The organism is Streptomyces sp. NPDC001770, from assembly GCF_053596135.1.
The window spans coordinates 1-56,297 of record NZ_JBSFFN010000031.1 but is presented as its reverse complement, the minus strand read 5'-3'; the positions used below and the strand labels follow the sequence as shown (position 1 = coordinate 56,297).

Below are 56,297 nucleotides of genomic sequence, written 5' to 3'. Positions count from 1 at the left end.
GCGGTCACCACCGTGCTGCCCGCGCCGTGGAACGTCCGCAGCCGGGTCATCGAGTACGGCGGGCAGCCGTGGGCCGGAATCGCCCGCGCCTCGGGAGGCCCGCTCGTCGTCTTCGTCCACTTCGCCGACCAGCGGCTCTACGCCTACGCCCCGGACGGCCCCGACGCCCCCTGGCCGCTCACCCCGGTCTCCGCCACCGGCGGCGGGCTGCGCTGGGTGGACCCGCAGATCCACCAGGACCGGGACGAGGTCTGGTGCGTCCTGGAGGAGTTCACCGGCGAGGGCCCCTCGGACGTGCGCAGGGTCGTGGCCGCCGTCCCCCTGGACGGCTCCGCCGCCGACGACCGCGCCGCCGTACGCGAACTCTCCGACGACCGCCACCGCTTCGTCACCGGTCCCCGGCTCTCGCACGACGGCCGCCGGGCCGCCTGGATCGCCTGGGACCACCCGCGGATGCCGTGGGACGGCACGGTCGTGATGCTCGCCGAGGTCACCGGTGAGGGCACCTTCACCGCAATCCGGCCCCTCGTCGGCGACACCGACGAGTCGGTCTGCCAGGTGGAGTGGGACCGGGACGGCTCGCTGCTCTTCGTCTCCGACACCGGCGACTGGTGGCAGCTCCAGCGCATCCGCCCCGACGCCGTATCCGGCGCAGCCGTACCGACCACCACCCTCTGCCCCGGCCGGGGCGAGGAGTTCGGCGGACCGCTCTGGAAGATCGGCCTGCGCTGGTTCCGGCGGCTCGACAACGGACTGATCGCCGTCATCCACGGCAAGGGCACTACCCGGCTCGGCGTGCTCGACCCGGAGACCGGCGACCTCGTCGACGTGGCCGGGCCCTGGACCGCCTGGACCGAGACCCTGGCCGTCCGGGGCGACCGTGTCGTCGGCGTGGCCGCGAGCCCGTACAGCGGCTACGAGGTCGTCGAGCTGGACACCTCGACCGGCCACACCCGGACCATCGGCGCACCGCACACCGACTCCGTCGACCCGGCGTACTACCCCCGGCCCGAGGAACGCACCTTCGCCGGGCCGGACGGCCGGGACATCCACGCCCTGGTCTACCCGCCCCGCAACCCCGGGCACACCGGCCCCGAGGGCGAACTGCCGCCGTACGTCGTCTGGGCGCACGGCGGTCCCACCAGCCGCGTCCCGCTCGCCCTCGACCTGGAGATCGCCTACTTCACCTCGCGCGGCATCGGCGTCGTCGAGGTCAACTACGGCGGATCGACCGGCTACGGACGCACCTACCGAGAACGGCTCCGCGAACAGTGGGGCGTCGTCGACGTCGAGGACTGCGCCGCCGTCGCCGAGGCACTCGCCGCCGAAGGCTCCGCCGACCGCGCCCGGCTGGCGATCCGGGGCGGCAGCGCCGGCGGCTGGACCGCCGCCGCCTCCCTGACCAGCACCGACCTCTACGCCTGCGGGGCCATCAGCTACCCCATCCTCGACCTCACCGGCTGGGCGGTCGGCGAGACCCACGACTTCGAGTCGCAGTACCTGGAGTCCCTGGTCGGCCCGCTCGCCGAGGTGCCCGACCGCTACCGCGACCGGTCGCCCCTCACCCACGCGGACCGGCTCCGCACCCCGTTCCTGCTGCTCCAGGGGCTGGACGACGTGATCTGCCCGCCCGCGCAGTGCGAGCGGTTCCTCGCCGCGATCGAGGGACGCGGCATCCCGCACGCCTACCTCACCTTCGCGGGGGAGAGCCACGGATTCCGGCTGGAGGCCACCCTGATCCGCGCACTGGAGGCCGAACTCTCCCTGTACGCACAGACCTTCGGCATCGACGGAGTCGACGTACCGGCCCTGGAGCTGAAGCGATGAGCGCGGCCCCCGCCGGTACCGGAGCCGGCCCCGCACCGCTCGCCCGCGCATCCCGGCTCCGGCCCGGCGCCCGGGTCGCCGTCGTCTCGCCCAGCGGGCCCGTACCCGCCGAACGGCTCGACGCCGGGCTCGACCTGCTGCGCGGCTGGGACCTCGATCCCTTCGTCACCCCGCACGCACGCGACGTCCACCCCGAACTGCGCTACCTCGCCGGGACCGACGAACACCGCGCCCAGGACCTCCAGGACGCCTGGTGCGACCCGTCCGTCGACGCGATCCTCTGCGCCCGGGGCGGCTACGGCGCGCACCGCATGGTCGACCTGCTCGACTGGACCGCCATCCGCGCGGCCGGCCCCAAGCCGTTCGTCGGCTACAGCGACATCACCGTGCTCCACGAGGCGTTCGCCCTGCGCGCCGGGTTCTCCACGCTGCTCGGCCCGATGGTCGGCGCCGAGACCTTCCTCAAGGACGCGGCCACCCAGGACGGACTGCGCGCCACCCTCTTCGAACCCGGGTCGGTACGCACCCTGGGCCTGGAGACCGCGGCCTCCCTGGTCCCCGGACAGGCCCGCGGCGTCACCTACGGCGGCTGCGTCAGCCTGCTCGCGGCCGACCTCGGCACCCCCGGCGCCCGCCCCTCGGCCCGGGGCGGCCTCCTGCTCATCGAGGACGTCACCGAGGACCCGTACCGCATCGACGGCATCCTCACCCGGCTGCTGCGCTCCGGCGCCCTGGACGGCGTCGCCGGGGTGGTCTGCGGCTCCTGGGAGAACTGCGGACCGTACGAACGGGTCCGCGCGGTGCTCGCCGACCGGCTCGGCACTCTCGGGGTGCCCGTCGTCGAGGAGCTGGGATTCGGCCACGGCCCGACCACCCTCACCGTCCCGCTCGGGCTCCCCGCCGTGCTCGACGCCCCTGCGGACGGCGGCCGGGCGACCCTCACGGTGGAGGTTCCCGCGCTCGTCTGACAGCACGTCACGTCCGGACGGCGGCAGCGGCGGGGAGCGGGCCCGGCAGGCCCCTCCCCGCCGCGCACGGAGTCGCGTCAGGGATGGAAGCGCCACCGGCCCTCGGTGACGACGTCCACCTCGTCGTCCCTGACGCGGACGGCCGTGTCGTCGTCGATGAAGAAGACCGGGAAGTCCGCCCGCGCGGAGACGCGGTCGGCCCAGGCGTCGTCCCGCTCGGGGAAGTCCGGCGAATGCAGGTGGGGCTTGAGATACCAGTCGAAGAGGCCGAACGGTGGCTCCACGGCCGTCGCGCCGAGTGCGTGGAGATCCTCGGCGTCCCCGAAGACGTCGGCGGAGTGCGCGGTGAGGTTCTGGCTGAAGACCATCGATCCGGCGCTCATCCCCACGTAGACCCGGCTCTCCAGTGCCTCCAGGACGCCGTCGGCCAGGCCGTTGCCGGTGATGCCGCGAGCGAGGTGGTACTGATTGCCGCCACCCACATGGATGACATCGGCGTGGAGCAGCCGGTCGAGCACCGTCTCCCGGGGCAGGCCGTTCAGTTCCAGGATGTCGAACTCGCGCCAGCCGAGGCCGTGCAGCCGGTTCATGTCCGCGAGGAGCCACCCGTGGTCCCCGGGCTCGGCGACCGACGCCGTGGGAACGTACACGACGTTCGCCGACCCGAACGGCTTTCCCAGCATGTCCCGCAGCGCGTCCCGCAGAGTCTCGTTGCGCAGGCCGCTCGCCGTCAGCAGAAGATTCATCGCGCGAGTGAACCACGACGGACGGGCGTGTGCGCAACGGCATGTCGCTCGCCGGCCCGCGACACCCTCGGGGGAATTGGCGGCCGGAGCGTTGACACCGGTGTGCTCCGTGTCACAGCATGAACACGTTCTGTCATCGACGGGTCGGTGACCTGGTTCGTTCCCGCGCGTTTCGACGTTTCGGTGGTCTGTTCAGGCGTCGGCCGGTGGTTCCGGTGCGCTGGGTGTGGAGGTCCGCGGTGTCAGGTGTCGTCGCCAGGTTCGGGAAACCGTTCGCGGCCCTCGCCGGAGCGGCGCTGACCGCCCCGCTCGTCCTGGCCGCCCCCGCCCGCGCGGTGGACGAGCCGTACACCGTCACCCCGCTGAAGTTCACCGTGCGCGCGGGCGGTCACGACTGCACCGTCGACGCCGACCTCTACCGCCCGCGCGGAGCCGACGCCGCGCACCCCGTTCCGGCGGTCCTGGCGACCAACGGCTTCGCGGGCAGCAAGTCGGACGGCTCCACCGACGCCCTCGGCCGCGCTTTCGCCGCCCGGGGCTACGTGGGGCTGGTCTACTCCGGCCTCGGCTTCGGCCGGTCCGGCTGCCTGATCACCCTCGACGCCCCGGAGGCCGACGGGAAGGCCGCCTCCGGACTGGTCGACTTCCTCGCGGGCACCCGGGCGGCCGACGACGGCACCCGCGCCGACTTCGTCACGCTCGACGGGGCGGGCGACCCGCGCGTCGGCATGATCGGGGGCTCGTACGGAGGCGCCGTCCAACTGGCCACCGCCTCCGCCGACCACCGCGTCGACGCGCTGGTCCCCCTCATCACCTGGAACGACCTCGGCTACTCGCTCGCGCCGAACAACGTGACGCCCGACAGCGCCACGGGAAGCACCGTCACGGGAAGCGGAGCCACGGGGAGCAGTGCTACGGGAAGCACCGTCGTGGGAGGCGCCGCCGCCTCCCGTGCCCCGGGCGTCTTCAAATGGCAGTGGACCAACGGCTTCTACCTGATGGGCGAGGGGCAGCCGCTCCTCGCCCCCAGCCTCGACCCGTCACGCTTCGGCACCCTGGACTGCCTGCACTTCACCCCCGAGGCCTGCGACACCATCAGCTTCCTCAACTCCGGCCGCTACCCGGCAGCCGAAGCCGGCGCCGTGCTCGCCTACACGCGCGGCGTCTCCCCGGTCTCCTACCTCGACCGGGTCGAGGCGCCCACCCTCCTGGTGCAGGGCCAGGCGGACACCCTGTTCAACCTGAACGAGGCCACCGACACCTACGACACGCTGCGGGCGCACGGCACCCCCGCCAAGATGATCTGGCAGGCCTGGGGGCACAGCGGAGGAGGCGCCACCCCCGGTGAACTCGACCTGTCGCAGGGCAATCTGGAGACCAGTTACGTCGGCCGGCGCATCCTCGCCTGGTTCGGCCGCTACCTCCGCCACCAGGCCGCCGACACCGGGCCCGCCTTCGCGTACTACCGCGACTGGACGAGCGGATACGGCACCGCCGACGCACCGCCCGTACCCTCCCGCACCCTGTACCTCTCCGGCGACGGCACCCTGACCGACCGCCGCCAGGACGTGGTCGCCGGCAGCCGTTCGTACACCAACTGGCCGCTGCCCAGCAGCCATTCGGAGACCTCGCTCTCCGGGCTCACCGGACTCCCCGACATCGACCCGTACGACACCGCCGGTACCCACCTCGACTGGACCTCCGCCCCGCTCGCGGCCGGCCTCGACGTCGTGGGCGCGCCGCGCGCCCGGCTGCGGGTGTCCTCCCCGAAGGCGGAGAAGGCCCAGAACAGCGGGGACGCCGCCGACCGGCTGGTGCTCTTCGTCAAGATGTACGACCTCGCCCCCGACGGGTCCGTCGAGCTCGTCCACCGGCTGGTCGCCCCCGTGCGCGTCCCCGACGTGACCAGGCCCTTCACCGTACGGCTGCCGGGCATCGTCCACCGGTTCGCCGCCGGACACCGGCTCCGCCTCGTGATCGCGGGGAGCGACACCGCGTACTACGGCAACCGGGGGGCCAAGCCCGTCACCGTCTCCGCCTCACCGCAGGACACCGGGGTGCTGGAACTGCCGGTGGTCCCGGCCGGCTGAGTCGCGCGTCACCCGAACGGACGCACACCACCGGTCGCCGGACGCCCCACGGGCGCATGCTGGTCGCCGGAGGGCGGTCGCGTTCGGCCCGACCCGCGCGGGGCTGCTCCGGCGACCAGGGAAAGGCCGGACCCATGAGCCCCAAGAACGTGTCCAGCGACGGCAGAGGAGCCAGTAACGGCTGGCTCACCCCCGGCCGTATCGTCGTGGCCGTCATCGCGGTGCTGGCGATCGTCTTCATCTGCGTGAACACCGGGGACGTCACCATCCGCGTCATCGTCCCGACGGTCACCATGCCGCTCTGGCTCGCTCTGCTGGGTGTCTTCCTCGCGGGCCTGGTCTGCGGGGGATACGTGTTCCGGCGGCGGAACAAGTGACGACCGGGAACGGGTGAGCGGGTGCGCCGGGGCGGGTGAGGAGTTTCCGCCTCCGTCCGGTCCGTCCTACCGTGGGCCGATGCACGTATCGGATGATCATTCTGTCGGCGCCCCGCACGCCGAAGCGGCTCCTGATTCCGGGGCCACCGCGCACGCCCCGTCCGCCGGACACTCTGGCGCGGGTCTCCCGCAGGGTCCGCTGACCTCGCTGCGCCGCTTCGCCCCCGAGGACGCCGCCGAGTTCACCGCCCGCGCACGGGAGAGCCGCGCCCTGCACCGCCCCTGGCTCTTCCCGCCCACCGAGGAGGAGGCGTACGCCGCCTACGCGGGACGGCTGCTGGCGAGCCCCGACAGGGAGGGCTTCCTCGTCGGCGAACGTGCGGCGGACGGTGCGATCGCGGGATTCGTCAACATCAACAACATCGTCGGCGGAGCCTTCCGCTGCGGGGCCCTCGGTTACGGTGCCTTCGCGCACGCCGCCGGGCGGGGGCTGATGTCCGAGGCGCTCGGTCTCGTCCTCCGGTACGCCTTCGGGCCGCTCGGACTGCACCGGCTGGAAGCCAACGTGCAGCCCGGCAACGCGGCTTCGATCGCGCTGGTGCGGCGGGCCGGCTTCCGGCTCGAAGGGTTCTCGCCGGACTTCCTCCACATCGACGGAGCGTGGCGCGACCACGAGCGCTGGGCGATCACCTCGGAGATGCTGCCGGAGGAGCAGGGCTGACAGGTGTGCCGCGCGGGGCGTCTCCCGGATGCCGGCAGCCCGTTCCTCAGCCGGCGTCCGGGACGGCGAAAGGGCTCCGGCCGAGGCGGTTCAGCAGGTCCGCGACATCGCTGTACACCCCGGCGGCGCCGGACTCCACGAGGTCCTCGCGCGGGATGCCGCCGCTCAGCACCCCGACCGCGGTGACCCCCGCCCGTGCGGCGGCCCTCATGTCCCAGACGGTGTCGCCGACGAAGACGGAGGTCTCCGGTGCGCCGCCCACCAGCTCCATCGCGTGCTCCACCGGATCGGGGGCGGGCTTGCCCTCGGCGGTGTCGCCGGCCGACGCGGTGGCCCGGACGACGTCGTCGGCGTCCAGCACGCGCCGCAGCGCGCCGAGTTCGGCGCCGGTCGCCGAGGTCGCCAGCACGACCTGCCAGCCGCGCCCGTCCAGCTCCCGCAACAGGTCGGCCGCCCGGTCGAAGGCGGGCAGCCGGTCGAAGAAGGTCGCGTACAGCGTCGAGTGCGCGGCGCTGATGCGGTCGTCCTCCTCCTCGCGGCGTCCCTCGCCCAGGAGCCCGGCGATCAGATCGTTCCCGCCCAGGCCCACCGACCGGTGGATGTCGTGCATGGCGACGCTGTGTCCGGCCTGGCGGAAGGCCTCCCACCACGCGGTCACGTGCAGATGGTTCGTGTCGACGAGGGTTCCGTCCACGTCGAAGATCGCGGCATGCGTCATCGGTAGCTCCCTGCGGCCCGCGTTCAGCCCTTACGGACGACGAGGGCCGCCTTCGCCTCGCGCACGAAGGGGCCGAGGTCGTCCGGGGTGCGGGAGGTGATCAGGGTCCAGTCACCGGCGGTGTCGGCGATCACCGGCTCGTCCACCCAGGTCCCGCCCGCGTTCCGGATGTCCGTGCGCACCGAGGGATACGAGGTCAGCGTGCGGCCGTCGACCGCACCGGCCTCCACCAGCAGCCACGGGCCGTGACAGATCGCCGCGACGGGCCGGCCGCTCCGGGTGAACGACCGGAGGATCTCCAGTGCCTCGTCCTGAAGTCGCAGAGTGTCGGCGTTCAGCGTCCCGCCGGGGACGAGCAGCAGGTCGTACGCCGTCGGATCGACGTCCGCCAGCGTCAGATCCGGCCGTACCGCCCTGCCCGGGTCCTTGTCGCCGACCAGGGTGCGGATCTCGTCCGGGGAGACGGCCGCCACCTGCACTTCCGCGCCGCTGTCCCGCAGCTGCGCGACCGGTACGATCAGCTCGTCCTGTTCGACGCCGTAGTTGGTCACGATCGCCAGAACCCGTCGGCCCGCGAGGGAGGTGTCAGCCATGTCGGTACCTTTCCGTGTGGTGTGCACGGAGCTGCCCGGGGCAAGCGGCTCCGCCCGTACCCGTACGTCTCTCCAGCCTCGCACGGACCACACGTACCCGCGTCGCGGCGGCGGGGCCTCCTCTCCGCTCCGGCCGGACCCGGCGGGAACGGGAAGACCTGGGCAAGGCACGGCTGCCGGTCACCCCCACTCTCCTGGTCCGCACCTCCACCATGTGCCGAGGCCGGTGGAGCTGTGGAGCTGAAGAGGTACGGCCCCGACGTACGGGAGGGGCCGGCGACGCCCGCCACGACTGCGCGGGCCCGACCGCCTTCTCGGCGGCCGGGCTCCCCGTGTGCGCCCGGCGCCGGCACCCTCAGTCGACGAGCGCCCGCTGCCCGTCGAGCCGGGCCAGGACCTCCAGGGGATTGTCCAGACTCTCGGAGAAGGCGAGTTCCGCCGCGCCGATCAGCACCGTGCTGTCGCCGAGCTCGCAGACCCGCAGCCGGAGATTCTCGCGGGAGGCCCTGAGAGCGGTGGTGTTGATGCGGCTGCGCACCTGCGCGGCCGACCCGAGGAAGACGTCACGCAGTACCCCGCCGAAGATCACTGTTCCCGGATTGAAGAGGTTGACCAGGTTGGCGACCCCGATACCGAGCCAGTCGCCGACGCCGCGCAGCGCCGCGGCGGCGACGACGTCCCCCCGGTCCGCGGCGGCGACGACGGCGCGTACGGAGTCGTAGCCCGGGGTACGGCCGTCACGCCGGGAGGCCTCCAGGAGCGCCCGGGCGCCCGCTTCGGCTTCGAGGCAGCCGGTGGCCCCGCAGCCGCAGCGCCTTCCGCCGTGCGGGTTCACGATCATGTGGCCGACCTCGCCGCCGTACCCCTCGTCGCCGCGCAGCAGTCGTCCGTCGACGATGACACCGGCCCCGATACCGATGTCGCCGTGCAGGTAGACGACGTTCCGGCAGCCGGCGCCCGCGCCGCGCAAGTGCTCGGCGAGGGCCGCGACATTGGCCTCGTTGCCGATGGTGACCGGGACGGAGAGGCCGAGGCGGTCGGCGAGCTGGGCGCCGAAGTCCTCCTCCGTCCAGCCGAGGTTGGGCGCGAAACGGACCAGTCCGTCGGGGTGGCGGACGATACCGCGCACCGCCACCCCCACGCCGACGCAGTGGCTGCCGGCCGGTGTCGTGGTCAGCATCTGCCGGGCCGATGCCGTGAGCGCGTCCGCGACCTCGCCGGGGCGCTGGGGGCCCGCCCCGGGCCAGGGAATTTCGCGCCGGTCGAGGAAGAGGCCGCCCAGGCCGATGCGGGCGGCCGTCAGACGGTCGACGCCGATGTCGAACGCCAGGACGTACGCGCGTGCGGGCTCGGGCCGTACGACCAGTGAGGGCCGTCCCGCCCGGCCGGTGTCCCGGGGGAGTTCCTCGCGTACGAGGCCCGCGGCGGTGAGCTCACTGACCAGGCCCAGCACGGTGCTGCGGTTGACTCCCATGCGTTCGGCGAGAACGGTCCGGGAGGCGGGGCCGCCGATGTGTACGTGGCGCAGCACCGTGCTGAGGTTGTGCCGGCGTATTTCCTCCTGGGAAGGACCGGCTTTCATAGGGTGAACCTCATCGTTGTGCGGCGGTGAGCCTCATCGTTGAGCGGCGCGGCGGCGGGACAGAGCGTCCACCCCCGCGGCGACCAGCAGTACCGAACCGGTGACAGCGTACTTGACGCCCGAGCTGTACCCCATGAGGCCCATTCCGTTCTGGATCACGGCGACCACCATGCCGCCCAGGACGGCGTCGATGACGCGTCCGCGACCGCCGAAGAGGCTGGTGCCGCCGATGACCGCGCTGCCGACGGCGAGCAGCAGCACGTTGCTGCCGCCGGTGTTCGGGTCCACCGAGTTGCCTCGCGAGGCGGCGATGATGCCGCCGACGGCCGCCATGGCCGAGCAGATGACGAAGGCGGCGACGCGGATGAAGGCCACGTTGATGCCTGCCCTGCGGGCCCCCTCGGCGCTGCCGCCCACCGCGTAGATGTGCAGGCCGAAGGAGGTGCGCTGGAGCACGAAGGTGCCGATGACCAGCAGGGCGCCGATGACCGGTACCACGATGGGCACGCCCTTGAGCGAGTCGACGATGACGTTGCGGCTCCGTTCCTGGTTGAGCAGGTACACCGCCAGGCCGCCGAGCACGGTGGCCGCCCCGAGACGCAGGGCGAGCAGGGCGGGCGGTGAGGTGGCCAGTCCGCGCGATCTGCGGTTGCTGTTGGCGCGGAACTGGACGGCGGCGTAGGCGGCGACGCAGACCGCGAGCAGCACCCAACCGAGCGCGGGGCTCAGGTTGTTGTTGGCTATGGCGAGGATCGTCCGGTCCTCGATCGAGATGTTGGTGCCCTCCTTCAGGAGGATCAGCACGATGCCCTGGAAGCCCAGGAACGCGGCCAGGGTGACGACGAAGGACGGAATCCCGATTCTGGCCACCAGGGTGCCGAGGAGCAGGCCGATCGCCACCCCGGTCAGCATCGCGGCGCCCACCGCTCCGTACCAGGGCCAGCCGTGGTCGGTGAGGAGGATCGCCAGTACGGCGGCGCAGACGCCGCTGGCGTACCCGGCGGAGAGGTCGATCTCGCCGAGGAGAAGGAGGAAGACCAGGCCCATGGCGATGGCGATGCTGCCCGCGCTCTGGGTCAGCAGGTTGGCGAAGTTGAGCTCGGTCAGGAAGACGGGGCGGAGGATCGCGAAGAACGCGCAGAGGACGACGAGGCCGAGGACGGCGGGGAGCACGCCCAGTTCGCCGCCGCGCACCCGCTCGACGTAGGCACGGGCGAGCGCGCCGGTACCGGCCGTCCCGGTGCGGTCGTCGGCGCCGGATGCTCCGGCCTCTCCGTGTCCTTCCGGCTTCTCGGGCGCGAGGGCGGTCATGTGGTGGCTCCGTTGCTGTCGGCGAGGCCCAGGTCCCCGCTGCGGCCCGCGGTGATCAGTTCCACGACCTGGGCGTGCGTCACGTCCGAGGTCTTGACCTGGGCGGCCATCCGGCCCAGGTGGAGGGCGGCGATCCGGTCGGACACCGCGAAGACGTCGTTCATGTTGTGCGAGATCAGCACGACGCTGAGTCCGTTGTCGGCGAGCCTGCGGACGAGCTCCAGGACCTGCGCGGTCTGCGCGACGCCGAGCGCGGCGGTCGGCTCGTCGAGGACGACCACCTTGCTGTTCCACAGCACCGCCTTGGCGATGGCCACGGTCTGCCGCTGCCCGCCGGAGAGGCTGGAGACCTTCTGGCGGACCGACTTCACGGTACGGACGGAGAGGCTCTTCAGTGTCTTGGCGGCCATCTCCTCCATCGTCCAGCCGTCGAGCACGATGCCCCGGCGCTTCTCACGGCCGAGGAACATGTTCTGGACGATGTCGAGGTTGTCGCAGAGCGCGAGGTCCTGGTACACGATCTCCACGCCCAGCTGAGCGGCGTCGCGCGGGCTGTGCACATGGACCGGCTTGCCGTCGAAGAGGTACTCGCCCGAGTCGACCGGATGGATCCCGCCGACGCACTTCACCAGCGTGGACTTGCCGGCACCGTTGTCGCCGACCAGGGCGGTCACCTCCCCGGGGTAGGCGGCGAAGTTCACCTCGTGCAGTACCTGCACCGCGCCGAAGCTCTTGTCGATCCCCCGCAGTTCGAGGATCGGGGTCGCTGTCATGGGTGGACGGCTCCTTACGAGTCGTTGCGCCGCGGGCCCCGGCCGGAGCGTCCGGTCCGGGGCCTCTCGGTCACGCCGGGACGCCCCGGCACGGTCTGCCGGACCGCCCGGCCGGGGCGACCGGTCCGGACTGGTCTACTGGATGCCGTACTTGGTGCACAGGGCGGCGTACTTGCCGGTGCACAGGTCGGCCTTGGTCACGTATCCGTCGGCCACGACGTCCTTGACGTTGTCCCGGTAGATGGCCGTCGGGGTCTCGAGGACCGCGGCGACGTCGCGCTTGCCCTCCGGGTCGTTGACGGTGGCGTTGGTCTTCCCCTTCTCGCCCTTGGCCAGGCTCACCGCGAGCTGAGCGGTGGCGTCCGCCTCCTTCTTCACGGCCTTGTAGACCGTCATGCACTGGTCCCCGGCCAGGATGTTCTGCAGGCCCTGGACCGTGGCGTCCTGGCCGGTGACGGGCACCTGGCCGTTGCGGTGGTTCTTGCGCAGCACGGCGATGGCGGCGTTGCCTAGGCCGTCGTTGGCGGCCAGCACTCCGCCGATCCTGGGCTCGCTGGTCAGCATCTGCTCGAAGATCGTGCCGGCCTGGGCGTTGTCCCAGTCCGGAACCGACTGGTTGGGTCCCTTGCCGTACTCGCCGGAGGCGTACTTCGGGTCGAGGACGCTGTTGTAACCCTGGGCGAACAGCGTGGCGTTGTTGTCGGTGGGGGAGCCGTTCAGCTCGGCGACGACCGGCTTCTCGGCCTTCAGGTCGGTCAGGCACTTGCCGAGGCCCTCGCCCTGGAGCTTGCCGACGGCCGTGTTGTCGAAGCTCACGTAGTACTGGGCGGAGCCGCCCAGGGTCAGCCGGTCGTAGTCGATCGTGGCCACGCCCTGCGACTTGGCCTTGGCGAGGACGGCCTTGCCGGTGCCGCTGTCCAGGTTCACGATCACCAGGACGTTGACACCCTTGGTGATCATCTGGTCGGCGATGGTCTGGAAGGCCTGCTTGTCGCCCTCCGCGTTCTGGATGTCGTAGTCCACGCCCGCGGCCTTGAAGGCGGCGGTCAGCAGCGGGCGGTCCGCGTCCTCCCAGCGGGCCGACGACTTGCTGTCCGGAAGAATCACGCCGATCTTCGGCTTCTTGGCACCGCCGTCGGCTCCGTCGTCACCGGAGGAGCTGCCGCAGGCGGCGAGCGAAGTCATGAGCACCATGGAGGTGCCGGCGAGGACAAGTCCCTTGCGCATCGGAAGGGCCCCTTTCTGGGGGTACGGCCGTCCGGCGCCGGTCGCACGGGTCGGCAGTGATGGATTACCGGCAACGCGGCGAACACGCGGTGCGTACACGGGCGTTGAATGTTGTGGGCGGCAACATACGCGGCTCGGTCGGCTCGCCACCAGCCCCCCGCCCGCACGGCCCGGTTACGATCGCATCACGCAGAGGCAATCGGGTGGTTACACCCTGAACACCCTCAACTCCCGCCCTGCGTAGCCGTGTCGGCCTTGAAATGGCGATCCGTCAGTTAATGTGTCCTGTCGCCGGGGTGGCTGTCTCGCGCGGATCGATTGCGGGCCGCGCGGACTGCCGGGGGAGCACGCGGAGTTCGAAAGTTTCGATGTTGACAGGGAAACCTTCGCGTGGTCTTCTGCTGCGCGCCGGATCCGTTCGGGTACCCCCTCACCTCGGGGGTCGTAGCGCGGGTGGACCCGGCGGGGGAGGGGGGAGGGCTCGGCCGTGACCACGGATACGGGCTCGCCGTAGTCGGAGATGAAGGCTCCGGGGCGGATGTCCCGAGGGCGCGGGCGCTCGTCGCGGGGGCCGGGCTGTCGCTCGCACTCTTCGCGTTCGCCACGGTCGAGGCGCTGCCGGTGGTCTGCTGCCGCGGATCGCGCACGGTCTCCGGGTGCTGCTGCCGTCCGTGGCTACCTGGTGGCCGGATACGGCCTCGTCGTGATGGCGACCGCCGTCCCGTTGACCGCGATGACCCGGCGGATTCCCCGCCGACGCCTGCCGGCCGTGCTGCCGGCCCTCTTCACCGAGCCACGCCGCTCTGCGGCACGGCACCCGGATGAGGCGTCCTGCCGGGGGCGCGCGGACTGATCGCGCCGACCCGTGCGGTGATGTGACCGGTGGTCGTCTCGACCGCCGCCGCCCCGGTGCCCTGGCGCTTCCGGTTCCTGCTCCTCGTGGTGGTGACCGCGGTCGTCATCGGGTTCTTCACCTTCCGCACGTACGTCACCGTCCGTCCCGCCGATGTCGCGGGGATCTCCTCGCGCTCCGTCGGCGCGGTGCTCGCAGTAGAGGGGGCGGGAGCGTCCTGGACGCCTACGACCCGCACGGCGTCGAAGTCTCCGGCCTGCGCGTCACGGCCGCCGGGCCCGTGCTGCTCCTCGCCGAGGAACCCCTCGGCCGTCCCGCCGCGGTCACGCGGCCCCGGGACTCCGCCGGCCCTTGTAATTGATCTTCATGGTGTCCATGTCCGTCGCTGTGGAGCGCAGTGGACCGTAGCCGTAACCCTGGGCCCCGAGCGTGGTCTCCGCACGCTCCTCGGCGAGCGCGGACGCCATCTCCTCGCCGTCCTCGGCGTCCGACACCACGAGGTACCGGAAGCTGAAGTGCTTCAGCACGGTGTCGTAGGTGAGGGAGCCCTCCTCGGTGAACTGCATGGACGTGAGGCCGTGATCCGCCACCTCGGCGAGCAGCCGGGACCGCGCGTCGTCCGTCAGCCCGTCCCAGGTGCCCCGGACGATCACCCGGTATGTGTGCTGCGTAGCCATCGTGGTGCCTGCCTTCGTCCGTGCCGCACTCTTCGGTGCCGCACTTCTTCCGTGCCGTACGCGGAGGTTTCCCGCGCGCGTTCCTCCCGCGGAGAAATCCGCGCGCGGCCCAGGTTACGACGGGAAGGACGAGAGGCATGCGGAATATCGCCCTCGTCCCCGGGCCCGCGGTTCCGCGCGAGCCCGGGTGGGCGGACGCCCCCGGTGGCAGGGCCGCCCGTGCTGGTGAGGGCCGGGGCGGGTCAGACGACGGCGTTGCGGTCCGCGTACTCGAAGACCGAGCCGTCCGGGTGCAGAGCGATCAGGTTGCGGCCCGCGGGGGTCGGGACCGGTCCCGCGACGATGTGCGCGCCGGCCCGGGTGAGCGCCTCGCGGGCCTCGTCCACGTCCTTGACCGCGATGGTGGCCGCCACCTTGCGCAGCACCTCCAGCTCGGTCTCGGGCCCGCTCATGAGCAGGAAGCAGCCGATCGCGGCGACCGACACCCCGCCGCGCTCGAAGCGCAGTGCCCGGGTGCCGGTGATGCCCTCGTAGAAGGCCACCGAGGCCTCCAGGTCGTCGACGCAGATGCGTAGCGTGGTTCCCAGGATGTCCATGCACACGAGGTTAGTTGGGGCTCCCGGGTCGTGTGATCGATTCGCCCCGGTCCGGACCGGCCGCCCGCACCGGTCCGGACCTCCTCGACGGGACCCGAGGATTGCGGGCCGCTCGGCCACGGGACCGGGGAGTCCCGTCCCCGGTCACACCCGTCCCCGGTCACACCCGGCAGAGCACCTCGCCGTGCGGCACCATGAACCAGCCGTCGCCCTCCTCGCCCCAGGCGTGCCACGCCGCCGCTGCCGCCGTGAGGTCCTCGGCCGTGGCGTAGCCGCCCTCGATCGCCCTCTTCGCGTAGGTGGAGGCGACCGTACGGTCCGCCCACAGCCCGCTCCACCAGCTCCGGCTCTCCGGCGTTGCGTAACACCAGGCGGCGGCGGTCGGGGTGATGTCGGTGAAGCCGGCCTGCCGGGCCCAGGAGAGGAGTCTGCGTCCGGCGTCGGGCTCGCCGCCGTTGGCGCGGGCGACTTGTCGGTACAGGGTCAACCACGCCTCCATGCCCGGTACTTCCGGATACCAGGTCATCGCCGCGTAGTCGCTGTCCCGGGCGGCGACGATCCCTCCCGGGCGGCAGACCCGGCGCATCTCGCGCAGTGCCTGGACGGGGTCGCCGACGTGCTGGAGCACCTGATGGGCGTGGACCACGTCGAAGGAGTCGTCCGGGTAGTCCAGGGCGTGGACGTCGGCGACGGCGAACGAGACGTTCTGCAGGCCGCGTTCGCGGGCGGCGTCGGCCGCCTGGCCGAGGATGTCCTGGTTGGTCTCGACGCCGGTCACGGCGCCCGGGGCGACCAGTGCGGCCAGGTCGGCCGTGATCGTCCCCGGCCCGCAGCCCACGTCCAGGACGGACATTCCGGGCTTGAGTTCACCGAGCAGATAGGCCGCCGAGTTCTCGGCGGTGCGCCAGCGGTGCGAGCGGAGCACCGACTCGTGGTGCCCATGGGTGTAGACGGCGGTTTCCTTCGGCATGCCGAATGTCCTCTCTCCGAACGCTGCTTCGAGCGATGTCCCAACGGTACGCCGTGCGCCGCATGATGAGATACGTGTCTTGTGATGTGAGACGCTCGTGGCTGGTTCGCGTGGCTGATCGATGCTGTTGCCCCCTGCACCCGGCCTCGGGGCCACCCGGTGAACTGGCCGTGTTCCCAAGTGACGTGGCGCGGCGGCCTTCGGGGCGGGCGCACCCCCGCAGGGAGGGGCGGGCATCCCGCGCGGCCCTGTCGGGGTGGTTGTGAACCCGTGCCCGTGCCTCCGGCGTGACCGGCGCCGTTGCTCGGGTGCCCCGGTTCCGGCACGCACGTCCGGAGGACCCATGAAGATCGTGCTCGCCTGCTCGGGAGGTCTGGACACCTCCGTGGCCCTGCACTGGCTCAAAGAGCGGTACGACGCCGAGATCATCGCGTTCCGCGCGGACATAGGCCAGATCGAGTCCCTGGACACGATCGAGGAGCGGGCGCTGCGTACCCGTGCCTCGAAGGTGTACGTCGAGCCGCTCGCCGATCGCTTCCTGCGGGATTTCGCACTGCCCGCGCTGCGGGCACACGCCCGCTACGAGAACAAGTACCTGATGGCCGCGCCGCTCTCGCGTCCGCTGATCGCCCGGCGCATGGCCGAGATCGCCCACGCGGAGGGCGCGGACGCGGTGGCCCACGGAGCGACGGGCAAGGGCAACGACCAGGCGCGCTTCTTCACCGGCGCCGCCGCGCTCGACTCCGGACCGCGGGTACTCGCACCGGTCGTCGACCGGCACCTGACCACCCGGGAGTCGGAGCTCGCGTACGCCCGCGAACACGGCATCGACGTGCCGGTCGGCCAGGGCAATCCCTACAGCATCGACACCCACATCTGGGGCACCAGCATCGAATGCGGCGAACTGGACGACATCGGCCGGCCGCCGCCGGCACGTGCCTGGCAGCTCACGGCCGACCCGAGAAACGCCCCGGACCGGCCGGAACGGGTCACCATCGGATTCGAGTCCGGAACTCCCGTCGCGCTGGACGGCGAAAGGCTCGGCCCGACCGAACTGGTGCGCCGGCTCAACACCGTCGCCGCAGGGCACGGGGTGGGACGCGTCGACATCGTCGAGAGCCGTATCGTCGGGTTCAAGTCGCGCGGCATCTACGAGGCGCCGGCCGCGACCGTGCTGATGGCGGCGCACGAGGAACTCGAGGTGCTCGTCCTCGACCGCGAGACACTGCACCACAAGCAGTCCCTGGCTCCGCGCTACGCCGAACTCGTCTACTACGGCTACTGGTTCTCCGACCTGCGCCGCGCCCTGGACGACTTCGTCTCCAGCTTGCAGGCGGCGGTGACCGGCGACATCACGCTGGAGCTGTACAAGGGCTCCCTCACCGTCGTCGCACGGCGGTCCCCGAACTCCCGCTACAGCGGGTCCCTGGCCACCTACGAAGCCGGCGACACCTTCGACCACCGGGCGCGTGCCGCGTTCGCCTACGCGTGGTCCCTGCCCCTCACGCGACCGTGAGAGGCAGGGCGAACCGCGGGAGGCCGGGGGCCGGTCACACCGGCATGGGGCAGTAGACCGTCAGCGCCTCCGGGAGCTTGTCGACGAGCAACTCGGTTCCCGAGTGGGCCACTTCGCCGTCGTACGCGTACGGAGTCCCCGGCGGCAGTCCGGCGATCCGGACCCGGCGGCGCCGCTCCGCCGCGTGCACGGGGGAGCGGGTCAGCGGGCCGGCCACGGCCGCCGCGATCAGCCGGAGCCCGGGGGTCCGGCCGCCGTGGACCACGCGTACGTCCAGCAGGCCGTCCGCCAGGTTGTGGCGCCTGCCGGGGGCGGGACCGACCCGCTGGAAGAGGCCGTTGCCGACGAAGAGCAGCCACAACGGGCGCCGCTTGCCCTGGAGTTCCGCCTCCAGGGGGCGCTCCCCGCGCAGCACCTCGAAGGCCGCGAGCATCCCGGCGGGCCACCCGCCGATGCGGGGCGCCCAGTGCTCCCGCTTCCGTACGAGTTCCGGATAGACGCCGAGGCTGAACGCGTTGAGGAAGTAGCCGTCCGCCCCCTCGGGCCCGTGCGGGCCGGGACGGAAGCGCCCGAGGTCGACCCGGACCGCGTCACCGGCCTTCAGGGCGGCCACCGTGTCGTGCACCGTCTCGATGCCGAGGTCGTACGCGAAGTGGTTGAGGGTCCCGCCGGGAAACACCGCCAGCGGGACCCCGTGGGTCGCGGCGACGGACGCCGCCAGGTTGACCGTGCCGTCACCGCCGCAGACGCCGAGCGCCCGTCCCCGGGAGACCGCCTCGGCGAACGTGTCCGCCAGGGCTTCGGGTGCGCACTCCACCACCTCGGCCATCGGCAGCGCGTCCCGGACGAGTGAAGCGGTCCCCCTCGCGGTCCCCGACCGCTCGTTGACGACCACCACCAGGCCCTCGCCGGCGGGGAGCGACGGGGCCTCCGTGGGCGGGCGCCCGGGGGCGGGGAGCTGGCCCCGGGTCGGTACCACCCCGCGCAGTGCGAAGGCCGCGCCCACGCCGAGTGCGGCACCCGCCACGACGTCGCTCGGATAGTGCACCCCGGTGTAGACCCGGGAAGCCGCCACCGCCGCGGCCACCGGGGCGACGACCGCGCCCCAGCCCAGGGACTCCAGGGCCACCCCGGTCGCGAACGCGGCGGCGGACGCGGCGTGCCCGGACGGGAAGGACGTGGTGATCGGCTGCCGCTTCAGCCGCCGTATCACCGGAACCATGTCGAGCACCGGCCGGTCCCGGCGCACCGCGCCCTTGCCGACCGTGTTGATGGCGGCGGAGGCGAGGGCGAGCGAGGCCACCCCGCGCAGCGCGGCCCGGCGCGCCCGCGCGCTGCCGCCCAGCGTGGCGATGCCCGCGGCGGCGCCGAACCACAGCAGGCCGTGGTTGGCGCTGCGGCTCAATCGGGGCAGTACGGCTTCGGCGCCCGGCCAGTGCCGTTCGGCGACCCCCTGGAACGCGCTCAGGTCGCGCCGCTGGAGCCAGCCCCTGAGCCGGTCGGACGAGGTGAAGGTGGTGGGCAGAGGGCGTGTGGACATGGCTCAGCGGATACCCGGTCCCGCCGTCCTGAACCAGGAGGCGCGCGGAAGAGGCCGTACGGGGGCGTGCCCGGGGCGGATGTCGCCCGTCCGTCCGGAGGTGCGTCGGTGCCGGCCGGGCGTTCGTCGACGCCTCGGAGCGGCACCGGCCGGCGCGCGCCAGGTCATGCGAACGGCCGGTGCCCGCCGCTCAGGGGTGCACCGGCCGTTCCGTCAGTCGTACCGCAGGTCCGTCAGCCCGCGGCACCCGCACGGCGTCGGCGCGCGGCGACCACCAGGGCTCCGCCGGCCACGATCGCGGCGGCTCCGCCGCCGAGGGCGAGACCCGTGGCGGGGTCCGTGCCGGTGGAGGCGAGCGGTCCGGCGCCCTGCGCCGTCACGTCCGCGTTGCCGTCCGAACCGACCGAACCGACCGAACCGGCGGCAGAGGTGGCGGTGCCGTCGGTGCCCTTGTCGTCGGAGACGGGTTCGACCGTGCCGCCGCCGGTGGACGCGGCGCCCGAGTCGGCGCCGGTGGTCCCGCCGGTCAGGTCACCGTTTGCCGTGCCGGTGCCCGTGCCGTCGGTTCCCGTGGTCCCGCCGCCACCGTCCGCGGAGCCGGCGCCCGATGCCGCGGCGTCCTTCTCGTCCTGCTTGCGGGCTTCGTACTGCCCCGTCTCCAGGAAGGCGACGCGGTCCTCGGGCGTGCCCTTCAAGGCTGCCTTGCCCGCCTCCCTGACGTGGGGTCCGCCCGCGTTGACGATCTGCGAGACCAGCACGCTGTTGTCCGTGTCGCGGGCCTCGTGCTGGCCGGTCTCCAGGAAGGCGACGCGGTCCTCGGGGGTGCCCTTCAGGGCCGCCTTGCCGGCCTCCTGCACCGAAGGGCCGCCCTGGCCGATGAGCTGGGCGACGAGCACCCGGTTGTCATCGTCGCGGGCTTCGTACTGCCCCGTCTCCAGGAAGGCGACGCGGTCCTCGGGCGTGCCCTTGAGGGCGGCCATGCCCGCTTCCTTCACCCCGCGACCGCCGACGCCGATGATGCGTGCGACGGCGATCCGGTTGTCCGTGTCCCGGGCGCTGTACTGACCAGTCGTCAGGAACGCGCGCATCGCGTCCGGACCCTCGTCGATCGCCGCGCTGCCCCTCTCGGCCACCACGGAGCCCTTCTCGGCCGCGCCGATGAGCCGAAGGATCTCGATCCGGTCCTTCTCCGCCTGGTCCTGGTCCTGGTCCTCGGCGGCCGAGGACGACGGCGAGGTGCCTGCGGCAGCGGCCGTGGTCCCGTCGGCCGTCTCCGCCGCCGAAGCGGGGGACGACAGCAGGAAGGCGGGGGCGACGGCTGCGGCGGCGAGCAGGGTGCCGACTCTGGATATCTTCAAGAAGAGCTCTCACTTCACCCAAGGGATCATCAAACGTATGAGGTGATGTTAGTGCGCACGACTGACAGTGATCGCCCGCTTTTCCCGGCGGGGAGCCCTGTTCCGCGCCCCGGGCCCGCCTTGTCCGGGTTGGTGCGCCGCGCGGGCACCCGGGCCGAAACGTCCGTATAAAGAGCCCGACAGACTCGGGGAACGGCACGGGGGCGGAGGCGGACGAGGAGGGCCATGCACCGGACCGAGTACGGCCCGCACGGCACACGGGACCCGCACGGCACACGGGACGCCCAGGACCCGCACGGCACACGGGAGGACCACGGCCCGGTCCGCTACGGCCCGCCCGTCCCCGACCCGGGGCTCCCCGCCCTCCCCGGACTCGTCGGCGTACTGGCCGCCGCCGCGGGGGACACACGGCCGGAACCCCCGGGTGGCGGAACGGTCCTGCGCGAGGCTGCCTGCGCCTACTGGGCCCGCAGGGGACTCGGCGGCAGCCCCTCGGACGTCGCCGCGGCCCCGGGCACCCAGGCGCTGCTGCTCGGGCTCATCGCCGCCCACGGCGGAGACGTCCTCATGCCCAGACCCTGCCCGGCGGCCTGGATTCCGCAGGCCAGACTGCTCGGCCGGCCCGCCTACCACGTACCGACGCCCGCCGAATGCGGCGGTGTGCCCGACCCGTACGCCCTGCTGGAGACCGTCCGCCGGGTGCGCGCCGAGGGCGGGCGCCCGCGTCTGCTCGTGCTCTCCGTGGCCGACGACCCCACCGCCACCGTCGCGCCGCCCGAACTCGTCCGCGAGGCGTGCGAGGCGGCCGTCGCCGAAGGCCTCCACATCATCAGCGACGAGACCTGGCGCGACACCCTGCACCGGCCGTACGACACCGTGCTGCTCAGCCCCGCCGAGATGTGCCCCGACGACGTCACCGTCCTCACCGACCTCTCGGGCGCCCTCACCCCCGCCGCCTGGCCCGTCGCGGTGGCACGGTTCCCCGCCACCCGCCGGGGGGCCGTGCACCGCGCCCGTACCCTCGACGTCCTCACCGCGCTGGGCGCCCTCGTCGCGACGCCGGTCGCCCGGGCCGCCGCGCACGCCCTGCGTGAGCCGGAGGCGGTCACCGGCCGGATCCGGCAGGCCGCACGGCTCCAGGCACAGACCGCCGCCGCCGCCCACCGTGCCCTGCTGGCCGCAGGGGCCCTGGCGAGGCCCCCGCAGGCGGGCCGGCACCTCTACGCCGACCTCGGGCCGCTGCGCACCCGGCTGGCCGAGCGCGGCGTCACGGACTCCATGGAGCTGGAGGAGTACCTCACCGAACGGCTCGGCGCCCCGGCTCCGGGCGGGCACCGGTTCGGCGACGAGCTGGGCGCGCTGCGGGCACGCCTGGGGACCGGCCATCTGGCGGGCGCGACGCCGGACCAGCGGACCGCCGCCCTCACCGCAGCGGCGCCGCTGGAATTGCCCCATGTCGCGAACGCGCTGAGCATGTTCGCAGCGGCCTTCGACGAACTCCGGTGACGGGAGACCCGCGATGACCGAACAGACCGGGCCCTTCCGTACCGACGCGGACCGGGAGCCCCAGGAGCACACCGGCGCGCGGACCGGGTGCCCGCCCGTCGGGGAGCGCGTCTGGCCGAAGAGCTTCGCCGACCGGCTCACCGCGCCACTGCCCGGCATCCGGGCCATGACCCGGCTGGTCCGCGAACGCTCCCTGCGGCCCGACGCGGCGGGGCTCCGGGGCGTCCACCTGCTGCCGTTCGACCCCGCCCCGCTGCCCGCGTCCGGTCAGGACGCCGTCACCTGGGCCGGGCACGCCAGCTGGATCGTCCGTATCGGCGGACTGACCGTCCTCACCGACCCCGTGTGGTCCCGGCGCATCCTCGGCACCCCGGCGCGGATCACCCCGGTGGGCGTGGCCTGGGAGGCGCTCCCGCCGGTCGACGCGGTCGTCGTCAGCCACAACCATTTCGACCACCTGGACGCACCCACGCTCCGCCGGCTCCCGCGCGACACGCCGGTGTTCGTGCCGGCCGGGCTCGCCCGGTGGTTCAGGCGGCGCAAGTTCACCCGGATCACCGAGCTCGACTGGTGGGAGACGGCCGAACTGCGGGGCGTGCGCTTCGCGTTCGTCCCCGCGCACCACTGGTCGCGGCGCACCCTCTTCGACACCTGCCGGTCGCTGTGGGGCGGCTGGGTCCTCACCGACACGAGGAACGCCCCGGGGGCGCCGGGACGGAAGATCTACTTCGCCGGGGACACCGGGTACGGCCACTGGTTCCGGGAGATCGGCCGCCACCACCCGGGCATCGATCTGGCGCTGCTGCCGATCGGCGCTTACGCGCCCCGGTGGTGGCTCGCCGACGTGCACACCGACCCCGAGGAGGCGGTGCGGGCGTACGAGGACCTCGGCGCCAAGGCGATGGCGCCGATGCACTGGGCGACCTTCCTGCTCTCCGCCGAACCCGTACTGGAACCGCTGGTGCGGCTGCGGGCCGCCTGGCACCGTGCGGGCCACCCGCAGGAGCGCCTCTGGGACCTGCCCGTCGGCGGCTCGCGCGGGTTCCACGAGCCGGCCCGAACCGCGTAGGCCCCTGTCTCCCGCCGTCAGCCCCAGACGCGCTCCGCGTAGGCGGCGAAGTTCCGGCCGAGGATCTTCTCGATGCGCCCGGAGCCGTAACCACGCTTCTCCAGCAGCCGGATCAGCTCGCGGAACTGCTCCACCCCGCGCAGGTCGACCACGAAGGGGTAGGTGTCGGCCCGTTCGCCCGCCGCGCCGACACCCGCAGCCTGCCGCTCGGCGACGTGTGCGGCGAGCGTGGCGGCGTAGGCGTCCAGGTCGTCGATGGCGGTGACCGGGCCGTCGGTGCCTATGCCGACGGCGTCCTCGCCGCAGACGTTCACCGCGTGCGCGATGTGCTCGACCACGTCGGCTGCCGTGGCGTGACCGGTGGGGTTGAGGAAGGGCATGAAGTAGATCCCGACGAAGCCCCCGCGCCCGGCGACCAGCCGCAGTTCCTCGTCGGTCTTGTTGCGCGGCAGGTCGGTGACCGCACGGCAGCCCGTGTGGTTGACCGAGACGGGGCGGGAGGAGATCCGGGCCGCCTCCAGGCAGGTGTTCTCGCCGCTGTGCGACAGGTCCACCATCATGCGGCTCTCGTTGACAGCCTCGATCACCTCGCGGCCGAACGGGGTCAGCCCCCGGTTCTCCGGCGCCATCGAGCCGTCGCCCAGGTGGTTCGCCTGGTTGTACGTCAACTGGAAGACACGGACGCCGCGTTCCTGGAAGGTCGCCACACGGCCGAGGTCGTCGCCGACCGCGACACCGTTCTGGAAGCCGTAGACGACTCCGATCCGGCCCTCGTCCTTCGCCCGGTAGAGGTCGGACGCGGTGCGGACGTGCAGCAGATCGTCCGGATGCGCGGCGATCAGGCCGTCCCACACGTCGAGTTCGTGCAGCGTGTGCTCGTACGGGGGCATGTCGCCCATCACGTAGCCGAGCGTGATGTTGACGGCGTTCATCCCGGAGGCGCGCGCCTCGGCGAGAGCCCGCCCGTCGACGGCCAGTTCGTCGATGGTCTGCAGGAGCTGGCCCGCGCCCTCGGCGGCCTCGGGGGCGTTGGGGTTCTGCAGTTCACCCAGGGCGTTGACGATCAGCATGTCGCTGACAGAGGTGGAGGAGGTGGTCATCGGGGGTTCGTTCCTTCCTGTGCCGTGGTCGTGGCGTTCTCCGGGGTGAACTCCGCCCGGTCGAGGCGCAGTCCACGCTTCACCACCGAGGTGACGGTGCGCAGATTGCGGATGTCGGCCAGCGGATCGTGTTTCAGTACGACGAAGTTGGCGAGCTTGCCCGCGGCGACCGTCCCCATGGAGTCCTCCGCGCCCATGCTGCGGGCCCCGACCAGGGTGGCCGAACGGATGGCCTGCGCGGCGGGGATGCCGCACCGCTCGACCAGGAAGACCAGCTCGTCGTGGACCGAGGGGAAGGGCTGCCCCGGCGCGGTCTCCCAGTCGGTGCCGGTGCTGATCTCCACCCCCGCCCGGTACGCCTGCGCCGTGAGGGCCGCCGAGAGCTCCGCGTTCTCCCTGGCCCGGGTCTTCTCCTCCGGGGTGTCCGCGTCGTCGGCGAGCCACTCCCAGAGCGTGTTCGTGGCGTCGAGCACGGTGCCCCGCTCCCGCATCCGCGCGAACAGACCGGCCATCTGCGGGTCGTCGCCGCCCAGGAAGCGGTCCCGGTCCACCGGGGGCTTGTCCTTGTACGTGGTCAGCGCCCGCTCGGCGAACTCGTGGACCAGCAGGTGGACATGGGAGACCGAATCCACCCCGGCCGTCACCACCTCGGCCGGTGAGGCGGGGAACACCGCCGCGTGCGCCCAGACGCCGAGCCCCTGCCGGTGCGCCTCGGCGGTGACGGCCGCGACCAGCGGAGCCGGGAGATCCGCGTAGATCTTGACGGCGGTGGCGTACGTGCCGGCGGCCCGCGCGACGGCCAACGGCAGGTCGGTCTCCTCGGTGACCGCCTGCATCCAGGGCACCTGACCGGGCACCGCGCCCTGCGAGACCTGCCAGGTGCGCGGGTCGTCGAAGAACCCGGGCCCGGCGGTGAGCGCCGCGTAGTGGATGTCCGGGCCGGGGATCTCACCGACCAGCGTGCCCCGTGCCAGGTCGGCGATGTGCCGCAGGTCGTCGGCCATGTCGCGGATCGCGGTCACGCCGCCGTAGACCTGGCGGCGCAACGCCGCCTCGGCGACGGGGCGGTTGGGCGGAGTGGCGATGTGCTGGTGCGAGTCGATCAGCCCCGGCACGACGAACGCGCCCTGCAGATCGACGACTTCGGCCTCCGCGAGCAGGGCGACGGCGATCTCGCCGTCCGGTGCGACCGTCCTGATGCGCTCCCCGTCCACCACGATCGACGTGGCGGGCCGCGCGGCACCGCCGGTGCCGTCGATCAGCGTGGCTCCCCGGTACAGCACCACGGTTCCCTCCGCCGGGGCGGCGAAGGGGGCGGGGGCGCCGACATCCTCGTGAGCCATCGGTTCACACCTCTCCGTCATCGCCGCATCCGCGGCCTGGTGAATTACATCTGTTGTCATGCTGGTTCCGTCTGTGGAAACGTACGCTACCGTCCTTACTCCCGTGCACGGCAAGGTTTCGTCGTGAACCCGGGAGCCGACCACCAGGTGAGGAGAGGGGGGCCGAGGATGCCCAAGTCCTCCAATTCGGCCGTCGACAAGGCGCTCGACCTCGTGGAAGCGGTCTCGCGCTCCGACCGTCCGCTCCGGCTGAGCGAGATCGCCGACGAGGTCGGGCTGCACCGGCCGACCGCCTACCGGGTCCTCGCCGACCTGGTCCGCCGCGGCTGGGTGCTGCGCTCCGGGGACCACTACCTGCCCGGCGCCGCCGCGCTGCGGTTCTCGCGCACCGCCGCCTCCCACTCCCTCGTGACGCTGGCCCGCCCGGTCCTGGAGGCGCTCGCCGCCCGTACCGGCATGATGGTCAACCTCCAGGTGCTGGAGCACGACCGCTCGCGGGTGCTCGACGCGGTCCGGCCCGCCCGGCTGGAGATGATCAGCCTGCTCACCGACCGGACGCTTCCCGTGCACCGGTTCGCCGGACCGCTGGCCCTGGTCGCCGCGCTGCCGCCCGGAGCGCGTGCCCCCTATCTGCGGCCCGCCGCGGAGGCCGGACATCCGATGCAGGGCTCCGAGGGACTCCTCAGCGACCTGGCCAGGGCGGAGCGGACCGGCTTCGCGGTCGAGCGGGGCCGCAACGAGGCCCTGGTCGCCTCCGTCGGACGCGCGGTGCTCGCGGGCCCCGGCAGGCCGCTCTGCGCGCTCACCGTGGTCGGACCCGACGCGGAGTTCGACGAACCGTCACTGAGCGCGCTGCGCACGGCGCTGCTGGACGCCACCGCCGCCCTGGCGGAGATCCTGGGCGTGGAAGCGGAGGCGGCGGAACCCGTGGAGCGGGCGGACGAAGGAGAGGACGCATGACCGACGAGGTGCTCGTACTGGACGCGGCGCAGACCCGGGCCGGGCTCGACCCGGACCGACTGGCGGAGGCGCTCACCCAGGCGCTCGTCGCGGTGGCCCGGGGGACGGTGTCCGCGCCGCCGAGGATCGCCGCCGAGGCCCCGGCGGGGCTCCTCGGCGTGATGCCCGCGCACGTCCCCGGCCTCGGGCTCGCGGCCAAGCTGGTCTCGGTCTTCGCCGATCCCACCGCCTCCGGCCGGAGCTCCCACCGGGGCGTCGTGGCCCTCTTCGACGAGACGGACGGCCGGCCGCTGGCGGTGATGGACGCGGAGAGCATCACCGCCGTACGCACCGCCGCCACCGCGACGCTCGCCCTGCGTACCCTCGCCCGGCCGGACGTGGACCGGATCGCCGTGCTGGGCACCGGCGTCCAGGCGGCCGCCCAGCTCGACCTGCTGGCCCGACAGGACCCGGACACCCCCGTCGTGGTCGGCGGCCGGGACCCGGAGCGCGCCCGGGCCCTCGCCGCCCGGCACCCGAGGGCCACGGCCGACACCGTCGAGGGTGCCGTACGCGGTTCCGGCGCGGTGCTCTGCTGCACCGGTGCGCGCGAACCCGTGCTCCGGCGCTCCTGGCTGGCCGAGGGGGCCCATGTCGGCTCGGTCGGTGGTTCCCACGGGCCGGAGCTGGACGCCCGGACCGTGGGGGAGGGCTCGCTCTTCGTCGAGTGGGCCGGGGCCGCCACCGCCCCGCTGCCCGCAGGCGCCCACGAACTCCAGGGCCTGCCGCCCGGCCGGGCCACCCTCCTCGGCGAGGTCCTCTCCGGCAGCCACCCGGGCCGCCGCACCGCCGCCGAGCTGACGGTCTTCAAGTCCACCGGGCACGCCGCCCTGGACGTGGCCGCGGCGGCCGTCGCGTACGCCGGGGCCCGGGAGGCCGGGAGAGGGACGAGCCTCGCGTTCTGACGGGGCGGCCGCGCTCGGGGGCCGCCCGCGCCGCCCCCGAGCCCCCGCGCCCCTCAGCGCACGAATCAGTGCCCGAACCGCGCCCGCAGCCCGCGCCACCCGGCCGGTACCCCGCTGATCAGCAGCGTCAGCGCCACCGCGGCCACCACGCCCTGCCAGGGTTCCGGGAAGAGCGAACCGCCCAGGATGCCGATCAGCTGGTACGTGGCCGCCCAGGCGAGACAGGCCGGAACGTCGCCCCGGGCGAACCGGTGCAACGGCATCTCGCCCAGCAGGCACGCCAGCATCACCGGTATCCGGCCCGCCGGTACCAGCCGCGACAGCACCAGCACCATCACCCCGTGCTCGTCCAGCTTCCGCTGCGCCTGCGCCAGCCGTTCCGGGGCGGCCCGGTCGGTGATGACCTTCAGCCACTTCGAGCCGTTCTTGGAGTGGACGCCGCGCTTGCCCAGCCAGTACAGGCAGATGTCACCGAGGAACGCCGCCGTGGCCGCCGTGAGGAAGACGAACAGCAGGGAGAACGGCGAGCTCTGGTGGAACGCCACCACACCCGCCGAACTCACCAGCGCCCCTGTCGGCACCACCGGTACCAGAGAGCCCAGTGCCACCAGCGTGAAGAGCGTCGGATACCCGACGGCCTGCTGGGTTCCCTCGGTCGGCAGGTGCGCCAGTTGGTCCATGATCACCGGTGGACCTCCGGACGGACCCGCTCGCCGTGCGCCGGCACATGGACCGCCACCTCGGGCGCCAGCAGCGCCGCCTGCCGTACGAACTCGGAACCGGGGGAGTGGAACTCGTGCGGGCGGACCCCGTCCATTCCGACCGGCCAGTACGTGCCCCAGTGCACCGGCACCGCCGACCGGGGAGCGAGCCGGGCCAGGGCCTCCGCCGCCCGGGCCGCGTTCAGGTGGCCGGGACCCAGATACGGTCCCCAGCCGCCCACCGGCAGCAGCGCCACATCGACCGGACCCACTTCCTTCGCCATCTCCTCGAACAGGCCGGTGTCCCCGGCGAAGTACGTACGCGCCTCGCCCTCCACCACGTAACCGAGCGCCGCGACCCGCTGCGGGCCGACCGGGAGGCGGCGGCCGTCGTGCTCGGCCGGCACCACGCGTACGGTCACCGGGCCGATCCGTACCGTGTCGCCGGACGCCACCTCGGTGACCCGCAGGTCGCGCATCCGCCGCACCACCCGCAGACCGGGCACCGCGCGGACCGCGCCGCCCGGCACGATCACCCGGGTACCGGGGGCGACCCGGGCCAGCGACGGCAGGTGCAGGTGGTCGGAGTGGAGGTGGGAGACGAGGACCACGTCGGCCAGCGCCGCCGACGGCGGCGGGACCGCTCCGCCCCGGCGGCGCAGATGCGCGAACCGGCGGACGAAGAGCGGGTCGGTCAGCACCCGCACCCCGGAGTCCTCGATGGTGCAGGTGGCATGACCCCACCAGGTGACCTCCACCGGCGTCCCGCCTCCTCTGTCCGTTCTCCGTGCTCCGCCCCGCTCCGCCGCACCGACGGTCGTCCGCGTGCGAGAAGCCCGTACGAGCCTATGCCCCCCGCATCGGGCATCGACCCGGGGTCTGCCTCCTCCCGCGGGGCGTACACCTGTGCCCGAGGACCGGACCGCCGATGACGGGGAAAGGCTGTGCGAAGCTGGGGGCGGGCCCCGGAGGTGTCCCGGGGCACGCCTTGGACCGACCGGCCCGGACGCAGGGAAGGCGGAGCGGGCGTGGGAGCCGGGCGATGGCGCAGGGCGGGAAGTGCCCTGCTGCGGGTGACGGCGGTGTGGGCGGTGTCCGCCCTGACGATGCTCGCCCTGGCGGGCGTCCTCCCCGATTTCCAGCTCCAGTCCGACAACGGCGACACCATCACCAAGACCGCGTTCACCGCCGCCTGGGGAGCGGGCGCCTTCGGCCTGCTCTCCGCCCTCGTCTGGCCCCTCGTGGTCCGGGCGCTGCTGGTGGTCCCCGCGTTCGTCCTCGGCGCGCTGGTGTTCTTCCTCAACGGCTCCCTGCTGATCGTCGCCCTCCGGCTGATCCCGGACGGGCGCGGCACGGCGAACCCGGAGACCGCCGTGGTCGTCGCGGCGGTGATGTCCGCGGTCGCCTCGGCCGTCTCCACCGCACTTGCGGTCCGGGACGACGACGCCTACCGGCGGAGGCTCTCCCGCCTCGCCGACCGGCGGCGCAAGCGCCTCCCCGGCGAGGAGGGGGACGGCCGGAGCGGACCGCCCGGCACGGTCTTCATCCAGCTCGACGGAGTCGGCCACGACGTCCTGACGAAGGCCGCCTCCGGGGGACTGATGCCCACGGTGGCCGGCTGGCTCGCCGACCCCGGCGGACACCGGATCACCCCCTGGCGCACCGACTGGTCCAGCCAGACCGGCGCCAGCCAGCTCGCCCTGCTGCACGGCACCAACCACGACGTTCCGGCCTTCCGGTGGTACGAGAAGGAGACCGGCACCGTGATGGTCTCCAGCCGCCCCGCCAGCGCCCTGGAACTACAGCGCCGGGCCCTCGCGCGCACCCATGACGGCGGCCTGCTCTCCTTCGACGGCGCCAGCCGGGGCAACCTCTTCAGCGGGGGAGCCGACCAGCTCGCCCTCGTCCTGTCGATGGCCGGACGGCGCGGCAAGGGCCGCAGGTCGCGCGCGGGCTACTTCGCCTACTTCTCCGACCCGGCCAACGCCGTCCGTACCGCCCTCTCCTTCGTCGCCGAGGTCGGCCGCGAGATCGGCCAGTCCACCCGGTCGAGGCTGCGCAAGGAGACCCCGCGCATCAAACGCGGCGGCCTCTACCCCTTCATACGGGCCTTCGCGACCGTCGTCGAACGCGATGTCGTGGTCGCCGCCGTCATCGGCGACATGTTCGCCGGACGGACCGCCGTCTACGCCGACCTCGTCGCCTACGACGAGGTGGCCCACCACTCGGGGCCGTACAGCCGCGACGCGGACAAGGTACTCGCCCGGCTCGACCGCTCCCTCGCCCTCATCACCAAGATCACCGATCACACCCCGCGCGCGTACCGGATCGTGCTCCTCTCCGACCACGGACAGAGCCTCGGAGAGACCTTCGCCGGACGGTACGGGCTGACGCTGAAGGACCTCGTACGGGCGGGCTGCGGCCTCCCGGTGCCCCGGCGCGCACAGCGCACCCTCAGCGCCTCCGAGGCCCGCGACGCGGTGCGCATCGCCCTCCACCGGCCGGTGCAGGAGACGGAGAGGGAGCCCGCCTCCACCGCGTCCGACCCGGTCGTCCTGGCCTCCGGCAACCTCGGCCTCATCTCCTTCCCGGGCATCGGGGGCCGCGCCTCCCGCGAGGAGCTCGACCGCCGCCACCCGGCCCTGCTCGGCACCCTGGCGAACCACCCGGGGATCGGCTTCCTGCTCGTCCGCAGCGAGCGGCACGGCTCGGTCGTCCTCGGAGCCGGCGGGGCCGAGGTACCGGTGGCACACCTGCGCGACGACGAGGGTCCCCTCACCGGCTTCGGCCCCGGCGCGGCGGACGCGATACGCCGTACCGACACGTTCCCGCACGTCGCCGACGTCATGGTGAACTCGATGTACGACCCCGCGACGGACCAGGTGCACGCCTTCGAGGAGCAGATCGGCTCGCACGGCGGACTCGGCGGCCCGCAGTCACGGCCGTTCCTGTTGTGGCCGCGCGGGATGACCGACCCGCTCGACGTACTCGCCGCCGAAGCGACGGCGTCCGGTGCGGCGGGCACGGGCGCCCCGGTCACGGTGCCGCACATCGGCCCGGTCGGCGCCGAGGCCGTCCACCGGGTACTCAGGCGCTGGCTGCGGGAGCCCTCGGGACCCCAGGTGCCGCTGCGCCCCGAAGGCGCCGCGGGCCTCCCGTACGCCGACCGGCCGCTGCCGGGCGCGCGGGGCGGGACGGACCCGCGGGCCGTGGACACCACGCTGCCGGACGACCCTCGCGCCGGGACGGTCCACGAGCCGCGCGGTTGACGGCGCCGCGGTCCCCGGGGCCGGCGCGCAGCGCTCAGGCCGACTCCCGGCCCACCAGCACCGGCGGGAACACCACGGACGGCGCGGGCGCCTCGGAGGTGCGTATCTGCCGCAGCAGCAGCCGGGCCATCTCGGCCGCCATCTCCTCCACCGGCTGCCGCACCGTGGTCAGCGGCGGATCGCAGGCCAGCGCCGCGCTGCTGTCGTCGAACCCCACCACCGCCACGTCGGACGGCACGTCGAGCCCGGCCCGCAGCAGGACCGGCAGCGCACCCAGCGCCATCAGGTCCGACGCGACGAACACCCCGTCCAGATCCGGACGGTCACCCAGCAGCCGCTTCATCGCCGACGCCCCGCCCGCGTGCGTGAAGTCGCCCTCGGCGCTCGGCACGTCCGTGATCCCGTGCGCCGCCAGGGCCTCCAGGAACCCGCTCAGCCGGGCCCGGCCCGCGGGGCGGTCCTGCGGACCCGCCACCGTCACCAGCCGCCGGCGCCCCAGCGCGACCAGATGGTCCGCCGCCAGCCCCGCCCCGGCGTGCTGATCGGCCTCCACGTGCGTGAGCGGCGTGGGCTGCGCCGGCGCGCTCGCCAGCACGGCGGGCAGCCGCGTGCCGTGCAGCAGTCCGGGCAACGGGTCGTCGGCGTGCGAGGAGATCAACACCACCCCGTCGACGTGCCCTTGCCGCAGGTACGAGAGCAACTGTCCCCGGGAGACCGCGTCGTCCGCCAGCATCAGCACCATCTGGATGCCCGCCGGGCGCAACACGTCCAGCAGACCGGTGACGACCCGGCCGAAGTGCGGGTCGGAGAACATCCGCCCGACGAACGGCTCGGCCACCGTGCGGCGTTCGCGCTCGGAGACCACCAGCGCGATCGAGTCGGTCCGCCGGGTCACCAGCGAGCGCGCCGCGCGGTTCGGTACGTACCCCGTGGCGGCGACCGCCTCCTCGACGACCTGGCGCAGCACCGGATCGACCGTGGTCGCGCCGTTGATCACCCGGGAGACGGTGGCCCGGGAAACACCGGCCACCGCGGCAACGTCCTCCAGGGTCGCGGGACGCACGGGAGGTGACACATCGGCAGTCATGCAGCATTTATACCGGGACCGGCCGGGGCCCGGCCCGCCCGCCGGCGACCGGAGGTGATCTTCGGGGGTGGAGGAGCCGGCCGCCACCGCTCGCGGGGGCCGCTGTCAGTGGTGGGCGGCAGGATGGTGGCCATGACGAACTCAGCCGTCGCGCTCGCCGACGCCACCGCCTACGCCGCCGCCGTCGAGGAGGCCACCCGCGCCGCAGCCGCGTACTACGCCACCGGGGACAGCGCGCTCGACGACGACGCGTACGACCGCCTGGCGCGCGCGATCGCCGCGTACGAAGCGGCGCACCCCGAGGACGTGCTGGCCGCCTCGCCCACCGGCAAGGTCGCGGGCGGCGCGGCGGTCGGAGACGTCCCCCACACCGCTCCGATGCTCTCGCTGGACAACGTCTTCTCCGGCGAGCAGTTCACCGGCTGGACCGTCTCCCTGGAGCGCCGCACAGGCAGACCCGTCGAGGCGTGGAGCGTCGAGCCCAAGCTCGACGGCCTCGCCGTAGCCGCCCGTTACCGCGCGGGCCGGCTGGAACAGCTCGTCACCCGCGGCGACGGCACCGCCGGCGAGGACGTCTCGCACGCCATCGGGACCGTCCTCGGACTGCCCGAGGAGCTCGCGGCACCGGTCACCATCGAGCTGCGCGGCGAAATACTCATGACCACCGAGCAGTTCGAGCAGGCCAACACGGTCCGCACCGCCCACGGCGCGTCCCCCTTCGTCAACCCGCGCAACGGCGCCGCGGGTACCCTGCGCGCCAAGGACCGGCCCTACCGCGTCGAGATGACCTTCTTCGCGTACGGCGCGCTCCCGCTCCCGGACTCCGGCGAGCTCGCGGAGCGACTCGCCGAACTGCCGCACAGCGAGGTCCTCGTGTACGTCGCCGGCCTCGGCGTGCACACGGCGGCGGACACCCCCGTCGCCCCGCGCACCCTCGGGACGGTCGAGGACGTGCTCGCCCGGGTCGAGGAGATCGCCGCGCTCCGGGCCTCGCTGGCCTTCGGCATCGACGGCATCGTCATCAAGGCGGACCACGCCGCCGACCAGCGCGCCGCCGGCAACGGCACGCGCGCGCCGCGCTGGGCCATCGCGTACAAACTCCCCGCCGTGGAGAAGGTCACCCGGCTGCTCTCCGTCGAGTGGAACGTCGGGCGCACCGGCATCATCGCCCCGCGCGCCGTGCTGGACCCCGTGGAGATCGACGGCTCCACCGTCGGCTTCGCGACCCTGCACAACCCCGCCGACATCACCCGCCGCGACCTGCGCCTCGGCGACATGGTGATGGTCCACAAGGCGGGAGACATCATCCCGCGCGTGGAGGCCCCCGCCGTCCACCTGCGGACGGGGGAGGAGAAGCCGATCGAATTCCCGGAGGTCTGCCCGCAGTGCGGCTCCGCGATCGACATGAGCGAGCAGCGCTGGCGGTGCGTCCGGGGCCGCGACTGCCGCCTGGTCGCCTCCCTCTCGTACGCCGCCGGACGGGACCAGCTCGACATCGAGGGCCTGGGCGCCACCCGGGTCGTCCAGCTCGTCGAAGCGGGGCTCGTCCAGGACCTCGCCGGGCTCTTCACCCTGGAACGCGAGCAGTTGCTCGGCCTGGAGCGCATGGGCGAGACCTCCACGGACAACCTCCTCGCGGCCATCGACACCGCACGGTCCCGACCGCTCTCCCGGGTCTTCTGCGCCCTCGGTATACGTGGCACCGGCCGCTCCATGTCCCGCCGCATCGCCCGGTACTTCGCCACGATGGACCGGATCACCGCCGCCGACGCCGAGACCCTCCAGCGGGTGGACGGCATCGGTACGGAGAAGGCGTCGGCCGTCGTCGCCGAACTGGTGGAACTGGCCCCGCTGATCGAGAAGCTGGTGAGGGCGGGCGTCAACATGACGGAGCCGGGCGCCACCCCGCCGCCGGAGCCCGGCACGGAGGACCCGGCCGCCACCGGCGGGGACGGCCGCCCGGACGGCGACGGCGCGTCGCGACTGCCCCTGGCCGGGATGACCGTCGTGGTCACCGGGGCGATGACCGGAGCGCTGGAGAGGCTCTCCCGCAACCAGATGAACGAACTCATCGAGCGCGCGGGCGGGAAGTCCTCGTCCAGCGTCTCCGGGCGCACCAGCCTCCTCGTCGCCGGGGAGAAGGCGGGCTCCAAGCGCACCAAGGCGGAAGGCCTCGGCGTACGGATCGCCACGCCGGAGGAGTTCGCCGGACTCGTCGCCACGCACCTGGAGACGGAGAAGGAGGCGGAGAAGGAGATGGCCTGAGGCAGCGGCGCGCAGGTTCGTGCGCGTGGCGGGCGGGGTGCTGTGCGGGGTACGGGGTGTGGGGCGCGGGTGTCGCGCGCGGTGGGCGGCTTCCCGGCACGGCGTCCTATCTCGCCGAGTCGCTCCACCGGACCTCGCCGTCCAGCACCGCATCGGTAGCCCGCAGCCCGAGCGCCCGCGCGATGCCCGCCGAGGCGGTGTGCCCAGGACGGATGTACGCGGCCAGCCCGTCCACTCCCCGTGCCCGCAGCCAGGACGCCATGGCGAGCGCTCCCTCGCGTCCGTAGCCCGCACCCTGGTGGTCGACGCCGACCACCCACGCGAGCGATGCCTCCCCGGCCTCCCCGGCCTCCCCGGTGGGCGGCCGACGGTACGTCGTGGCCTGGACCGTGCCGATCAGCACTCCGTCCGACGTCCTGCGCAGCATCCAGTTCAGCCACCCCTGCGTGCCGTCCGGCGACCGGCCCGCCGACTGGCGCGCGTACCGGGCTTCGAGCTGCGCGAGGGAGCTGGGTGAGCCACCGGTCCAGGTGTGGAGGCGGACGTCGTCGAAGACGGAGACCGCCTCACGCGCGTGTTCCGCGGTGAGGGGTTCCAGAATGAGGCGTGGTGCCGTCAGGGGAACCGCGGCGAGCAGGTGGGGCGGGTGCGGGGGCATCGGCGCACCCTAGCCGGGATCCGCGGCGCGGCCCAGCGCGTTTCCGGGGGCCGTGTCGGGCGCCTCTCCGGGGGCCGTCCGGCGGATCATGACCAGAGTCGGTGGCAGAGGCCCGGTACGGCGCCCGCCGTCCCGCCGTCCCGTCCCGCCGTCCCGTCCTGCCGTCCCGTCCCGCTGTCCCGTCCCGTCCCGCCGTGCCGGACCGCCGCGCCGCGGCCCGTACCGCCCGAAAAGGAGCCACGCATGCCCGCCGAACCTCTGACACCGACCGAGATCGAGGCAGGCCTGGGCGAACTGCCCGGATGGGAGCACGAAGGGGGCCGGCTGACGCGCGGCTACCGGCTTCCGTCGCACTTCGCCGCCGCCGCGTTCACCCTGCACGTCGCCCGGATCCAGGACGAACTGAACCACCACTCGGACCTGACGCTCGGCTACAACACCGTCTCCCTCGCCGTGCACACCCACGACGCGGGCGGTGCGGTCACCGCGAAGGACCTCGCCCTGGCCGCCCGGGTGGCGGCCGCGGCCCCGGCCCACGGGGCGGAGTAGCGGGCGTCGGGCGGCCCGGGACAGCCGGACAGCCGGACAGCCGGGCATCCGGGCATCCGGGCATCCGGGCTTCTCCGGGGCCCTGCCCTCGGTCGGAGGCGCGGACACGCCGACGGCGTCCCACCGCCGCAGCGGTGGGACGCCGTGGAGCCGGACGCGCGCGCCAGGAGAGCGCGTCCGGAGGGGTCAGTTGAGGTCGGCGGGGTTCGGGCCGAGGCGCTTGCCCTCGTCGAGCGCGGCGAAGGCGGCCAGGTCGTCCGCGTCCAGCTCGAAGCCGAACACGTCGATGTTCTCGGCGATCCGCGACGGCGTCACGGACTTCGGGATGACGACGTTGCCGAGCTGCAGGTGCCAGCGCAGCACCACCTGGGCCGGCGTGCGGCTGTGCTTCTGGGCGACCGCGACGACGGTCGGAACCTCCAGGAGGCCCCGGCCGGAGCCGAGCGGGGACCATGCCTCGGTGGCGATGCCGTGCTTGGCGTGGGCGGCACGGGACTCGGCCTGCTGGAGCTGCGGGTGCAGCTCGATCTGGTTGATCACCGGGACCACCGAGGTCTCGCCGATCAGCCGCTCCAGGTGCTCCGGCAGGAAGTTCGAGACGCCGATCGCCTTCGCGCGGCCGTCGGCGTAGATCTTCTCGAAGGCGCGGTACGTGTCGACGTAACGGTCCTTCTCGGGCGTCGGCCAGTGGATCAGGTACAGGTCGACATAGTCCAGGCCCAGCTTGTCCAGCGAGGCGTCGAAGGCCGCCAGCGTGGCGTCGTAGCCCTGGTCGGCGTTCCACAGCTTCGTGGTGACGAAGAGTTCGTCGCGGGCGACATCGGACGCGGCGATGGCCTTGCCCGTGCCCGACTCGTTCCCGTAGATCGCAGCGGTGTCGATGCTGCGGTATCCGGCTTCGATCGCGGTCGTGACCGCCTGCTCCGCCTCGTCGTCCGGCACCTGCCAGACACCGAAACCGAGCTGAGGCATGTCGACGCCGTTGTTGAGGCTGAGGGAGGGGACCTTGCTCACGAGCGGTCGATCCTTACGTCGGGGGTCATTACTCCCGAGAACAACGACCGGCGCGGCTGATCCATTCCCGGACCGCGCTCTGCGTTCCCGGCCGCCCCCGCGGCCCGCACCCCCCGCGACCCCGCGATTCCTCACGAGTCCCCGTGAGTCCCCCACGCTCACGGGGCGGCCGGGCCGAGGAGGACCGGGCCCAGGAGCGGGCGCGGGGCAGGGCCCGACGAGTACGCACTCAGCCGTAGAGGGCGTCCACCTCGATCGAGTACGCCGTCTCGATAGCTTTCCGCCTCAGCTTCAGCGACGGCGTCAGCAGGCCGCGTTCCTCGCTGAACCGGTGGGCCAGGATGCGGAACGTACGGATCGACTCCGCCTGCGAGACGGCGGTGTTGGCGGCCACCACCGCGCGGCGTACCTCCATCTCCAGGTCCGGGTCCCGGACGAGCTCGGCCGGTGGCAACGGCGCCCGGCCCTGCATCGCGAGCCAGTGGTCCACGGCCTCCTGGTCCAGTGTCACCAGCGCCGCGATGTACGGGCGGTCGTTGCCGACCACGATGCACTGGGCGACGAGCGGGTGCGCCCGCACCCGTTCCTCCAGCCCGGCGGGGGAGACGCTCTTGCCGCCCGACGTCACGAGGATCTCCTTCTTCCTCCCGGTGATCGTCAGATAACCGTCCTCGTCCAGCGCCCCGAGGTCGCCCGTGGCGAGCCAGCCGTCGTGGACCACCGCCGCCGTCGCCTCCGGATTGCCCAGGTACCCCGCGAACACCTGGCCTCCGTGGACCCAGACCTCGCCGTCCTCGGCGATGTGCACGGTGGTGCCGGGGATGGGCTGGCCCACGGTTCCGTACCTGACCCGGCCGGGCGGGTTGCCCGTCGCGGCGGCGGTGGTCTCGGTGAGGCCGTACCCCTCGTAGATCTCGATGCCCGCGCCCGCGAAGAACAGCCCCAGCCGGCGTTCCATGCCCGAGCCGCCGGACATCGCGTGCCGTATCCGGCCGCCCATCGCGTCGCGGAACTTCTTGTACACGACCTTGTCGAAGAACTGGTGCTGCATCCGCAGGCCCGCCGAAGGGCCTGGTCCGGTGCCGAAGGTCCGCTGCTCCACCGCCTCCGCGTACCGGACGGCGACGTCCACGGCCTTGTCGAACGGGCCGATCCGCCCCTCCGCCTCGGCCCTGCGGCGGGCGCCGTGGAAGAGCTTCTCGAATATGTAGGGGACGGCCAGCACGAACGTGGGCCGGAACGATTCCAGGTCCGGCATGAGCGCGCGGGCCGCGAGCTCCGGCTGGTGGGCGAGGGTCACGCGGTTGCGCAGCGAGGCCACCTCCACCATGCGGCCGAAGACGTGCGCGAGCGGCAGGAAGAGGAGGGTGGACGGCTCGTCGCCCGGTCTGGAGCGGAAGACCGGCTCCCACCGCTGAGCCATGGTGTCGGCCTCGAACATCAGGTTGGCATGGGTGATCAGACAGCCCTTCGGCCGGCCCGTCGTCCCCGAGGTGTAGACGACGGTGGCCACCGAGTCGGGCGTCACCGCACGCCGGTGGCGGTGCACGACCTCGTCGTCGATCCGGGTGCCCGCCTCCATCAGCTCGGCGACCGCGTCGCCGTCGAGCTGCCACAGCCGCTTCAGCCGGGGCAAGCGGTCGATCACCGAGCCCACCGTCATGGCGTGGTCCTCGTGCTCGACCATGATCGCGGAGACTTCGGCGTCGTGCAGCATCCACAGGACCTGCTCGGCCGAGGACGTGGGGTAGACCGGCACGGACTGGGCGCCCAGGGTCCACAGGGCGAAGTCGAAGAGCGTCCACTCGTACCGAGTACGGGACATGAGGGCGACCCGGTCGCCGAACCGGATGCCGTGCGCCACGAGTCCCCGCGCGAGCGCCAGCACCTCGTCGCGGAAGGCCTCGGCGGTGACGTCCTCCCACTGCCCGTCCGCGTCCTTCCGGCCGAACGACACCCGCTGCGGGTCGTCGTGCGCCTGTTCGAAGACGGTATCGGCGAGGCCCCCGACCGGACGTCGTGCGGCTGCCATGGGTGGGACGGTGAACTCGCGCAATGACCTGCTCCTTACGGCGCTCCGCACAGCGCCGCGACGCTACCCCAACCCGAGGGCCCGTGGGAGGGGAAAAGGCCCGTCCGCGCAGGCCCCGCGCGCCCGGCATACGTCGAAATCCGGCCAGATGGGCAAGGCTCGGGCGGACTTCTGACCAGGGAGTAAGCGCGCGCCGCCCTTTCTGCACAGAATCTGTACAGGTGGGAGCCCCGCGCATGCGTCGCGGAGGCCGCGGTGGCGCGCTCTTCGAGGGGCTCACCGCCGTGGTTCCAAAGGGCTCCCGGCCGTGGCGAGGCGGTTCCGGTGTTACGGGTTCTCCTGTCACGGGTTCCCTTGTCACGGGCGGCCGGCGGCCGGTGGGTGGCGGCGGGTGCCCCGGTGCGGGACCGTGCCACGCGCGGGAGCCCTCAGGCCGGCGCGTCGCCCGGACCGCCGAACCCCCGGTGCAGCCGGTCCCCGCCGGCCAGGATCGCGGCGGCCAGGGCGTCCGCCGCCTCCGGCGAGCCGCCCCGGCGGTGGCCGTGCAGCAGGACGAAGTCGACGTCGCCGAGGTCCGGCAGCCCGGCCCTCATCTCCACCTCCACCAGCCCCGGCGGGATCAGGCCCCGGGTGTGCGCCATCACGCCCAGCCCGGCGCGGGCCGCCGCGATCAGTCCGCTCAGGCTGGTGCTCGTGCACGCCAGCCGCCAGGATCTGCCGTGCCGCTCCAGCACCTCCAGCGCACGCGCCCGGGTGATGCCGGGCGGCGGGAACACGATCAGGGGCAATGGCCGCTCCGGGTCGATCCGCAGCTGCGGCGCCCCGATCCAGGTCAGCGCGTCCCGCCCGACGAGCTCCCCGTGGGTGTCGCCCGTGCGCCGCTTCGCCAGCACCAGGTCCAGCCGGCCGGCCGCGAGCGACTGGTGGAGCGAGCCGGACAGCTCCACGGTCAGCTCCAGGTCGACCTCCGGGTGCTCCTTGCGGAAGCCCTCCAGGATCTCCGGCAGCTGGGTCAGTACGAAGTCCTCCGAGGCCCCGAAGCGCAGCCGGCCGCGCAGCCGGGTCCCGGCGAAGAACGCGGAGGCCCGTTCGTGCGCCCGCAGGATCGTGCCGGCGAACCCGAGCATCGCCTCGCCGTCCTCCGTGAGGTCCACCCGGTGGGTGTCCCGCGTGAACAGCTGGCGGCCGGTGGCCTCCTCCAGCCGCCGCACGTGCTGGCTCACCGTGGACTGCCGGACGCCGAGCCGCCGGGCGGCCTGCGTGAAGCTCAGGGTCTGGGCGACCGCCAGGAAGGTGCGGAGCTGTGCGGGGTCGTACATGGAGGCAGGTTATCGCGACCCGTGATGACAGTGAGTTCGGTGTGCGGGTTTCCCGATGGGGCGGGGCAGGAGCAGAATGACGACTGTATACATTCGACCGTGAGACGAACGTGGAGCACATGAGCCCCCGCACCCTGAGGCTGCCGTCCTGGCTGCCCGTCGACCCGTACATCCTGGCGCTCATCGGGACAGTCGTGGTCGCCGCGCTGCTCCCCGCGTCGGGCACCGCCGCCGACGTGGCGGGCGACACCTCCACCGCCGCGGTCGCCTTCCTCTTCTTCCTCTACGGTTCCCGGCTCTCCACGGCCGAGGCGATGGACGGCCTGCGCCACTGGCGGCTCCACCTGACCGTGCTCTGCTCCACCTTCGTGGTCTTCCCGCTCCTCGGGCTGGCGAGCAAGGGCCTCGTTCCCTTCGTGCTGAGCCCGCAACTCCAGTCCGGGTTCCTCTTCCTCTGCCTGGTGCCGTCCACCATCCAGTCGTCGATCGCCTTCACCTCGATCGCGCGCGGAAACGTCCCTGCGGCGATCTGCGCCGGCTCTTTCTCCAGCATCGCCGGGATCGTGATCACCCCGCTGCTCGCCGCCCTGCTGCTCGGCGGCTCGGCCGGAGGCTTCTCCGCCGACTCCCTGGTGAAGATCGTCCTGCAGCTGTTCGTCCCCTTCGTCGTGGGACAGCTGCTGCGCCGCTGGACCAGCGGCTTCCTCGGCCGCCACAAGAAGATCCTGGGCTACGTCGACCGGGGCTCGATCCTGCTCGTCGTCTACACCGCCTTCAGCGAGGGCATGGTCGCCGGTATCTGGCACCAGGTGACCCCGCTGCGCCTCGTCGCGCTGCTGGCCGCCGAGGCGGTCCTGCTGGCCGTCATGCTGGCGGTCACCTGGTACGGAGCCAAGCGGCTCGGCTTCGACCGTGCCGACCGGATCGCCATCCAGTTCGCCGGATCGAAGAAGAGCCTGGCGTCCGGGCTGCCGATGGCCAGCGTCCTGTTCGGCGCGCACGCGAGCCTCGCTGTCCTGCCGCTGATGCTCTTCCACCAGATGCAGCTGATGGTCTGCGCGGTCATCGCCAAGCGCCGCTCCCGCGACCCCGAGGAGCCGGAGCGGCCGGTCTCCGGCGTGGCCGCCCCGAGCGCCGCGGCCACCGCGAGCTGACGGGCGGGAAGGACGGGCGGGGCCCCGGAGAACCGGGGCCCCGCCCGTTGTTTCCGGGATGCGGGCACGCGCCGCCGCTCCCGGCCCGTGAGGCGGCGGGCGGCATCAGCCTCCGGCGACCGGCGCCTCCAGCGCGATCCGGTGCTCACCCGCGTACACGTTCATCGACGGCCCCCGCAGGAAACCGACCAGGGTCAGCCCGCTCTCCGCCGCCAGGTCGACCGCGAGCGACGACGGCGCCGACACCGCCGCCAGGACCGGAATCCCGGCCATCACCGCCTTCTGCGCGAGCTCGAACGAGGCCCGGCCCGACACCAGCAGCACCGACCGCGACAGCGGCAGCCGGTCGTCCGTCAGCGCCCGCCCGACCAGCTTGTCGACCGCGTTGTGACGGCCGACGTCCTCCCGTACGTCCAGCAGTTCGCCCTCCTCGGAGAAGAGCGCGGCGGCGTGCAGCCCGCCGGTCCGGTCGAAGACCCGCTGCGCCGCGCGGAGCCGGTCCGGCAGGGCCGAGAGCAGCGCCGGGGTGATCCGTACCGGGGGCTCGTCGGCGACCGGATGCCGGGTCGTCGTCCGTACCGCGTCGAGACTGGCCTTGCCGCAGAGCCCGCACGAGGACGTCGTGTACACATTGCGTTCGAGGGTGATGTCCGGGACCGCTACGCCCGGCGCCAGTTGCACGTCCACCACGTTGTAGGTGTTGACGCCGTCCGCCGTCGCTCCGGCGCAGTAGACGATCGACCGGACCTCGGACCCGGCGCCGATGACCCCCTCGCTGACCAGGAACCCCGCCGCCAGCGCGAAATCGTCGCCCGGAGTGCGCATCGTGATGGCGAGCGGCTTGCCGTTGAGACGGATCTCCAGCGGCTCCTCGGCGACGAGCGTGTCGGCACGGCTCGACACCGCGCCGTCCCGGATACGGAGAGTGCGGCGTCGCTCGGTGACCCGTCCCATGGCTCAGACCCGATTCCTGTACGTGGGGAGGCCTCGGCGGCCCTTGCGCGGCGGAGGCAGCCGCCCTCCCGGCCGTCGAGCGGCCGCGGTCACCTTCACCCTCTCATTGTCCGCCACACGCGCCGGGGGCCGCAGGGGCCCGCCCCCGCACACTCAGGTCCCGTTCCCCGTAGCCCGCACGGCCCGGCCGAGCGGGGCGCCACCCCACAGGGCAGGGAACCTGACGGTCCGGCAGGACGGAGGGAGGTCCGCCCAATGGATGTACGCGCACGTTCCGGCAGTGCGGTGAGGTGCCGCAGTCGTCGTCGCGCACCCGCGGGGAATTGCGGGACAGCCCTAAGGCTCCAACCCGCGGTCGTTATTCCTGTCGGATCACGTGCCCCCGTACCGGACGGTAGCGACCAAGACTGGATGGTTCCTGCCATACGTAGCGAGGGGAACCCGTACATGACCGGCTCACGTGTCGTGGCGCTCGGCCACTACCAGCCCGCGAAGGTGCTGACCAACGACGACCTTGCCGCCATGGTCGACACCAGTGACGAGTGGATCACCAGCCGCGTCGGCATCCGGACCCGTCACGTCGGAGGTCCGGACGAGCCGGTGGACGAACTGGCCGCGCGCGCCGCCGCCAAGGCCCTCGCGACGGCCGGACTCCAGGCCTCCGACATCGATCTCGTCCTCGTCGCGACCTCCACCGCCATCGACCGCTCCCCCAGCATGTCGGCGCGGGTCGCCGCGCGGCTGGGCATGGGCTCCCCGGCGGTGATGGACATCAACGTGGTCTGCTCGGGCTTCACCCACGCACTCGCCACGGCCGACCACGCGATCCGTGCCGGAGCGGCCACCCGCGCCCTGGTCATCGGCGCCGACAAGATGGGCGACATCGCCGACTGGACCGACCGCAGCACCTGCGTCCTGGTCGGCGACGGAGCGGGCGCCGCCGTGGTCGTGGCGGACCCGGGGGAGAGCGGCGCACCAGGCATCGGCCCCGTGCTGTGGGGCTCGGTCCCCGAGATGGGCAACGCCGTACGCATCGAGGGGACGCCGCCCCGCTTCGCCCAGGAGGGCCAGTCCGTCTACCGCTGGGCCACCACACAACTGCCGCCGATCGCGCGCCGGGTGTGCGAGAAGGCGGGCATCGCCCCCGAGGACCTGGCGGCCGTCGTACTCCACCAGGCCAACCTCAGGATCATCGAACCGGTGGCCCGCAAGATCGGCGCCGTCAACGCGGTCATCGCCCGGGACGTGGTGGACTCCGGCAACACCTCTGCGGCCTCCATCCCCATGGCCCTGTCCAAGCTGGTGGAACGGGGCGAGATCGAGAGCGGCGCGCCCGTCCTTCTCTTCGGCTTCGGCGGCAACCTCTCCTACGCCGGCCAGGTCATCCGCTGTCCGTGAGACAGATATGTTCCAGCGGATCTTGGTCGGTAGACTGTAGACGATAAGCAATTACTCGCCGCCCGGAGGGGGAGCGCGATGTTGTTTGACGGACTGCCGCAGGGGGCCGTACCGAAGCTGGAACGACCGGGCCCGCTGCGTGAACGCGTGTACGACGCGCTGCTCGAACTCATCACCATCCGCGCTCTCCAGCCCGGTCAGCATCTGGTGGAGAGCGAACTGGCCGGCCAACTCGGCGTGTCCCGGCAGCCGGTACGCGAGGCGCTCCAGCGGCTCAACACCGAGGGCTGGGTCGATCTGCGCCCCGCACAGGGCGCGTTCGTGCACGAGCCGACCGAGGAGGAGGCCGACCAACTGCTCTCGGTCCGCACCCTCCTCGAGGCCGAGGCCGGCCGGCTGGCCGCCGCGCACGCGGACGCGGACGGCGTCGCGGCGCTGGAGGAGCTCTGCGACCGGGGCGAGGCGGCGGTCGCCGAGGACGACGTGGACCTCGCGGTCGCGCTGAACGCCGAATTCCACGCCAAGGTCATGGAGCTGGCCGGAAACGTCGTACTGTCCGCGCTCGCCGCCCAGGTCGGACGCCGGGTCCGCTGGTACTACACCCCGGTGGCCCGCCGGCGCGGGAAGCAGTCCTGGATCGAGCACCGTGAACTGATCGCCGCCATCGCCACCCGCGACGAGCGGCGCGCCACGGAGGCCATGCGGGCGCACACCGAACACACCCGCCGGACGTACCACCAGCGCGAGAAGAGCTGACCCGCCGCGTGGCCGCGGAGCCGGAGAGCGGCTGACCCGTTCCGGCGGACGGGGCGGGTCAGCCGATGCCCTTCCGGTCGGGGACCAGCGCGAACGCCCGCTCGGCGTGCTCCGGCGACTTCCGCTCCACCGCCAGGACCAGGAGCGCGCGGTGCCTGAGCAGCGGCGCCGCGCGCTCCTCGGGCACGAGCGGCAACAGGTCGTCCAGGCAGGCCAGCAGCCTCCTGACGACCTGCGGTCCCGCCTCCGGCACACATCGCCTGACCTCCTCGAACGCCAGATCCACGAGGTCGGTCCAGTCCGGCGTCTCCAGGACGAGCCGCACCTCGCCCCGGTGGTCGCGGTAACGCACCGCACCGAGCGGCCGGTCCGCGTGGGCCGCCAGGAACTGCACCATCCGGTCCAGGCACTGCACCGCGGTGGTCGGGTCGTTCACGGAAGTGGAGAGCGCGTGCAGCGCGATGTCCGTGAGCTGCCGCAGCCCGAACGACGGATCGCGCCGCAGCGTGCGCTCGACACCCACCGACACGGCGTCGCCCGGGACGGAGCCGGACCCGGACCCACCGCCGGCTCCGGCACCGGAGCCGCCGTGCACCGCGAGCAGGGGCATCCCCGGTACCAGGAAATCCCCCATGCGGGGGAGCAGCCGCAGTACCGCCCCGCGCCGCCGCGCCGCCCGCACGAGCAGCGTCACGTCCACGTCCCGCAGCACCCCCGCCCGGCCCCCGTACGCGACCCTGCCGGTCTCCGGCGGCAACGGCGGCGGACCGGGAGACCCGGCGGCCCCCTCGCGATTCTCCTCCTTCGGCTGGTGCTCCAGCGCGCGCAGCGAGTCGCGGGCGATCCGGTCGACGACCGGGCCCACCTGGAGCAGTCGCAGGGTCGACGACACGTAGGTGATGAAGAGCAGCAGGCTCAGCGCGACCATCGCCAGGGTCAGCAGGCTCTGCAGCACCGGCACCGAGGTCAGGCGCGGGATCTCGGTCTCGCTCTCGTACGAGGTCAGGACCAGCAGCGAGAACACGAAGGTCGCCAGGAACACCGTCAGGGTGAGCTTGGTGATCCGGCTCCGTACGAAGATCCGGACGATGCGCGGCGTCAGCTGCCCGCTCGCCATCTGCACGGCCACCAGCGAGATGCTGAAGACGACACCGATGAAGGTCATCATCGCCGCGCTGACTGTGGTGACGACCGTACGCGCGTCGTTGGCGAACGAGGCGAGATCGCCCAGCTCCCGGTACGCCTTGTCGTCCCGCAGGTGCGCGACGATCGCCGCATCCAGCGACGAGACCCCCCACCAGAGGAGGAAGGCGCCCAGGAGCCCCGCGGCCGGGGCGAACCAGAAGGTGTCCCGGAGGTGCTCGCGCAGGTCCGAGAGGGCGAAAGGACGCAGGTGGTACCGGACATTCATGACCGCGAAGGTAGCCCGCGCGACGGTGGGTGCGGACCCGGTGACACACCGTGGAGAATCATGCCCGCCGACCCCGGAATCGGTCCCCGCGGCACCCCGCACCGCACTGACCACGGGAAACATGGTGATCGGAGCCCCAAACCCCTGGTATTGTTTTCTTTGTCGCCGCGGGAAACACACCGCGAACGACAGACACCTTGTCCGGGTGGCGGAATGGCAGACGCGCTAGCTTGAGGTGCTAGTGCCCTTTATCGGGCGTGGGGGTTCAAGTCCCCCCTCGGACACCATGGTCAACCGACCAAATGGAGCCGGTCAAAGCGACAGTTCGTCGCTCTGACCGGCTTCGTCGTTGTGGTGTACGTGGTCCGGCCCTCTGCGGGTTCGCAGAGGGCCGGATGTGTTTGTGCTGGTCAGGCAGGATGTGAGGGATGGGGGGCAGGATCCCGGTGTCGCTGGTGGGAGCGACGTCGATGAAGAGACGGCGAGGGCCTGCAGTCCGGTGAACGGCGTACGACACCGCCGTGAACGCCGCCGTGGCCTCGATCCTCGTCGGTGCGGGTGCGCGGGTGATCCGCACCGCCCCGGACGGCGCCCACGCCTGCACGGCCGCCGGCAGCAACGTGGCGTTCGTCACCGCCACCGCCACCATCCCGACCAGTGCCGGTGCGTTCGCCGTCGCGGAACGCCAGTACGCATCACTGGCTCACTATTTCGGCTCCGTGGCAGGGATACTGACGAAGATCGCCGACGGAGACCATCCCGTCTGCGAGGTCGACGAAGGGCTCGTCTGGTCGTGACGCGGAGCGTCCCGGTCGTTCAGGGGCGCTCTTTCGTGAACCATTGCGCCGCCGTCGCCCGGACCGGGCGCGACCCGAGCGGATGCGGGCCACGGCTGCTTGACCTCGCCGCCGGCGGCAGGGTCGCACGATGGCCGGCATGAACAGCATCGCACCGCCGACGGCATAGGGACTGGGCGTCGCGCTGGAGCGGCCGGCCGTCCTCGAAGAGCGGATCGCCGCCCGGAGAGAGGCCGTGGCCGGCTGACAGCCGCACGCCTGGAGCGGACCGGCGATCGGGTCCGTCCCGTGGTCTGAACCCGGTTGATCCAACTACCCGGCCACCACAGCGGGGGTGAGGGAGAGCCGGAGAGCTGGACGGGATCGTCCGGATCGGCATGCCTCGTGCCTGGCTGCCGGCGTGTCCCGATCCAGCACGGGCCGGGGCGCTCGACGGAAGTCCGGTTGACGGGAGGGGACTTCGGTAAGCCAACGCGCCAAACCCCTTGCCCAATGGTCAAGAATCGTTGACCATTGCTCGCATGCCAACAGATGAGCTTCCCGAGACGTTTCACGTCACGACGGCCGAGCAGTTGCGCGCCGTCTCCAATCTCACGCGCCACCGGATCATGGCCGTGCTCCGCTTCGAGCCCGCGACGATCACGCAGATCGCCGAGCGGGTGGGTCTCGCGAAAGGGAGTTCCAGCTACCACGTACGACTGCTGGAGCGGGCCGGGCTGGTGAAGGTGGTGCGCACCCGGAAGGTCAGGGGGGTCACCGAGCGGTACTACGCCATGGCCGCGCGGGCGATCGTGCTCCCGGATCCGGGCCAGGGAGGGCCGGATGCGCTGATGCGCCACGCGGTGGCAGACCTGGAGGCGTCGCCGGTGGACGGCGAGCGGCACATCGGGATGGCGCATCTGCGGCTCACCGACGAGCAGTTCACGGAACTGGGGGTGCGGCTGCAGGCGCTGGCGGAGGAATACCGGGAGCTGTCCGATCCGTCACTGCCGGACGCGTCGTTCGTCTTCGCGCTGTTCCACCCGGCGCCGCGTGAGCAGGCCGAGGGGAGCAGCAAGTGAGCTTGGAAGCAAAGAAGTTGCCGACCGGGTTCGGGCGGCTGTGGACCGCGCAGACGGTCTCCTCGCTCGGTGACGGGGTGTCGCACGCCGCATTGCCGCTGATCGCGTTGACGTTGACGCGGGACCCGATGGCGCTGGCGGTCGTCACGGCCGCCGGGACGCTGCCGTGGCTGCTCTTCGGGGTGCTCGGTGGTGCGCTGGTGGACCGCTGGGACCGCCGCCGCACGATGTGGGTCACCGACGCGGCGCGCGCGGCGTTACTCGCGATACCGGCGGCAGCGGCCGCGCTCGACGCACTGAGCATTCCGCTGCTCGCGGCCGTCGCCTTCCTCCTGGGCCTCGGCGGACTCTTCTTCGACACGGCCGCCACGGCCTATCTGCCGGACCTGCTCGGCCGCGACCCCGCACACCTGGAGCGCGCCAACTCCCGCCTGCGCGGTGCCCAGACTGCCATGTCCGGCTTCGCGGGACCTCCGGCGGGCAGTGCGCTGCTCGCGCTCGGGCGGGCGGTACCGCTGCTCACCGACGCCGTGTCGTTCCTGCTCTCCGCCCTGCTGGTACGTACGCTGCCCGCCATGCCCACGCCCGTGCCGGAGGTCCGCGAGTCGCTGCTCCGGCAGGCGCGGGCCGGGGCCGCGTACGTCTTCCGGAACCGGTTGCTGCTCGGGCTCGCGCTCCGCCCGGCGGTCGGGAACGTCGCCTTCCTCGCGGTGGAGACCGTCCTCGCCCTCTTCGCGCACGAGCGTCTCGGCATCGACACCTACGGTTTCGGCCTGCTCCTCACGGCGGAGGCCACCGGAGGCCTGCTCGGTGCGGGCATCGCCTCCCACCTCGGCCGGCGTCTCGGCACCGGCACGGCCCTGACCTGCACCGCCGCGGTCGAAGGGCTTGCCGTCCTGGGCCTGGCCGCCGCCCCCAACCCGTACCTGGCCGGCCTGGCGCTCGCCGTCTGCGGGGCCGGTATGGGCGCCACGATGGTGCTCGCGCCCTCCCTGCGGCAGGCGATCGTCCCGCCCCACCTCATGGGCCGGGTCGCGTCCACCTCCCGCATGCTGGCCATGTGCGCCGCCCCGGTCGGGGCCTTCGCCGGCGGCTGGCTGGCCACCTCCTACGACATCCGCACCCCGCTCTACTCCGCCGCCAGCCTCCTCCTGGCGATGACGGCCGTCACGGCGACCATGACCAGCAACCGCCGGGTCGAAGCGGCGCTGCGTGCGGCCGCCCCGGCCGGCGGGCCGGATCACGCGGCAGCCGGGGATCGCGCCCGGGAGAGCGCACCTGGCGTGGCGTGAGGCTTCCGCCGAGGTGCCATGGCGCGCGGCGGGTTCGCCCCTCGGCTCTCGCGATCCCGCGCCCGCCCCGTCAGGGCAGCTCTGCCGCCCGCGGCGCGATTCCCACGGGCAGGACGGACACCATGCCCTCCCCGGCCGTAGGTTCGGGCCCGGGGGTGAGAGGGGTGTACACGGGCGGCGGTGACTGCGTCCGCTGCTGCGGGAGCGACGGGCGCAGGGTGCGGGGGCCCGGGACCACCGCGTAGTCGGAGCCGAGGAACTCCGGGGTCAGGGAACCGGGGTCGTCGCCGAGCGCGAGGCGCACGGCTGCCCAGGGCACGTTGAGGCCGCACTGGGAGAGCTGGTGCAGGCCCCCTGCGGGGCGGGTGTTGACGTCCATCAGGACCGGCTCGCCCGCGTGCATGCGGAACTGAATGTTCGTCAGCCAGTGCAGACCGAAGGACCGGGCGATCAGGCGGGCCGGTTCGATCCAGGCGGGGTCGAGCGTGAAACCGCGCCGTCGGCCGTTCTTCGTACGCCCCACCGCCAACCGGACCTCTCCGTCGGGGCCGGTGAGGCAGTCGACGGAGACCTCCGGCTCGTCCAGGCGCGGCATGACGAGCCAGTCGACGGGCCGCTCGGTGCGCCGCAACGCCCTGGTCACCAGCTCCAACGGCACGTACGGGCTCGGGAATCCGGTCAGGTGCAGCATGGAGAACGGAGCCCGGGTGATGATCCGGAATCCGACTCCGCCTTCGCCGCCGGTCGGCTTGAAGCACGCCTTGCCGCCGTCCGCCTCGATGGCGTCCACCGCCGCGAGCAGTTGCGCCTCGTCGCGCACCCGCCACCACGGCGGCACCGGGGCGCCGACCCGCCGCACGGTCTCGTACGCCAGCGCTTTGTTCGCGAAGAGGCCTGTCGCCTCGGCGGGCGGTGCGAGCAGCGTCGTACCGAGGGCCGCGAAATCCTCACGGTGAGCGGACAGGGCCGCCTGGTGGAGGACGGGTACGAACACGTCGATGCCGCGCCGCGCGCACTGGTCCAGCGCGTACTCGACGTACGCGGCGGGCGAGAGGTTCTCCGGCTCCGGCGCCGAGGTGTCGGCCGCCGCGAGCACCGGGGAGTCCGGATCGGCGTGCGTGGCGTGGACGTCGACGGGACGGCCCTGTGGGTTGCGCCGCAACTGATCGATGAAGAACACGTTCTCCGCGTACGTGCGGTTGAGCCAGACGCGTACGGGAGAGACCATGCAGGCCGCCTTCGGGGTCGCGGACACGGCGGGGCAGGGCCGTACCCGGTCGGTGGGAGAGGGAGGACACGGACCACCTGCGGTCGGAGGAACCGCAGGTGGGAGTGTTGGGGTGATCCTAGGGCGCGGGACGGCCCGCTTTGCTACGCGCGTGTTACGGATTCCGGGGCCGCGATCCAGGTCGCGGATCGCGGAAACCTTGCCCGCCGGTGCCGCCCGGTGCCGCTCTCCCATCGACCGGCGGCGAACCACTGCTCGCGGCCGACCGCCGCTCGGCCGACCGCCGCTCGGCCGACCGCCGCTCGGCCGCGAGCCGTCGACAGCCGTGAACCGCCGGTCGGCCGCGAGCCGTCGATCCGCCGCGGCCTCATCGGCCCGCCGCGACGGAACTCCTCACTCCTCGACCGGCTTCCGGATCGCCGCGATGTCGAACTGGAGGCGGAGCCGCTCGCTGACCATGGCACCGCCTTCGGCGAGGCGGGCGTTGTAGGTGAGGCCCCAGTCGGAGCGGTTGATGGTGGTGGTGCCGTCGAAGCCGACGCGCTCGTAGCCGAACGGGTCGGTGACGTGGCCGATGTAGGTGAGTTCCAGGTCGACCGGGTTGGTGGTGCCCCTGATGGTGAGGTCGCCGGTCATGCGGTAGACGTCCTCCGCCTGGAGGGTCACGGCGGTGCTGGTGAAGACCATCCGGGGGTGCTTCTGGGCATCGAGGAACTCCCGCCCGACAAGGTGCCCGTCGCGCTGCTCGACCCCGGTGTCGACGCTGGCGGTGGCGATGGAGATCTCGGCCCGGGAGCGGGCGGGGTTGCTGCCGTCGAAGTAGAGGAGGCTCTCGTACTCGGCGAACGAACCCCGCACCGTCGTCACCATGGCATGCCGCACGGAGAACCCGATCCTGCTGTGCGCCGGATCGATCATCCATTCTCCGGTGAGCCCCTTCAGCGCCGGATGGGGGAGCACGGCGGCGGGAGGCGCGACCAACGTGCTCGCGCCCGTATCCGCTGTGCGTCGGGGCGTTGAGCTGCGGCTGAAGATGTTCATGAAATACGTAGTTACTTCGGGAGAGCGATCAACGTAAGAGAACATCGATGAATTCGAACATTTACACGCGAACCTTCACCGGGGTGAAGTCCCTGTGGACGCGGTGCGTAGCGTCTCGCTGGACCGCGCTCCGGGGTGGTTCCTCTGCGGACAGTGACTGAGGGCCTCTCGGCCCCGCAAGTGTTCCATGGTTCATTTGCCATTCCTTCACATCGACTGACAGGATCCCGTCCTTCGGCGTGCACAAGGCCGTCGCTGAGCCGGGGGGACCAGCCGCGTGGGGATACGTACCAGCCTTCGACGTGCCGTGATGGCCTTGTTCACGTTGCTCGTCGCCGCCGTCGCGCTCGGGGCGGGGGCGTCACCCGCCGCCGCTCACCGGGACGGCTGCCACCGATGGCATTCCTGCCCCTCCGATACGGGCTCGTACGTCTGCGGTGACCTCGGGTACTTCTCCGAATGCGGGTACAGCTCCCTGCCGGGCTCCGGAACCGGAACAGGCGGCGACAGCGGCAGCGGCTCCGGCGCCGGTACGGGTACCGATCCCGGCGCGGACACCGAGGTGGTCCTGGACGACGAGGCGCCCGAGCAGCCCACCGCGCGCGGTGCGGACGCGGGCGCCGGCGGGCGCGTCGGTGTCGTGGTGTCGGCCGAGAAGGGGGCCCGGATCGAGGTGAGGGACGAGGCGGGCTCGGTCGTCGCCCGCGCCACGGCCACCGGGGCGGAGCAGAGGATCGCCTTCGACGCGGAGGACGGCGAGCACGCCTACACCGTCGTGGCCGTCGACTCCGCGGGCAACACCAGCGACGCGAGCGGCGAGTTCACCGTCGTGGTCGACGGCACCGCACCCGAGGCGGGCACGCCCGCCCTGGGGGCGACGGACCCGCAGACAGGGGCGGCCGAGGTGTCCCTCGACGCCGAGGCGGGCGCCTCGTACGAGGTGACGGTCGAGGGCCGCAAGGAAGCGCTGAGCGGCACCGTCGGCGTCGCCGGAACGGTCACCGGATCGCTCCGGCTGCCCGACGGCTCCTATCGGCTCGTCGCCGTCGTACGGGACGAGGCCGGCAACCGCACCCGTACGGAGGCGGACGTCCGCGTCGCCCTGAAGGCACTCCGGCCCGGGGTGCGGGTGGGAACCCCGGAGGAAGGCCGCACCCGCGTCGACGTCGACGGCCCGCCCGGATCGACGGGGACCGTGACCACGGGCGGCGGGGCGGAGTCCGTCCGGCTGGACGGCGACGGACACGGCAGCGTGTCCCTGCCGCTGGAGGACGGGTCGTACCGGGCCACGGTGACACTGACCGACCCGTTCGGGCGCGAAGGGACCACGCGTTCCGCGGAGTTCGTCGTGGACACGGCCGCCCCGGCGCTGCGCCTCGGCTACGACGAGGAGCGGGCGCGCCACGGCGACGTGGTGCTGACCGTGACCGGCGAACGGGGCGCCACGCTCCGGCTCGACGGCGCCGACCGGAGGCGTTCCGTGGTCCTGGACCGCGAGCACCAGGTGCTGACCTGGCACGCCCGGCCCGGCGACCACCGACTGGTCGCCCGGCTGACCGACGCACACGGCAACGCCACCCAGCGGGAGCTCGTCGTGCGGGTCTCGGACGACATGACCGGTACCGAGATCCGGAACGCCCTGCTGGGCATCGCCGCGATCCTGGTCGTGGTGGCCGCCGTCGGCGCACTGCTGTGGCGGCGGCGCAGAGCGATCATCGTGTGGCGGGCCCGACGGCGTGAATCCGCGCGGATCGCGGCGCAGGAGCGGGCGGCGCTGGCCGTGGCCGCCCGGCAGGAAGCCGAGGAGCGCCGCCGCGAGGACGAGCGCCGCCGCGCCCGTGAGGCCCACGGGCGCCAGTTGGCCGTCTGGCTGAGCACCCGCGAACGGCTCGCGGCGGAACACGACTTCGTCCGCGGACTGCAGGGCACGGAGTACGGCACGGCGGACTTCCGGTGGGCGGCGCGCAAATCCGGTGAGCGCGTGCTGTTCGTCGCGCCCGCGTCCCTCGTGGAGGTGCGTACCCGGCAGGGGGTGAGCCGTCTGGAGACCACCTGGGCGGGGGAGTTGGCCGTCACCGACCGGCGCGTCCTGTTCAGCGGTCCGGGAGGCCGCCGGGAGTGGGCCTACGGGAAGTGGCTCAGCCACGAGCACGACGAGAGCGCCGGGCTGACCCTGATCTCCGTGAGCAACCGCCAGAAATCCTCGGGCGTTTCGTACGTCCACGGCGAGGCCTTCCGTGTGCGGAAGGCGATCGACCTCGCGGTGGCCCGGGCCCGGGGCCGTGGTGACGAGGTGATCGACCGTGCCCGGGCGGCGCTGGAAGCCCACGAGCGGAACAAGCCGGAGAAGCCCGCTCGGTCGCGGTGAACGGGCGGGCCGGGGGACCGGGGCCGAGGCGTCGCACCCGGCCCGCGTCGGTGGGGGACGCCCTTACCGGGGCACCGGGCCGGCGGCCTCCCCGGCGGAGGGGAGCCGCCAGCCGTAGGGGTGGAAGTCCATCTCCCACGAGGTGTACGAGGCCAGTGCGGCCGCGTTCTCGGGCGACCGCAACAGACAGCGGTTGAGGAGCAGTTGGCGTCGCTCCTGCGGGGTCAGCAGCACCTCGGAGGGGTCGAGGTTCTCCGCGGCGTCGATGTCCTGGCGGCCGTCCGCGTTGACGCGTCTGCCCGTCGGCGTGCGGTGGTCCAGGCGGAACCCGGTGCGCCACTGCGAGTTGCCGCCCCAGCCCTGCGACAGGTCGACCGTGGGACGGTGGCGGCGCAGGAAGGTCCAGTAGAGCGGGGAGCGGTCGGCCACGCCGCGCTCCGCGTGCCGGGCTCCGGCCCGGACGCGTACCCCCGCACGGCTGAACAGCAGCGGTCCCAGCCACAGCCCCGGTCACCCGGGCGGGCTCCTCCGGATCCTCTGCCTGCTCGACCTCCACGACCTCGTGGAGGAAGGGGTCGAAGGGGCCGGTTTCCTGGAAGGGCACCAGTCCCAGGCCGGTGAAGAGCTGGAGGTACTGCGCCATGCTGAGCGCCGACCGCTGGTCGAGCGCACGCATGCGGCGGGCCCGGGGTGTCTCGTCTCCCGCGTCCGGGGGCGGCTGGTGGGGCAGGAGCAGTACGTCGCCGACCCGGCTGAGGGCGTACAGCTCCCAGCTCAGCTCCTCGCGGGGACCGCGAAGTCGGCCGGGGTCCTCCTGGCAGAGCCACTCCGTGGCCCTCGCCAGCCAGGCCCGGTGGCCGACGGTGGTGGCGCGTGCGAGCCATGGCGCCACCGCCGCTCCGAAGGCGTCGGGGCCGTCGTGGTCCCGCAGCGCCTCGTAGAGCTCCCTGGCGTCGGCCGGCGGCTGGGGCGGCAGTTCCTCGTCCATCCGCACGAGCGTAGGGGTGCTGCCGAGGCGGCATCGAGCGAATTTCCCCGAGCCGAAACGAATCGGTCCTCAACCGGCGGCAACCTTTTGGTTCCGTGCGGCGACTACGAGTCCGAACCCCCTGTCCTCCCACGGGGGACCGAGGAACGGAACAGCCCATGACACCGTACGGACGCAGACCACCGGATCAGCGGGCGGCGGTGGCCGGAGCGGTGGCGGGCGGCCCGGCTCGGAGCTGTCCCCGGTCGTCCGGAGTCATGGGGCTCACCAGGCCGTCCGGGAGCGTGGGGCTTCCCGCTCCCTGACTCCTCAGGCGGTGTCGAAGCGCTTCGACACCTCTCTGGACAGTTCACAGGAGTCCGTCTAGCCTGGTTTGAATCTTCCCATGTCAGAGGGGAATTGAGCGGGGAAGTTGCTCGTTTCGAAGCGCTTCACCACATGCTCTGCTTCCCTCGTTGTTCTGTCGCACCCCCACTCGTCACTGTCACCCGTAAGGGAGAGCGCATGGTCACCCTGGCCGAGGTCGCCCAGCACGCCGGAGTCTCCGCGAGCACGGTGAGCTACGTCCTCAGTGGGAAGCGGTCCATCTCCGCTCCCACCCGGGAGCGCGTGGAGCTGAGCATCCAGCAACTCGGCTACCACCCCAACGCCGGGGCCCGCGCGCTCGCCAGCAGTCGCTCCAACATCATCGCCCTGATGGTGCCGTTGCGTACGGACATGTACGTGCCGGTGATGATGGAGATCGCCATCGCGGTCGCCACGACCGCCCGCACGCACGGCTACGACGTGCTGCTCCTCACCGGCGAGGAGGGGCCCGCCGCGGTCCGGCGGATCGCCGGGAGCTCGCTCGCCGACGCGCTGATCCTCATGGACGTGGAACTGCACGACGAGCGTCTCCCCGTGCTCCGGGACACCGAACGGGCCGCCGTCCTCATCGGGTTGCCCGCCGACGTGGCCGGACTGACCTGTGTGGACCTCGACTTCGAGGCGACCGGGGCGCTGTGCCTGGAGCACCTGGCCGGACTCGGGCACCGCGAGGTCGCGGTGATCGGTGAGGCGCCCGCCGTCTACGAGCGGCACACCGGATTCGCCGAACGCACCATCGACGGCATCCGGTCCAAGGCGCGGGAGACCGGCGTGACCGTGCTGCACCGGCCCTGCGAGGGCGGTTACGCGGCGATGGCCCAGACCCTGTCCCGGATCTTCGACGAACGGCCGGGTACCACCGGGTTCATCGTCCAGAACGAGTCCGCCGTGGAGCCGTTGCTCAACCTCCTCCAGCAGCAGGGTCGTGCCGTGCCCGAGGACGTCTCGGTCGTCGCGGTCTGCCCCGAACAGGTGGCGGCGCAGGCCTCGGTGCGGCTCACCTCGGTCGCCATTCCCGCCCAGGAGATGGGGCGCCGGGCGGTCGAGCTGGTGGTGGCCAAGCTCACCGGCTGCGGCAAGGACGAAGTCGAACTGATCGCACCGGAGTTGACGGTACGGGCGAGTACGGGACCGGCGCCCGCGGTGTGAGCCGCTCCGGCGGGCCCGGGCCCGCCCGGCCCCGCCCTCGGAAGACCCCACCGCAGTAATCCATACACAACTCTC

The 56,297-nt window shown here is 72.7% G+C and carries 48 protein-coding genes and 1 tRNA gene (1 of these 49 running past the window's edge); 22 read left to right on the top strand and 27 right to left on the bottom strand.

Annotated features, from left to right (window positions below):
• Positions 1–1,827, top strand: partial view of a prolyl oligopeptidase family serine peptidase gene (locus ACWCSV_RS25255; RefSeq protein WP_451145827.1) — the 3' portion only. Its footprint begins 222 nt before the window's first position; 1,827 of the gene's 2,049 nt are visible here — the last part of the coding sequence; its start codon lies off the left edge, out of view; its stop codon occupies positions 1,825–1,827.
• Complete coding sequence (locus ACWCSV_RS25250) at positions 1,824–2,795, top strand: S66 peptidase family protein (RefSeq protein WP_451145825.1); 972 nt, start codon at positions 1,824–1,826, stop codon at positions 2,793–2,795. Before ACWCSV_RS25255 ends, ACWCSV_RS25250 begins: the two co-directional genes overlap by 4 nt.
• 77 nt (positions 2,796–2,872) lie before the next feature.
• Here ACWCSV_RS25250 and ACWCSV_RS25245 read toward each other — a convergent pair whose 3' ends face one another.
• Positions 2,873–3,541 (bottom strand): Type 1 glutamine amidotransferase-like domain-containing protein, encoded by a 669-nt coding sequence (locus ACWCSV_RS25245; RefSeq protein ID WP_451145823.1) that lies wholly within the window; start codon positions 3,539–3,541, stop codon positions 2,873–2,875.
• 239 nt (positions 3,542–3,780) lie between these two features.
• Between ACWCSV_RS25245 and ACWCSV_RS25240 the strand changes: the two genes are divergently transcribed.
• The 3 genes from ACWCSV_RS25240 to ACWCSV_RS25230 all read left to right on the top strand — a co-directional run bounded on the left by ACWCSV_RS25240 (position 3,781) and on the right by ACWCSV_RS25230 (position 6,729).
• Positions 3,781–5,631, top strand: a complete 1,851-nt coding sequence (locus ACWCSV_RS25240) for a CocE/NonD family hydrolase (protein ID WP_451145821.1) — start codon at positions 3,781–3,783, stop codon at positions 5,629–5,631.
• A gap of 134 nt (positions 5,632–5,765) precedes the next feature.
• Positions 5,766–6,008: a LapA family protein gene (locus ACWCSV_RS25235; protein WP_327179035.1), complete on the top strand. Its 243-nt coding sequence runs from the start codon at positions 5,766–5,768 to the stop codon at positions 6,006–6,008.
• 79 nt (positions 6,009–6,087) lie between these two features.
• Complete coding sequence (locus ACWCSV_RS25230; RefSeq protein ID WP_451145818.1) at positions 6,088–6,729, top strand: GNAT family N-acetyltransferase; 642 nt, start codon at positions 6,088–6,090, stop codon at positions 6,727–6,729.
• Between the two features lie 46 nt (positions 6,730–6,775).
• On the opposite strand, the gene ACWCSV_RS25225 is transcribed toward ACWCSV_RS25230, so the two are convergent.
• The 10 genes from ACWCSV_RS25225 to ACWCSV_RS25180 form a co-directional block, all read right to left on the bottom strand.
• Entirely contained in the window at positions 6,776–7,447 is a 672-nt protein-coding gene (locus ACWCSV_RS25225; protein ID WP_451145816.1) for an HAD family hydrolase, read from the bottom strand.
• A gap of 23 nt (positions 7,448–7,470) precedes the next feature.
• A complete protein-coding gene (locus ACWCSV_RS25220) occupies positions 7,471–8,040 on the bottom strand; it encodes a type 1 glutamine amidotransferase domain-containing protein (RefSeq protein WP_451145814.1) in 570 nt (189 codons plus the stop codon).
• A 355-nt stretch (positions 8,041–8,395) separates the two neighbouring features.
• Complete coding sequence (locus ACWCSV_RS25215; RefSeq protein WP_451145812.1) at positions 8,396–9,622, bottom strand: ROK family protein; 1,227 nt, start codon at positions 9,620–9,622, stop codon at positions 8,396–8,398.
• Between the two features lie 33 nt (positions 9,623–9,655).
• Positions 9,656–10,933 (bottom strand): sugar ABC transporter permease, encoded by a 1,278-nt coding sequence (locus ACWCSV_RS25210; RefSeq protein WP_451145810.1) that lies wholly within the window; start codon positions 10,931–10,933, stop codon positions 9,656–9,658.
• A complete protein-coding gene (locus ACWCSV_RS25205) occupies positions 10,930–11,706 on the bottom strand; it encodes an ATP-binding cassette domain-containing protein (RefSeq protein ID WP_451145808.1) in 777 nt (258 codons plus the stop codon). Before ACWCSV_RS25205 ends, ACWCSV_RS25210 begins: the two co-directional genes overlap by 4 nt.
• Positions 11,707–11,841: 135 nt before the next feature.
• Positions 11,842–12,933, bottom strand: a complete 1,092-nt coding sequence (locus ACWCSV_RS25200) for a sugar ABC transporter substrate-binding protein (RefSeq protein WP_451145806.1) — start codon at positions 12,931–12,933, stop codon at positions 11,842–11,844.
• 785 nt (positions 12,934–13,718) lie between these two features.
• A complete protein-coding gene (locus ACWCSV_RS25195; protein WP_451145804.1) occupies positions 13,719–13,895 on the bottom strand; it encodes a hypothetical protein in 177 nt (58 codons plus the stop codon).
• Positions 13,896–14,109: 214 nt separating this feature from the next.
• Positions 14,110–14,463, bottom strand: a complete 354-nt coding sequence (locus ACWCSV_RS25190; protein WP_451145802.1) for a DUF6204 family protein — start codon at positions 14,461–14,463, stop codon at positions 14,110–14,112.
• A gap of 242 nt (positions 14,464–14,705) precedes the next feature.
• Entirely contained in the window at positions 14,706–15,059 is a 354-nt protein-coding gene (locus tag ACWCSV_RS25185; protein WP_390961826.1) for a VOC family protein, read from the bottom strand.
• Positions 15,060–15,219: 160 nt separating this feature from the next.
• Complete coding sequence (locus ACWCSV_RS25180) at positions 15,220–16,029, bottom strand: class I SAM-dependent methyltransferase (RefSeq protein WP_451145800.1); 810 nt, start codon at positions 16,027–16,029, stop codon at positions 15,220–15,222.
• A 343-nt stretch (positions 16,030–16,372) separates the two neighbouring features.
• On the opposite strand from ACWCSV_RS25180, the gene ACWCSV_RS25175 reads away from it, so the two are divergent.
• Positions 16,373–17,545, top strand: coding sequence for an argininosuccinate synthase (locus ACWCSV_RS25175; RefSeq protein ID WP_451145798.1), 1,173 nt, complete (start codon positions 16,373–16,375; stop codon positions 17,543–17,545).
• Between the two features lie 34 nt (positions 17,546–17,579).
• Here the strand turns inward: ACWCSV_RS25175 and ACWCSV_RS25170 are convergent, their stop codons facing one another.
• Positions 17,580–19,085, bottom strand: coding sequence for a phosphatase PAP2 family protein (locus ACWCSV_RS25170; RefSeq protein ID WP_451145796.1), 1,506 nt, complete (start codon positions 19,083–19,085; stop codon positions 17,580–17,582).
• A gap of 233 nt (positions 19,086–19,318) precedes the next feature.
• Positions 19,319–20,443 (bottom strand): ALF repeat-containing protein, encoded by a 1,125-nt coding sequence (locus ACWCSV_RS25165; RefSeq protein WP_451145794.1) that lies wholly within the window; start codon positions 20,441–20,443, stop codon positions 19,319–19,321.
• Between the two features lie 225 nt (positions 20,444–20,668).
• Here ACWCSV_RS25165 and ACWCSV_RS25160 point away from each other — a divergent pair, with 225 nt between their 5' ends.
• The gene (locus tag ACWCSV_RS25160) at positions 20,669–21,949 is read left to right on the top strand and encodes an aminotransferase class I/II-fold pyridoxal phosphate-dependent enzyme (RefSeq protein ID WP_451145792.1); all 1,281 of its coding nucleotides are present in this window, start codon (positions 20,669–20,671) and stop codon (positions 21,947–21,949) included.
• A 13-nt stretch (positions 21,950–21,962) separates the two neighbouring features.
• Complete coding sequence (locus ACWCSV_RS25155; protein WP_451145790.1) at positions 21,963–23,018, top strand: MBL fold metallo-hydrolase; 1,056 nt, start codon at positions 21,963–21,965, stop codon at positions 23,016–23,018.
• Between the two features lie 17 nt (positions 23,019–23,035).
• Here the strand turns inward: ACWCSV_RS25155 and ACWCSV_RS25150 are convergent, their stop codons facing one another.
• Both ACWCSV_RS25150 and ACWCSV_RS25145 read right to left on the bottom strand, forming a co-directional pair.
• Complete coding sequence (locus ACWCSV_RS25150; RefSeq protein WP_451145788.1) at positions 23,036–24,118, bottom strand: dipeptidase; 1,083 nt, start codon at positions 24,116–24,118, stop codon at positions 23,036–23,038.
• Positions 24,115–25,461 carry an amidohydrolase family protein gene (locus ACWCSV_RS25145; RefSeq protein WP_451145786.1) on the bottom strand — a complete coding sequence of 449 codons (1,347 nt, stop codon included), beginning with the start codon at positions 25,459–25,461 and terminating at the stop codon, positions 24,115–24,117. Before ACWCSV_RS25145 ends, ACWCSV_RS25150 begins: the two co-directional genes overlap by 4 nt.
• Positions 25,462–25,629: 168 nt before the next feature.
• Here ACWCSV_RS25145 and ACWCSV_RS25140 point away from each other — a divergent pair, with 168 nt between their 5' ends.
• A complete protein-coding gene (locus ACWCSV_RS25140) occupies positions 25,630–26,421 on the top strand; it encodes an IclR family transcriptional regulator (RefSeq protein ID WP_451145784.1) in 792 nt (263 codons plus the stop codon).
• Positions 26,418–27,365 carry an ornithine cyclodeaminase family protein gene (locus ACWCSV_RS25135; RefSeq protein ID WP_451145782.1) on the top strand — a complete coding sequence of 316 codons (948 nt, stop codon included), beginning with the start codon at positions 26,418–26,420 and terminating at the stop codon, positions 27,363–27,365. The genes ACWCSV_RS25140 and ACWCSV_RS25135 overlap by 4 nt, the downstream gene beginning before the upstream one ends.
• Positions 27,366–27,430: 65 nt before the next feature.
• Here ACWCSV_RS25135 and ACWCSV_RS25130 read toward each other — a convergent pair whose 3' ends face one another.
• Together ACWCSV_RS25130 and ACWCSV_RS25125 are read right to left on the bottom strand one after the other, a co-directional pair.
• A complete protein-coding gene (locus ACWCSV_RS25130; RefSeq protein ID WP_451145780.1) occupies positions 27,431–28,045 on the bottom strand; it encodes a DedA family protein in 615 nt (204 codons plus the stop codon).
• Between the two features lie 2 nt (positions 28,046–28,047).
• Positions 28,048–28,824, bottom strand: a complete 777-nt coding sequence (locus ACWCSV_RS25125; protein WP_451145778.1) for an MBL fold metallo-hydrolase — start codon at positions 28,822–28,824, stop codon at positions 28,048–28,050.
• A gap of 270 nt (positions 28,825–29,094) precedes the next feature.
• On the opposite strand from ACWCSV_RS25125, the gene ACWCSV_RS25120 reads away from it, so the two are divergent.
• Positions 29,095–31,335 carry a phage holin family protein gene (locus ACWCSV_RS25120; RefSeq protein ID WP_451145776.1) on the top strand — a complete coding sequence of 747 codons (2,241 nt, stop codon included), beginning with the start codon at positions 29,095–29,097 and terminating at the stop codon, positions 31,333–31,335.
• Between the two features lie 34 nt (positions 31,336–31,369).
• On the opposite strand, the gene ACWCSV_RS25115 is transcribed toward ACWCSV_RS25120, so the two are convergent.
• Positions 31,370–32,422 carry a LacI family DNA-binding transcriptional regulator gene (locus tag ACWCSV_RS25115; RefSeq protein WP_451145774.1) on the bottom strand — a complete coding sequence of 351 codons (1,053 nt, stop codon included), beginning with the start codon at positions 32,420–32,422 and terminating at the stop codon, positions 31,370–31,372.
• A gap of 123 nt (positions 32,423–32,545) precedes the next feature.
• On the opposite strand from ACWCSV_RS25115, the gene ligA reads away from it, so the two are divergent.
• Positions 32,546–34,687 carry an NAD-dependent DNA ligase LigA gene (gene ligA, locus ACWCSV_RS25110; RefSeq protein WP_451145772.1) on the top strand — a complete coding sequence of 714 codons (2,142 nt, stop codon included), beginning with the start codon at positions 32,546–32,548 and terminating at the stop codon, positions 34,685–34,687.
• Positions 34,688–34,793: 106 nt separating this feature from the next.
• On the opposite strand, the gene ACWCSV_RS25105 is transcribed toward ligA, so the two are convergent.
• Positions 34,794–35,345 (bottom strand): GNAT family N-acetyltransferase, encoded by a 552-nt coding sequence (locus ACWCSV_RS25105; protein ID WP_451145770.1) that lies wholly within the window; start codon positions 35,343–35,345, stop codon positions 34,794–34,796.
• Positions 35,346–35,588: 243 nt separating this feature from the next.
• On the opposite strand from ACWCSV_RS25105, the gene ACWCSV_RS25100 reads away from it, so the two are divergent.
• Entirely contained in the window at positions 35,589–35,894 is a 306-nt protein-coding gene (locus ACWCSV_RS25100) for a 4a-hydroxytetrahydrobiopterin dehydratase (protein ID WP_451145768.1), read from the top strand.
• A 186-nt stretch (positions 35,895–36,080) separates the two neighbouring features.
• Here ACWCSV_RS25100 and ACWCSV_RS25095 read toward each other — a convergent pair whose 3' ends face one another.
• The 3 genes from ACWCSV_RS25095 to ACWCSV_RS25085 form a co-directional block, all read right to left on the bottom strand.
• Complete coding sequence (locus ACWCSV_RS25095; RefSeq protein ID WP_451145766.1) at positions 36,081–36,908, bottom strand: aldo/keto reductase; 828 nt, start codon at positions 36,906–36,908, stop codon at positions 36,081–36,083.
• Between the two features lie 229 nt (positions 36,909–37,137).
• Positions 37,138–38,940 carry an AMP-dependent synthetase/ligase gene (locus ACWCSV_RS25090; protein ID WP_451145764.1) on the bottom strand — a complete coding sequence of 601 codons (1,803 nt, stop codon included), beginning with the start codon at positions 38,938–38,940 and terminating at the stop codon, positions 37,138–37,140.
• A 428-nt stretch (positions 38,941–39,368) separates the two neighbouring features.
• The gene (locus tag ACWCSV_RS25085) at positions 39,369–40,259 is read right to left on the bottom strand and encodes a LysR substrate-binding domain-containing protein (RefSeq protein ID WP_451145762.1); all 891 of its coding nucleotides are present in this window, start codon (positions 40,257–40,259) and stop codon (positions 39,369–39,371) included.
• A 119-nt stretch (positions 40,260–40,378) separates the two neighbouring features.
• On the opposite strand from ACWCSV_RS25085, the gene ACWCSV_RS25080 reads away from it, so the two are divergent.
• Complete coding sequence (locus ACWCSV_RS25080; protein ID WP_451145760.1) at positions 40,379–41,413, top strand: bile acid:sodium symporter family protein; 1,035 nt, start codon at positions 40,379–40,381, stop codon at positions 41,411–41,413.
• Positions 41,414–41,518: 105 nt separating this feature from the next.
• Here ACWCSV_RS25080 and fdhD read toward each other — a convergent pair whose 3' ends face one another.
• Complete coding sequence (fdhD, locus tag ACWCSV_RS25075; protein WP_451145758.1) at positions 41,519–42,367, bottom strand: formate dehydrogenase accessory sulfurtransferase FdhD; 849 nt, start codon at positions 42,365–42,367, stop codon at positions 41,519–41,521.
• 447 nt (positions 42,368–42,814) lie between these two features.
• Between fdhD and ACWCSV_RS25070 the strand changes: the two genes are divergently transcribed.
• Together ACWCSV_RS25070 and ACWCSV_RS25065 are read left to right on the top strand one after the other, a co-directional pair.
• Positions 42,815–43,765, top strand: coding sequence for a beta-ketoacyl-ACP synthase III (locus ACWCSV_RS25070; protein ID WP_451145756.1), 951 nt, complete (start codon positions 42,815–42,817; stop codon positions 43,763–43,765).
• Positions 43,766–43,843: 78 nt separating this feature from the next.
• Entirely contained in the window at positions 43,844–44,521 is a 678-nt protein-coding gene (locus tag ACWCSV_RS25065; protein WP_451145754.1) for a GntR family transcriptional regulator, read from the top strand.
• 58 nt (positions 44,522–44,579) lie between these two features.
• On the opposite strand, the gene ACWCSV_RS25060 is transcribed toward ACWCSV_RS25065, so the two are convergent.
• On the bottom strand, positions 44,580–45,932 hold the full coding sequence (locus ACWCSV_RS25060) for a DUF2254 domain-containing protein (RefSeq protein WP_451145752.1): 1,353 nt from the start codon (positions 45,930–45,932) through the stop codon (positions 44,580–44,582).
• Between the two features lie 199 nt (positions 45,933–46,131).
• On the opposite strand from ACWCSV_RS25060, the gene ACWCSV_RS25055 reads away from it, so the two are divergent.
• The 4 genes from ACWCSV_RS25055 to ACWCSV_RS25040 all read left to right on the top strand — a co-directional run bounded on the left by ACWCSV_RS25055 (position 46,132) and on the right by ACWCSV_RS25040 (position 49,082).
• Positions 46,132–46,219 (top strand) — tRNA-Leu (locus ACWCSV_RS25055).
• 234 nt (positions 46,220–46,453) lie between these two features.
• On the top strand, positions 46,454–46,729 hold the full coding sequence (locus tag ACWCSV_RS25050; protein WP_451145750.1) for a hypothetical protein: 276 nt from the start codon (positions 46,454–46,456) through the stop codon (positions 46,727–46,729).
• A gap of 521 nt (positions 46,730–47,250) precedes the next feature.
• Positions 47,251–47,790: an ArsR/SmtB family transcription factor gene (locus tag ACWCSV_RS25045; protein ID WP_451145748.1), complete on the top strand. Its 540-nt coding sequence runs from the start codon at positions 47,251–47,253 to the stop codon at positions 47,788–47,790.
• A 17-nt stretch (positions 47,791–47,807) separates the two neighbouring features.
• Positions 47,808–49,082, top strand: a complete 1,275-nt coding sequence (locus tag ACWCSV_RS25040; protein WP_451145918.1) for an MFS transporter — start codon at positions 47,808–47,810, stop codon at positions 49,080–49,082.
• Between the two features lie 70 nt (positions 49,083–49,152).
• Here the strand turns inward: ACWCSV_RS25040 and ACWCSV_RS25035 are convergent, their stop codons facing one another.
• The gene (locus tag ACWCSV_RS25035) at positions 49,153–50,310 is read right to left on the bottom strand and encodes an ATP-grasp domain-containing protein (protein WP_451145746.1); all 1,158 of its coding nucleotides are present in this window, start codon (positions 50,308–50,310) and stop codon (positions 49,153–49,155) included.
• Positions 50,311–50,703: 393 nt separating this feature from the next.
• On the bottom strand, positions 50,704–51,351 hold the full coding sequence (locus tag ACWCSV_RS25030; RefSeq protein WP_451145744.1) for a YceI family protein: 648 nt from the start codon (positions 51,349–51,351) through the stop codon (positions 50,704–50,706).
• A gap of 310 nt (positions 51,352–51,661) precedes the next feature.
• Here ACWCSV_RS25030 and ACWCSV_RS25025 point away from each other — a divergent pair, with 310 nt between their 5' ends.
• Positions 51,662–53,719, top strand: a complete 2,058-nt coding sequence (locus ACWCSV_RS25025) for a hypothetical protein (protein WP_451145742.1) — start codon at positions 51,662–51,664, stop codon at positions 53,717–53,719.
• A gap of 63 nt (positions 53,720–53,782) precedes the next feature.
• Here the strand turns inward: ACWCSV_RS25025 and ACWCSV_RS25020 are convergent, their stop codons facing one another.
• Complete coding sequence (locus ACWCSV_RS25020; protein ID WP_451145740.1) at positions 53,783–54,148, bottom strand: hypothetical protein; 366 nt, start codon at positions 54,146–54,148, stop codon at positions 53,783–53,785.
• Positions 54,149–55,211: 1,063 nt separating this feature from the next.
• Between ACWCSV_RS25020 and ACWCSV_RS25015 the strand changes: the two genes are divergently transcribed.
• Complete coding sequence (locus ACWCSV_RS25015; RefSeq protein ID WP_451145738.1) at positions 55,212–56,222, top strand: LacI family DNA-binding transcriptional regulator; 1,011 nt, start codon at positions 55,212–55,214, stop codon at positions 56,220–56,222.
• Positions 56,223–56,297: the final 75 nt, after the last annotated feature.

Excerpts from the sequence above, each read along its gene's own strand:
- ACWCSV_RS25250 (WP_451145825.1), top strand. The coding sequence starts at position 1,824 with ATGAGCGCGGCCCCCGCCGGTACCGGAGCCGGCCCCGCACCGCTCGCC.
- ACWCSV_RS25245 (WP_451145823.1), bottom strand. The coding sequence starts at position 3,541 with ATGAATCTTCTGCTGACGGCGAGCGGCCTGCGCAACGAGACTCTGCGG.
- ACWCSV_RS25235 (WP_327179035.1), top strand. The coding sequence starts at position 5,766 with ATGAGCCCCAAGAACGTGTCCAGCGACGGCAGAGGAGCCAGTAACGGC.
- ACWCSV_RS25230 (WP_451145818.1), top strand. The coding sequence starts at position 6,088 with ATGCACGTATCGGATGATCATTCTGTCGGCGCCCCGCACGCCGAAGCG.
- ACWCSV_RS25225 (WP_451145816.1), bottom strand. The coding sequence starts at position 7,447 with ATGACGCATGCCGCGATCTTCGACGTGGACGGAACCCTCGTCGACACG.
- ACWCSV_RS25220 (WP_451145814.1), bottom strand. The coding sequence starts at position 8,040 with ATGGCTGACACCTCCCTCGCGGGCCGACGGGTTCTGGCGATCGTGACC.
- ACWCSV_RS25215 (WP_451145812.1), bottom strand. The coding sequence starts at position 9,622 with ATGAAAGCCGGTCCTTCCCAGGAGGAAATACGCCGGCACAACCTCAGC.
- ACWCSV_RS25210 (WP_451145810.1), bottom strand. The coding sequence starts at position 10,933 with ATGACCGCCCTCGCGCCCGAGAAGCCGGAAGGACACGGAGAGGCCGGA.
- ACWCSV_RS25205 (WP_451145808.1), bottom strand. The coding sequence starts at position 11,706 with ATGACAGCGACCCCGATCCTCGAACTGCGGGGGATCGACAAGAGCTTC.
- ACWCSV_RS25200 (WP_451145806.1), bottom strand. The coding sequence starts at position 12,933 with ATGCGCAAGGGACTTGTCCTCGCCGGCACCTCCATGGTGCTCATGACT.
- ACWCSV_RS25195 (WP_451145804.1), bottom strand. The coding sequence starts at position 13,895 with ATGACGACCGCGGTCACCACCACGAGGAGCAGGAACCGGAAGCGCCAG.
- ACWCSV_RS25190 (WP_451145802.1), bottom strand. The coding sequence starts at position 14,463 with ATGGCTACGCAGCACACATACCGGGTGATCGTCCGGGGCACCTGGGAC.
- ACWCSV_RS25185 (WP_390961826.1), bottom strand. The coding sequence starts at position 15,059 with ATGGACATCCTGGGAACCACGCTACGCATCTGCGTCGACGACCTGGAG.
- ACWCSV_RS25180 (WP_451145800.1), bottom strand. The coding sequence starts at position 16,029 with ATGCCGAAGGAAACCGCCGTCTACACCCATGGGCACCACGAGTCGGTG.
- ACWCSV_RS25175 (WP_451145798.1), top strand. The coding sequence starts at position 16,373 with ATGAAGATCGTGCTCGCCTGCTCGGGAGGTCTGGACACCTCCGTGGCC.
- ACWCSV_RS25170 (WP_451145796.1), bottom strand. The coding sequence starts at position 19,085 with ATGTCCACACGCCCTCTGCCCACCACCTTCACCTCGTCCGACCGGCTC.
- ACWCSV_RS25160 (WP_451145792.1), top strand. The coding sequence starts at position 20,669 with ATGCACCGGACCGAGTACGGCCCGCACGGCACACGGGACCCGCACGGC.
- ACWCSV_RS25155 (WP_451145790.1), top strand. The coding sequence starts at position 21,963 with ATGACCGAACAGACCGGGCCCTTCCGTACCGACGCGGACCGGGAGCCC.
- ACWCSV_RS25150 (WP_451145788.1), bottom strand. The coding sequence starts at position 24,118 with ATGACCACCTCCTCCACCTCTGTCAGCGACATGCTGATCGTCAACGCC.
- ACWCSV_RS25145 (WP_451145786.1), bottom strand. The coding sequence starts at position 25,461 with ATGGCTCACGAGGATGTCGGCGCCCCCGCCCCCTTCGCCGCCCCGGCG.
- ACWCSV_RS25140 (WP_451145784.1), top strand. The coding sequence starts at position 25,630 with ATGCCCAAGTCCTCCAATTCGGCCGTCGACAAGGCGCTCGACCTCGTG.
- ACWCSV_RS25135 (WP_451145782.1), top strand. The coding sequence starts at position 26,418 with ATGACCGACGAGGTGCTCGTACTGGACGCGGCGCAGACCCGGGCCGGG.
- ACWCSV_RS25130 (WP_451145780.1), bottom strand. The coding sequence starts at position 28,045 with ATGGACCAACTGGCGCACCTGCCGACCGAGGGAACCCAGCAGGCCGTC.
- ACWCSV_RS25115 (WP_451145774.1), bottom strand. The coding sequence starts at position 32,422 with ATGACTGCCGATGTGTCACCTCCCGTGCGTCCCGCGACCCTGGAGGAC.
- ligA (WP_451145772.1), top strand. The coding sequence starts at position 32,546 with ATGGTGGCCATGACGAACTCAGCCGTCGCGCTCGCCGACGCCACCGCC.
- ACWCSV_RS25105 (WP_451145770.1), bottom strand. The coding sequence starts at position 35,345 with ATGCCCCCGCACCCGCCCCACCTGCTCGCCGCGGTTCCCCTGACGGCA.
- ACWCSV_RS25100 (WP_451145768.1), top strand. The coding sequence starts at position 35,589 with ATGCCCGCCGAACCTCTGACACCGACCGAGATCGAGGCAGGCCTGGGC.
- ACWCSV_RS25090 (WP_451145764.1), bottom strand. The coding sequence starts at position 38,940 with ATGGCAGCCGCACGACGTCCGGTCGGGGGCCTCGCCGATACCGTCTTC.
- ACWCSV_RS25085 (WP_451145762.1), bottom strand. The coding sequence starts at position 40,259 with ATGTACGACCCCGCACAGCTCCGCACCTTCCTGGCGGTCGCCCAGACC.
- ACWCSV_RS25080 (WP_451145760.1), top strand. The coding sequence starts at position 40,379 with ATGAGCCCCCGCACCCTGAGGCTGCCGTCCTGGCTGCCCGTCGACCCG.
- fdhD (WP_451145758.1), bottom strand. The coding sequence starts at position 42,367 with ATGGGACGGGTCACCGAGCGACGCCGCACTCTCCGTATCCGGGACGGC.
- ACWCSV_RS25070 (WP_451145756.1), top strand. The coding sequence starts at position 42,815 with ATGACCGGCTCACGTGTCGTGGCGCTCGGCCACTACCAGCCCGCGAAG.
- ACWCSV_RS25065 (WP_451145754.1), top strand. The coding sequence starts at position 43,844 with ATGTTGTTTGACGGACTGCCGCAGGGGGCCGTACCGAAGCTGGAACGA.
- ACWCSV_RS25060 (WP_451145752.1), bottom strand. The coding sequence starts at position 45,932 with ATGAATGTCCGGTACCACCTGCGTCCTTTCGCCCTCTCGGACCTGCGC.
- ACWCSV_RS25045 (WP_451145748.1), top strand. The coding sequence starts at position 47,251 with ATGCCAACAGATGAGCTTCCCGAGACGTTTCACGTCACGACGGCCGAG.
- ACWCSV_RS25035 (WP_451145746.1), bottom strand. The coding sequence starts at position 50,310 with ATGGTCTCTCCCGTACGCGTCTGGCTCAACCGCACGTACGCGGAGAAC.
- ACWCSV_RS25030 (WP_451145744.1), bottom strand. The coding sequence starts at position 51,351 with ATGAACATCTTCAGCCGCAGCTCAACGCCCCGACGCACAGCGGATACG.
- ACWCSV_RS25025 (WP_451145742.1), top strand. The coding sequence starts at position 51,662 with ATGGCCTTGTTCACGTTGCTCGTCGCCGCCGTCGCGCTCGGGGCGGGG.
- ACWCSV_RS25015 (WP_451145738.1), top strand. The coding sequence starts at position 55,212 with ATGGTCACCCTGGCCGAGGTCGCCCAGCACGCCGGAGTCTCCGCGAGC.